Here is a 57,530-nt window from a genome sequence, read left to right on the forward strand (position 1 = left end):
AACCGGTCCAACCGGGGCCACAGGTTCAACAGGAATAACTGGTCCAACGGGAGCCACGGGTTCAACAGGAATAACCGGCCCGACTGGAGCCACGGGTTCAACCGGTGCAACGGGTTCAACCGGAGTAACTGGCCCAACGGGAGCCACGGGTCCAACGGGAGTAACTGGCCCAACGGGAGCCACGGGTTCAACCGGAGTCACGGGTCCAACGGGAGCCACGGGTTCAACAGGAATAACCGGCCCGACTGGAGCCACGGGTTCAACCGGTGCAACGGGCACAACTGGTGCCACAGGTCCAACGGGAGTAACTGGTTCAACCGGAGCCACAGGTGACACAGGTCCAACCGGTACTAGTTTAACAACTAACTCGATGTACGCATCCAATACGTCGGGAAGTACGGTGCTGGTTGTTTTAGGCGGAACGGCAGTGACGCTGCCTAATAACCAAAGTTTAGATGGATTTACTGTAAGTGGTGGGAATACGGTGTTTACTGTACCTGTTTCAGGGAGGTATTTCATCACGTATCAAATAAACACAAACGCTTCACTGCTTGCAGGAGCAAGGGTAATTAACAACGGAACACCCATAGCAGGGTCTATTTTATCACCCGCTTTATCTACATCTACCTACAACGTATCTCTCATTACAACACTTGCAGCAGGGAATCAAATTTCTCTTCAAATATTCGGTTTAGTCGCAACCGTAGTATTACTTGGCGGGGGATCTGTTGGAGCGGCATTAACCATTATCAGATTGGAATAAATCCAAAAAGCCCAATAAGGGCTTTTTTTTCAATTCAACCGTGTCCTTTAATAGAAAAAAGACGGAATTTTTAGTGTATGCATCATTGACTAGGAGAAAGAAACGCAATAACGAAGGAATCGGTTATTGAAGATTCAAGTGATTCATATTAAAATGATGTCAAATGGACTAATTAGCAATTGCTAATAGAAGTTCCATATTTAGTGAAATCATGTGGTGTAGCTGAAGGTGATTGGGGGTGTAGAATGAGCAAAGTTCCTGTGGCGGAATTGGCATCACTATTAAATGACTGGAACATGGAAATCAAAAAAGATCATGCAGATGAGGCAGAACGGCTATTTGCTAAAGCGAAACAGGCAGTAGAGGAAATTGATGATGCTGACATCCTCATGTATTATTCTCTTCTAGAGAAAAGGCATCATATTCTGATGTACAATTTAAGAGGGCAAAAAGGCAATGTTTCAACGAAAAGTATAGAAGGCCATTATGGGAAAAAAGATGATGATTTGTCTAATCGCCTTGCTTATTATTTTGATTTTTATGAGGGTGTGTATGAACAGCATCAGGGGAATTATGAGGTTGCATTACAGATGTATCAAAGTGCGGAAAAGCTCTTAGATAAAATTCCGAGTGAAATTGAACGCGCTGATTTCGATTTTAAGGTCGCGTGGCTTTACTATCGCCTGAGTCATATTATGCTTTCATTAAGTTATATTCGCAGGGCTCTACACGTCTATAAACGTCACAAGCAATATGAAAGAAGAACTGCACTTTCATATTCTCTTATTGCAGCCAACCTTACAGAGATTGGCAGGTACGAAGAAGCGCTTGAGAATTATCGTTTGGCGGAAGAGGTGTTGACGAGCGAACAGGATGATTTTATGCTGGCTCAGCACCATCATAATGTGGCCATTTTATATTCATTTTGGAATAAACCGAAAGAATCCATCAGCCATCTTGAAAAAGCATTGTCTCATCAAGAGTATTATGATTCAGATTTCTTTTTCCATTCTACGTATCTGATCAGCCGGGAACTCTGTGTGATTGGTGAAAAGCAGCGCGCAAGCCAGTATATAGAGGCTGCATATGCACGAATAAAAGATGCTTCTCATGAAGTGTTTCAGCTCAAAATAGGCATCGTACATGATCTTTACTTAACGAATGTGCCACAAAGATTTCAGCAAATTAATGAGAAATTAAGAAAGTTAGAAGAAAAGAATGAATATCATGAAGTGAAAGAGCTTTCTCACTTTGCTGCAAAGTATTGTGAAAAGCAAGCACTTTATGAGCAGTCTGTTTTTTACTTGAATAAAAGTTTAGAAGCGGATTTACATATGAAAAGAATGGGGTTGATATAAGATGAAAACAGGATTAAAAGTATTATTCGTTGTGGGTTTAGCGGTCGCTGCGGCTGTTTTAACTGAAAATGTAGCGGGTTCTTTCGAAGTAGCAGAAAAAATCATTGGTGGTTAATCACCCAATCATATCTCGCCCTTGTTGATGATCATCAGCAAGGGTTTTTTATATGGGTGAAAATAGGCTCTTCTTATTAAACGCTGCAAGAACGTTTAATAAGAAGAATTCGCAACAAAGGGGGTGTGCAAATTTGTTACCTGCTCCATTATTCTAAATAAACATAGGGCAGAGCAACAAGTTAAAAAGGTCACCTTTCTTTGCTTAATTTAATTTTTTGCAGGACTTTTCATTCAAATTTCATCAAATTGGTCTATAGTACATAGAAATTGTTACAAAAGAGGGAACACCGCTCCATTTGTCACGCATATGATGAGATGAAGTGTAAGTTGAAGGCAGGTGATTGTATGGATCCACGGGTGTATGGAGGCTTTCATGGCGGCGGTTTTAGCGGCGGAGCAGTGGGACCTCATATTGGCTTTGGCGGGTATTATGTGAGCCCTGGCGTGTTCTCGGGCTTAGGAGGTTACCCTGGATATGGAGGGTTCGGGACGTTTTCTGGATATTCTCCATATGGCTCCACATTCATTATGGGGCGTCCTCCTGGTTTTTATGTAAGAAGTTATTAATGTTTCATCACAGTGATTGAAATAGCCATCTAAGATTGGCTATTTCAATTGGTGAAAGTGCTTAAATGTAGCTGTGATCACAATAACCCCTAGGATGCAAATAGGCAGCCAAATGATGATAAACGGATCGTAAGCATCTGTATACGCAGCTAAAGCAGCACCTAGGCAGTAAAAGACAATAGAACCGATTCGCAGCAAGCTCACATGCTGAATAGGGGCTTTTCTTTTTTCCCGATTTGATAAGCGTTGCGCCAAATCTTCAAATAAGTTAGCAAGTGTACTCGTTAAAACTGTTGTAGAAATGCCAGCGACATTTAATTTGCGTGCGGCCGCCGTTTGCATGCCCATCGCCATACTTAAAAGGATAATCAGCATAAAATAAGCACCTTGCGTATAAGGAAAAATGGTCATAAGAGCAAATAGAAGCAAGATGATGACTTCTATGATAAAGATGCGTGTAACGGCTTTTGGCCAAAATGTTTTTTCTTGTTTTCCACCTATGACAACAGCTAGTAAAACACCTAGAACAAATCCGCTAAGTGCCGTGATGGAATGAAGAGCGGTTAACTGCAATGAACTGCCTGCTGCAATGCCAAGCAGTACAATATTTCCCGTCATATTTGCTGTAAACACATGCCCCAGGCTTAAATAGCCAATAACATCCACTATTCCTGCGGTAAGACATAAGAACATCAGTGCAATGTTTCGTATTGAGTGTGCGGTCAAAATGGTCATCCCTTTCTTCCTCTCTAATGAATAAGTGTAACGCTTAATGACCGCGTGTGTCCATTTTATGAGCTGGTAATATGTCCTGCAGCTGATATAAAACTTGTCGAAAAGAATCATCATTCACATGGTGCCTCATTTTCCGGAATGGATCGCCTTTTTCCTTTAGACGTTTTATAACAGCCGGCATCGTAAATAAAGAAGGGTGACATTCTTCGCTATTTAATTCTTCCCATTCAATCGGTGTTGCAACAAGTCCGAGCTCGTTTCCTCTCGGGGAATACGGGGCGATGATTGTTTTTCCAGCATCATGTTGAAGGTAGTCTAAATATAAACGGTTGCCGCGGTTTTTCTTTAGACGCTCTAGCGTAAACAGCTCGGGTGCTTGTTCGCATAAAAATTGGCAGATGAACGCAGTGAATTGTCTAGTTTGTTCATATGTGAAGGCATTTTTCTTCAATGGGATATAAACTTGTAGCCCTTTCCCACCACTTGTTTTAATAAATGCGGTGAGAAAGAGTCCATCTAAAATGGCCTTGATTCGTTTGGCTGCTTCTATTGCTAGGTGAAACTCTTTAACAGAAGGCGGATCTAAATCAAATACAATTTCTACAGGCCGATCTGTATCTCTCGTTTCAAAAGGAATATGAAATTCCATCGCCAGCTGGTTACCAAGCCAAAGCAACGTATTAGGATCATTACAGATTGTGTAAGACATATCGTGCGCTTGATCTGTCTCAACAAAATCAGGCGCATAATCGGGCGTTGCCTTTTGATAAAAAGATTCTCCACCAGTGCCATGAGGAAAGCGTATTAACGTAAGACGTCTTTCACGTAAAAAAGGTAATAAACAGGAAGCGGCTTGCCTCAAATAAAGTAAGTAATCTGCCTTTGTGATATGAAGGGCAGGTACAACCGGTTTCTCTGGGTGGGTGATATCAATCATAGCTGGGAGTGGATAAAGTTGTTTGAGCATGTGTTGAAAGGTACACGTTGCTGGATCTGCATCGAATAAAAACGAAGAAAACCGGGGCTCTCGTAAGGCTGATCCATCAAAAGAGATACAGGCAATCTTTGCGACAATGGATGGTGGGATTTCATAATGTGATGCTTCAGTCATTTGACCTTTGGTTAGAAATAAGGTACGCAGGGTTTGTTCTTCTTCTTTAGAAAAACCATGCTTAAATTGGACAACCTCTATGAGATTCGTTTCTTGATAAAGACATCCTTGAAAATAGCCATTGTCTTTATCAAAACGAGTCACGATGACAGATACATACCGCCAATTTTTGATTTTGAGCCATTCTTTCGATCGGGTATGTTCCTGCCATTTACTCATCTTCTTTTTAGCAACTAATCCTTCCGCTAAATATGTCAGCATGATTTTTTTCATGTCATCAGGGCTGCTATCGGTTTGGATGATTTGAAGAAGAGAGGGGTGATTCAGCTGAACGGAGGGAGGAAGATTTGCTGCTTGGAACACCTCATGCAGCTCAGCTTTTCTTTCAATCAGCGGTAAATCAACGAGGGATTTCCCTTTGCATCTCAATAGATCAAATGCAATCAAATGACATGGAAACCGCTTAGCCTGGCGTTGAATGGTTTCTGTGTTTTTCAGGCGGCCTCTTTGCTGAACCTTTGTAAAGTCGCTTTCTTGTTCACTCAGTAAAAAGACCAATTCTCCATCTAGGGTCAGCGGTAAAAAAGGTGCAAGCTGCTTTGTTAGTTGCTGGCACTGATCAATGACTTCAGGAAATTGTTTGTTTAATCGTTTTCCCGCTCTGCTCTCTAAATGGATGGTGTCTATTTCCCAAATAAGAATGGCCCTAAAGCCGTCATATTTTAATTCATACAGCCAGTCTGCTCCAACAGGAATATCATGTGCAGACGTTAAACGCATCGGTTTCATTGTGTTTTTCACTTCCTTACATCATGTGTTCTTATGGTGGGATGAAATTTTCATAAACATACATAACTCTGATGAAAACATTACATAGTAAGGAGAAAAGAACGGAGGCGTTACGATGCATACAGTATGGAAGGGCGGCATTAGCTTCGGACTGGTGAATATTCCAGTCAAGCTGTTTACCGCTACAGAAAACAAAGATATTAAATTAAGACAGCTTCATAAAGAATGCCATACGCCAATTAACTACAAAAAGGTTTGTGCTAACTGCGGCGAGGAGGTAGCGCCAGAGCAAATTGTAAAAGCGTACGAGTATGCCAAAAATAAATTCATTGAATTGGATGAGGAAGAACTCGAAAGGTTGAGAAAAGAAAATGAAGAAAAAGCCGTCGAAATCATTGATTTTGTGAAGATAGAAGAAATCGACCCCATCTATTATGAAAGAAGTTATTTTCTATCTCCAGATACCGGCGGAGCAAAGGCTTATTCATTATTAAGAAAAGCGTTGCAAGAATCAGGGAAAATCGGTGTAGCCAAGATCATGATTCGCTCAAAGGAGCAATTAGCGATTGTTAGGTGCTACGAACATATTTTACTAATGGAAACCATTCATTTCCCTGACGAAATTAGGCAAGTATCAGACGTCCCCAATATCCCGCAAGAGGAAAACATCGTGAAGAAAGAGTTAGATACAGCACTCCTTTTAATTGAGCAGCTGACCACCACATTCGATCCAGCCGCTTATCGCGATGAATACAGAGAGCAGCTGATGAATGTCATTGGAGACAAAATTTCTGGAGAACATACCGTTCAACCAGCAACGACAGGTAAAAAAGAGGCTTCATCCAATGTCACTGATTTGATGGCCGCTTTGCAGGCTTCTATCGATCGATCAAAACCAGAAAAAACGAAAAAAGCAGCACCTAAGAAAAGAAAAGCACCCGCTAAAAAAGAAAAGAATGCATAAAGAAAAGACCGCTCCCCAAAGGGCGGTCTTATTTTGGCTTCACCACATCCTGAATCGTCCCGTCTGTTCGGTGGATGACAACTGCTGTTCCTTTTTTAGATGAAATCTCTTTCGCGCGGTCGATGGCTTCCTGTTTCGTTTCTTTTACCTCACTTGCACGCTTCGCTTTTTCAGTTTGAACCGCCCAGCCTTCATCATGTTTCACGACATGCTGCGCATGATCCATGAGCTCAGGTCGTGCAGAGCTGCTTTTCTTAGAAGGAGTCACAGAACCATGAGAGTGAAAGTCCTCCATTTCTTTTTCCGTCGCATTCTTTTTCCACTCTTTCGCTTGATTGATCGCAATTGGAATCGCTCTACCTTCTTCATAGCCTTCCTGCACCATTTTGTTGGAAATCTCAAGTGCTTTTTTTCGAATGACTTTGTCTAGTGATTGGAATGAAGCTGGATAATCTTCCATTGTCCAAGGCATATTGAACGCTCCTTTCTTTTATTTGAACACCTTCCCCCATATGCAATGGATCAAACATTTAACCATCTCAATCCAATGGCTTGGTTGAAATACATCGTTTTGCTGAGGAAGAATGTTTTCAATTCCTGCACAATAGAAGATAGTAAAGGAGTGATTGAAATGATGATGAAAGGCTTGTATGAAGCACATTTACCTGTGAGTGATTTGAAGGCATCCATTTCTTTTTATGAAAAATTGGAATTAACACTTGCTCATGAAAATGAACGAGTGGCTTTTCTATGGATTGAGAAAGGAAAGAGCTGGCTTGGCTTATGGAAGGCTGATATATCCACTATTCCATATCATCCAGCCACTCGACATGTTGCGTTCCAAATAGAAACATCCAGCATTGAGCAGATCAAAGAATGGCTGATAGAAAAAGGGATCAGCATTCATCCGATGTTTGGTTTTTCGGAAGAGCAGCAGCCTTTAGTTCTTGATAATCCACCACAATTTCATGCTGCCATTTACTTTCTTGACCCAGATGGCAATTTGCTTGAATGCATAGCACCGCTTGAAATTGATGCAGGAGAAAATCATGAGATGATGACATTTGAAGATTGGGAAAGAAAGAAACATCCGTTTATTGATTGACAAAACCGCTCATTGTAACTATATTGATTACAACGGTGGTGAAGGAATGTGAAACAAATTAGCAGCAGGTATACCATTGCTGTTCATATCTTGTCTTTTATTGCGGGTGTTTCAAAAGAGTGCACAGGGGATTTTATTGCAGAAAGTGTCAATTCGAATCCAGTCATTATCAGAAAAATGATGGCTATGCTCAAAAAGGCGGATCTCATTGAGATTCGCCGAGGAGTTGGCGGTGCTTCCTTAAAAAGGCCGGCAGAGGACATTACTCTACTAGATGTGTACCGGGCTGTGGATGTAAGCGCAAATGAAGAGTTATTTAACTTTCATCAACCAGTCATTGCATGTCCAATTGGTCAAGCCATGGATACGAGACTGCGGCAAGAACTTAAAGAAGCACAGTCCGCACTTGAGCATCATCTTAAACAAGTGACAATTAAGCAATTATTAATCGAGGCGGAGTAGAAAAAGCTCATACATAGAGCTTTTTTTACCCCTTTGTTGTAACCATTTTGATTATAACGAATGATCTGATGCAAGAAACCAGCTGCTTCATACATGAAACATCACCGTTGAACGAAAAATGAGGAGGTCAAATCAATGACATTATTAGTGACAGGTGCAACAGGACAACTTGGATCGCTCGTCGTCAAACATTTGCTCGCAAAAGTACCAGCTGAACAATTGGCGGTCAGTGTTCGAGATCCGCAAAAAGCAGTCCATCTAAAGGAAGCTGGGGTGGATGTGCGCAAGGGAGACTTCACACAGCCGGATACACTTCAATCAGCGTTTCAAGGGATTGATCGCCTTTTGATCATTTCGTCTGGGGATGGAGACCGCGTGAAGCAGCATATCAATGCCATCCAAGCAACGAAAGCAGCGAATGTGTCATTTATTGCTTATACAAGTGTTGTCAATGCAAGAGAAAGTCAGCTTAACCTAGCACATGACCATGCAAAAACAGAAGAAGCGATTTTGGCCTCTGGCATACCTCATGTTTTTCTAAGAAACAATTGGTATGTGGAAAATGAAAAAGATACGATTCTGGCATCAGTGAACGGAGCGCCGTTTATCAGCCCAATTGGTGAAGGTAAAGTCGGCTGGGCAACAAGAAATGACTATGCAGAAGCAGCAGCAAATGCGTTAACACTGCCGGCACATGATCAGGAAATCTATGAATTGTCAGGACCGCTTCGCACACACACTGAACTTGCACAAATGGTCAGCAAAGTGAGCGGGAAAGAAATCAAAGTAGAGCACATGGATGTAGATACATTTGGAGAATTTTTAGCGTCAAATGGTGTACCGAAAGAAGCTGTTCCATTTGTCAAAGCGATGCAAAGCGGAATTCGCGATGGGGCATTAGCAGTCGAAAGCCATGATTTCGAAAAACTATTAGGCCGTTCTTTAACACCTATTGAAGATAGAATACGAGAAATGATGTCAAACTAAACAATTAAAAACGCCCTGTAAAAGGGCGTTTTTTCTATCCTTGTTGATCCGTTATTTTGAAAATATAGGTGTAATGTCCATTTTGTCGTACATATTCTTGTATGTAGATGTTAGAATTTTATGAGATGATTCCAACAAATGAATGACGCTTACTTTATTATGAAATACATTATTCAAGATATTCATTTTGTTTTAATCCTATTAAATAGCAGGATGTGATGACATGTTACGCAAAGCCTTTCTCTCTTATTTGACTGCCAGTATGATCACAATCATCGTCATTATGATTGAACTCGGTTTTCGTTCAGCCGTTGTTTCACCATTTGTTTTACTTGATTCGAACAAAGAAAGCAACCCAAAAGTATTCGTCGCTCATTCGCTATATCAGGGTGACGTTTTATTAACCTATCAAGACGGTTCTTTCAATGGCCCTTCAGAAGCATCCCTTCAATTAAGTGGAAAGAACATAAATCTCACACAGATCCCATCTGCGAATGGAATCAGTATGATTGAAACAGACAAAATAATGAATGATAAGGCATTGGTTTTTCTAAGAAAAGGTTTTGTACCTATCCATGATGATACGATCATGATGGAACAGGTAACGCAAAATCCCTTCTTTTCTACATACAATCTAACGAATCTAACAGAAACAACTAAGATCAACACAAACTTTAAGCATAGCATTACATTTGTTACATTCATGACTTTAATGGGAATTCTTTTGCCCGCTTTGTTATTTTTCCTTTTTAACCTTCACGAATCGATGAAAAACCTATTCACATTATTCATTCCCTTTGTTCTAGCCATTTTTCTTCCCTTGGGATTAAATTATTATTTCTTAATGGGATACGTGCTATCTGTTACAGGATCTTATGTGTTGAGTATGATTCTCTCTATACTTGTGCCTAGTTTCCTGTCAGTCTTATTGACAGCTTATTCATTTGAGTATGTGACAAAAGATTCTTCTGATGTAGTAGGAGAAAATGAAGACACTTTAGGGAATTCATTCTTCCTGAACGTTAGGGAGCAAGCCGTTTTATTTGGTGCTATCACATTATCCTTGATATATTTCGGCTCTTATTTAGTCATGCCTTTGGCGTTTCAAGCGAAGGTTATGGATCATCTTTTTCTATTTTGTGCTTGGTATTTCGCCCTAGTCATCTTATTTATTATGGGTTACTCATTCATTCAAAAAATGATAAATAAGTATGAAATCTTACGGACGGACGAATTCATAAATATTTGCAAAGATATTGAGCATAAAACGAACCAAAAGGTAAATATATGGGTGAAAAAAGACTCACAACATGATGTGAATGCCTGGATATATTCATTTCAACTTCCATTTAGAAGAAAAGTCAATCTATATGTGACGGAAGGGTTATTAGATAAGTTTGATAGAGAGGAAATTCGTGCGATCTTATTCCACGAAATGGGACATGTAAAATTAAAACATGCGCATTTCACCATTTACCTCACTGTGATTGTCACCTTACTTATGGGAATCAGTATGTACTATGCCAGACAGGTGATGCTTGCCAATGGTTGGTGGCAATATATTTTGTTGTTCCCAGCAGGGTTATTGATCATGATATTTATGACGGAGTGGTTGCCAAAGAAAATGAGTCGCTTATTTGAGATTCAGGCGGATCGCTTTGCTGTTCACCATCTTGAGAATCAAACTCTATATCTCAATACTTTGATAAAATTAAGTCATTTGATTGAAGAAGATGGAGATGACGGAAGAAAATCTGAATGGCGTGAAAGTCATCCTTCTTTTGAAAAACGAATTCATCACATAAAGAAAATCATGAAGTGAAGGCGGTTTGTGTGAAAGACGACACTTCCTTCGGTAGTATGAAGAAATAAAAACATGAATGTTCTCAAACGCCCTGTAAAAAGGGCGTTTTTTCATGTATCACACAAGCATGATGTCCAAATTTTAGACAAATCCGTTCGTTGAAATTTCAGAAATTTGGGATTAAAATGAAATGAAGGTCCATTATTCAGTCATCAGATGACCGGACATAAATCAAGGTGCAGCAAAAGAAAGGAAGTTCGCCGATGAGAGTCAGTTTATTTGTCACCTGTTTAATTGACACTATGCAGCCACATGTAGGAAAGGCGACTGTTGAGGTGTTAGAGCGGCTTGGTGTTGAAGTGGAATTACCTGAAGCACAAGTGTGCTGCGGGCAGCCCGCCTTTAACAGCGGCTATACAAAAGAAACAATCAAAGCGGCCAAAAATATGATGAAAGCCTTTGAATCAGCTGAATATGTCGTCACACCATCAGGTTCTTGTAAGGCCATGTTTTTAGAATATCCGCACCTTTTTAAAGAAGACCGAGCGTGGTTCGCCCGTGCTCAGGCACTTGCTGAGAAAACATATGAATTAACGGAATTTATTGTTGATATATTACATGTAACAGATGTAGGTGCGAGTTTGAAAGGAAAAGCCACCTATCATACCTCCTGCCATATGACGAGACTGCTTAGAATTAAGGAAGCGCCTCTCACACTGTTGTCAAATGTCAAAGATTTGGTGATGGAACCATTGCCTCGCGCTGAAAATTGCTGCGGATTTGGAGGAGCTTTTTCAATCAAAATGACACCCATTTCTGAGCAGATGGTCGATGAAAAAGTACAAAGCATAGAGGAGACAGGCGCTGAATATATCATTGGTGCTGATTGTGGATGTCTGCTCAATATCGGAGGAAGACTGAATCGTCTTCATAAGCCAGTCAAAGTGATGCATATCGCAGAAGTGTTGAATAGCCGCTGAAGCTAAGAGGGGGAACGGCACATGAGTATGAAAATTGGAGAGAAGGCTTTTAAAGAGCGGATCGGCGAAGGATTAGAAGACGCTGTGATGAGAGGAGCTGTTTCTTCGGCACAGGAGCGTCTGTATAAAAGGCGGATGACTGCAAGTGAAGAGCTTGGAAACTGGGAAAGGTGGCGTGAACTTGGAGAGGACATCAGGCAGCATACACTGGCCCATCTTGATGACTATTTATATCAATTAAGTGAGAGCGTGAGTAGACGTGGAGGTCATGTGTTTTTTGCAAAAACAAAGGAAGAGGCATCAGCGTACATTCAAGATGTAGCACAAAAAAAAGCAGCAAAAAAGATCGTGAAATCAAAATCAATGGTCACAGAAGAAATTGAAATGAATCAAGCGCTAGAAGAGATTGGCTGCGAGGTAGTTGAAAGCGATCTTGGAGAATATATTCTTCAAGTTGATGACCATGAACCACCTTCACATATCGTGGCACCAGCCCTTCATATGACGAAAGAACAAATACGGGAAGTTTTTCACGAAAAGCTTGGATATGATATGTCAGAGACTCCTGAAGAAATGACCAAATTTGTAAGAGCTTTGTTACGAGAAAAATTTCTTGAAGCAGATATTGGTGTGACGGGCTGTAACTTTGCTGTGGCTGACACAGGATCGATTTGTCTTGTGACGAATGAAGGGAATGCGGATCTTGTCACGTCTATTCCAAAGACACATATCGCAGTCATGGGGATGGAGCGGCTTGTACCAACGATGGAGGAGCTCGATGTCCTTGTCGGTCTATTGTGCAGAAGCGCAGTCGGTCAAAAGTTAACAAGCTATATCTCTGTCGTGGGACCAAAAGGAGAAGGAGAGGTCGATGGACCAGAAGAGTTTCATTTGGTCATTGTGGATAACGGACGGTCAAATATATTAGGGACGGAATTTCAGCCAGTTTTGCAATGTATTCGGTGTGCAGCCTGTATCAATGTGTGCCCCGTTTATCGGCATGTTGGCGGTCATTCGTACGGATCAATTTACCCGGGTCCGATTGGTGCTGTTCTTTCGCCGCTACTTGGAGGATATGACGACTACCAAGAGCTTCCTTTCGCCTCAAGTTTGTGCGTAGCCTGTACAGATGCTTGTCCAGTGAAAATTCCACTTCACGAATTATTAATCAAACATCGACAAGTCATCGTTGAAAAAGAGGGGAGAGCGCCTAAAGCGGAAATGATGGCAATGAAAATGTTCGGAATGGGCGCATCCACTCCTAGAATGTATCGATTTGGAACAAAAGCAGCCCCTGTGCTCTTGAAACGTATGGCTTCAAACGGACAGATTTCAAAAGGTGCGGGTCCTTTAAAGAATTGGACAGAAATTCGTGACCTCCCAGCGCCAAGCAAAGAAAGGTTTCGGGATTGGTTTAAAAAGAAACAAAAGGAGGAGCGACAATGAAAGGAACCATTTCTCATCGGGATCCATTTTTAGCACATATCCAGCAACAATTAGGCAAAAGCTCCTCCAAGCCTGCATCTATTCGGCGTCCGGTTTGGAAGCATCGAGTCAATTGGGAAACAAATGAAGGTCTGTCGAAAGAAGAATTGGTAGAGCAATTGAAGGTGCAATGTCAGCAAATTCATACGAAAGTGGTAGAAACAACGCCAAAAGAAGCACCCTCAACGTTACGATTATTGATGAAAGAGTATGGAGAAGGTCCTGTGATGACTTCGAGCGATAGACGTTTTGCACAATATGAATGTCATCCTATGTTTCAAGCCTTGCGGAAAGAAGGAATCTCAGTCACTAGCTGGAATGCAGATACATCAAGAGAAGAAAATATAAGGCGGGCAGAACAAGCGAAATATGCAGTGGTATTCAGCGATTACACACTTGCAGAATCCGGAACCGTTGTTCTTTCCTCCCATCAAGGTCAAGGGAGAGCACTTCATTTTTTACCGATGATGTATATCGTATGTATTGAAAAAAGCACAATTGTCCCGCGGATGATTCATGCTGTTTCAGCTCTTCATCGCCTAGTAGAAGAAGGAGAGCAGACGAAAGGCGCCATTCATTTTATATCAGGTCCAAGTAATTCTGCCGATATTGAAATGAATTTAGTCGTTGGTGTTCATGGGCCGGTGCGGGCTGTGTATGTATTAATAGATGATGAATGAGGGCTTTCGTGAAGAAAGCTTCAGCGTGTAGGCAAACCCTCGCATTCGGTGTCAGTCCTGCGCTTCGGTGCTCACGAATGTTAAATTCGCTCCGCGCCGATGCTCATCCTTCCTAGGACTGCAAAGGTTTTCTATCACGCTGAAAAGAAGACAAAGGGCTAAAATCAAGTTCATTTTAGCCCTTTGTCAACAATCTGGGGCTTTCGTGAAGAAAGCTTTTTTTATGTAAACATTCTTAAAATTCATCTTGCCTCTAGGCGAATGGTCATAGTAAGATGACGTCATACAAGATGAGAAGCTCATCTACTGCTGATGTAAAGGAAGCTGCTAATGGAAATGAAGACAAATGCTCCAAAGAAGTCGATTGCGGTGCCGCTTGTGATCTCCATCATTGCGATTTCGTTTTCGGCCATTATTGTGAAGTGGTCAAGTGCGCCTGCTGCTATTTTAAGTATGTATCGAATGATATTTGCGGCGGTTTTGATGCTTCCCTTTATTCTGCCGCGTCAAAAAGAGCTTGTCTCGTTAAAGCGGAGAGACTGGTTTTTCTTATGTATGTCAGGTTTCTTTTTAGGGCTCCATTTTGTTTTGTGGTTCGGCTCATTGAAGCTCACCACAGTGGCGAGCTCTACAATCATCATTGCACTTCAGCCGATGGTGTCATTATTAGGCGGATTTCTCATTTTTCGTGAACGAACAACGAAGTCAGCCATTTTCACAATGTGTGCGGCGATTGTTGGTGCGCTCATGATTGGATGGGGGGATATCGGACATAACCAAGACGCCATTATAGGAGACATTTTATCCTTTTTCAGTGTAATCGCTGTTGTTTGTTATTTATTAATCGGTCAACAAGCTGTGAGAAAGATATCTCATTGGATTTATAGTTTTTGTGTATTTGGTTTTGCCGGCCTTTTTTTAATTTTATTTAACCTTATACAGCAAACGCCTTTTGTAGGCTATTCGGGTAAAGAATGGGGGATTTTCTTACTGCTCGCCATTATCCCTACCATGTCCCATGTGATTAATAACTGGCTGTTAACCTATGTGAATGCGACAACTATTTCAATGAGTATTCTAGGCGAACCTGTTGGGGCAACGATACTCGCTGTTTTACTGCTTGGAGAGAAAGTCACGCTGCTACAAATGTTCGGTGGTCTTCTTGTTCTTTTAGGTGTCTTTTTCTTTTTGATGCAGCAGCGACAAGGGATCGTGATGAAAACAAAAAAATCCGGTTAACTCCCGGATTTTTTTACTCTTTTAAATGATTTTTTTCAATTACTTTGTTTAATCTAGCCTCGACTTTCTTCAATTCCACTTGTTTTCTTCTTATCATTCGAATCGCGATGACAACGATGGTCACGATCAATGCGATGAATAGAAGAGAAAATACTTGAAATACAATATCCCCAATATTGAATGCAGCCCTCTCTTCATTAGACATATGTAACCCCTCCCTTTCGATATCTATATATTACCATATTCAATAAAAGATTGAGATTTATCCATAATTTATCTATAATAGGTAAAATATCACTCATTAAAGGAGAACCATTATGAGAACTTTAGTCCTTTTACGAGGTCTCCCAGGTGCAGGTAAATCAACTTGGATCAAAGAACAAGGCTTAGAACCATATACATTATCAGCGGATCAGATCCGTCTGTTAACCCAGCCTCCGCAGTTATCAGTCAATGGGAAACCAGAAATTTCAAGCAAACATGATCATAAAGTCTGGTCTTTATTATTTGAACTCCTCACAGCCCGAATGGAACGAGGAGACTTTACTGTCATTGATGCAACACATGTCACAAGTAAGTCCATTTCGCAGTATAAATCATTAGCTACTTCATACCGCTATAGAGTGTATGTCGTCGATTTTACGCAAGTGCCTCTTGAAACAGCCTTGCTGCAAAATCGCTGTCGAGAGCCGCACAAAGTAGTGAAGGAATCTGTTTTATATCAAATGAATGAACGGTTAAAGACAGAGAAGGTGCCTTCATGGGTAACCGTTTTGACGCCTGAGGAATATCCAGCCATTATGACGTATCAGCCCAGGTCTTTTGATCAGTATGAGGCCATTCACGTCTTCGGTGATATTCACGGCTGTTACACAGCTCTAAATACTTATTTGCAAGGAGACTTGAAAGAAAACGAGCTTTATATCTTTGCAGGTGATTTGCTTGATAGAGGAATAGAAAACAAGGAAGTTTTAGAATGGATGCTGGCACATAGAGAATGCCGCAATGTGATCGTCATTGAAGGAAATCATGATCAGCATCTTTACAAATATGCACATGAAGAAAAAGTGAGAAGTAATATGTTTAACCGTCATACTGCGCCTGAAATTGCGGAAGCAGGTTTTGACCTAAAAGAATTAAGGAAGTTTGTCAGAACATTTCATCAGCTCACCTATTTTACGTATCATGGTCAGACATTTCTTGTCACCCATGGTGGGCTTGCCCATTTGCCAGAAGAGCTTCTGCATGTCTCAACGCAGCAGCTTATTCACGGAGTAGGTGAATATTCAGATGACATTGACCACTTATTTGTGCAAAATACTGCTGGATTAGATATCATTCAAATTCACGGTCATCGCAATTTATATAGACTGCCTATCCAAGCGGCGGAAAGATCTTATAATCTCGAAGGTCAGGTTGAATTTGGCGGACAGCTGCGTGTGTTAAAAATCACAGCAGGCGGGATTGAGACACATGAAATTGACAATCCTGTCTACAGAGCTTCTGAAAACAAGCAACCGGTCTTTGTTCAGCCCAATTTGACGCTGGATGATTTTTTAGCCCATTTAGATCAGCATGAATATGTACAGGAATTAAAGCTGCCACACGATATTTCATCTTTTAATTTCACCAAAAAAGCATTTAGTGAAAGACAATGGGATGAAATAAATGTCAAAGCAAGAGGGTTGTTTATCAATATGACTTCAAAGCAGATTGTGTCTAGAAGTTATAATAAGTTCTTTAATATTGATGAACGTCCTGAAACAAGAATGCAGCATTTAGTGAATCATCTTCAATTTCCTGTGACGGTCTATGATAAAGCAAATGGATACTTAGGCACGGTTGGGTTTAACGAAATAAAAGATGAGCTGGTGTTTACGTCCAAATCGTATACGTCACATGTGAAGCAAAATCAGCATGCTGCTTGGGTCGAAGAGCTATTTTATGCGACCTTTGACGATGTGCAGGTCGATTACATCAAATCATACGTACGTGACAACCATGTATCCCTTGTATTTGAAGTCATTTTGCCAGAGAAAGACCCGCATATTATCACATATGATCATGATCAACTCATTTTACTTGATATCGTGAAGCGTCAGCTGAGCTATGAAAAAGAACCATTTGCTGAAGTGAAAAGGCTCAGTGAACAGCTTGGCATGCGGTGCAAACAGCAAGTGGCAGTGTTTCATGATTGGACCTCTTTCTATAAATGGTATCAATCTGTATCACATGATGACACAATCAAAGAAGAAGGTTATGTCATTGAGGATAATAGTGGCTTTATGACCAAGTTAAAGCTTTCTTATTATCAATTTTGGAAGCAAATGCGATCCATTAAACAGCGTGTTGCAGATAAGCGCTCCACCCAAAAATATATGCAGGCTTTGCAAACAGCAGAGCAAGCAAGATTTTATACATGGCTACTCCAGCAAGATCCAGTAAACGTGAGAAACAGCTCAATCATTGAGCTGCGTTCACAATTTGAGCAAACAGAAGCGGCCCATTTGAATAATGACGGAATAAATGCATAGTCTAACAAAGAGTCTTTTCTAAAGAAAAGGCTTTTTTTCATGAAATCGAAAGGTGGAAGCTGAAATGCCAGATCATATTGAAGTCATTCTTCGAACCATATTCGCTTTTGCTATTTTATTCGGCGGTGCCCGTCTTCTTGGAAAGCAAACCATTGCACAAATGAATATTTTTGATTTCATTGCGGCGATCAGTCTAGGTTCAATTGCGGCGAACTTGGCGTTTAATACTACGCTTCCGCTTCATCACACAACCATTTCTTTTGTGACACTTGTGATCATTATTTATGTGATTTCTTTACTTGCTTTAAGAAGCCGGAAGGTGAGAGGTTTTATGGCCGGTAAACCAACGCTTGTGATTCAAAATGGCAAAATCCTTGAAGAGAATATGAAAGGAATGAGGTATACACTTGATTATTTAAATCAACAGCTCAGAGAAAAGAATGTGTTTGACATTAGTGAAGTTGAATTTGCAATGATTGAAACAGATGGGCATATGTCGGTGAAAAAATACCCTTCATTTGATTATGTCACGCGAAAAGATCTTAACCTATGGATGCAGGCAGAGCGTTACATGCCCATTGAAGTCATTATGGACGGAAAGCTCATTTTGAAAAACCTTCATGAAAACCAATTAACGGAGCAGTGGATATATGAAGAAATTCAAAAAAGGCAGCTGTCTTTAAAAGACATTGTTTATGCGGTTCGTTCAAGTAATGGCAGTTTATATATTGATACATATGACGATCACATCCATTCTCCAATTGACCAAGAATGAACATATAGTTCAGTCGACACCCGCGCGTCACAGAACTGCCAATATTTATAAGTCGTTTGGATGTCATCTATCTAGGTATCATTTCTCAATTATTATTATTTTCAAAAAATGTAGTGACGGAGAAAAATAAGTATGTTTAAGTATAAATAGAAGAATTTAAAATATTAATATAATATACATCAAGCGGAATGAACATTCATTCCTGATAAAACGAAAGGAGAGGATGAAATGCCCGCAGCAACTACTGATAAACAGGAGCAGATTATGAAGGCTTCTCTGGACTTATTTATTGAACGGGGTTTTGACGGTACAACGATGCCGATGATTTCGAAAAGAGCCAATGTTGGAGCAGGAACCATTTATCGTTATTTTGATAGTAAAGAAGCTCTTGTGAACATTTTATACCAGCGAAGTCTGACTGCATTTATCGACAAGGTGAATACAAACAGTCCAGACCCTAAAGCAAGCATTAGGGCTTATTTCAAACATGTCTTTTATTGCTTAGTGCTCTTTACAAAAGAGAATCCAAGTGGTCTGTACTTCTTAGAAATTGACAAACGCTCACACTATTTAGATGAGAAAAGTAAAGAGAAGATGCAGCAGCTATTAAATGAGCTATTTCATATTTTTGAAGAAGGCAAAAAGGATGGAATTCATCCAAATCTTTCAGGGAGAACAATTTTATCCATTGTATTTGGAGCGTTCGTTCAGCTTCATAAACAGATTCTAGCAGAGGAAATTGAACCAACGATTGAATTTTTAGAAGATATTGAGCAATGCTTATGGCGTGCCATTAGCGTTGCATCATAAAGAAATAAAGGGAGTGGGCACATGCAACAAACATCAATCATTCCAAAACCAAAAACATACGGACCTTTAAAAAATATTCCTCATATCAAAAAAGGAGAGCTTTCTCAAACCTTTTGGCGGCTGGCAGATGAATTAGGGCCGATCTTTCAGTTTGAATTTTCAAAAGCAACAAGTATTTTTGTTTCCAGCCATGAACTTGCCAAAGAAGTATTTGATGAGAGGCGTTTTGATAAATTCATTGGAAGCAGTCTCAATAAAGTGAGAACATTTTCAGGGGATGGGTTATTTACAAGTTGGACAGAAGAGCCGAATTGGAGAAAGGCTCATCACATCTTGATGCCGGCGTTTAGCCAGCAGGCCATGAAAGGCTACCATGAGATGATGCTCGATATTGCCACACAGCTTGTACAAAAATGGCAAAGAACGGGCCGTGATGAAGAAATTGAAGTAGCAGAGGATATGACAAAGCTCACTTTAGATACGATCGGGCTATGCGGTTTTGATTTTCGATTTAACAGCTTTTACAAAGAAAATCAGCATCCATTTATTGAAAGCATGCTGAATGGCTTAAATGAAGCGATGGATCAAGCAAGTAGATTGCCGGTCGCAGATAAATTAATGATCAAAAGAAGAAAAGAATTTGAACAAGATGTTGAATTTATGAAGCAATTAGTAGATGACATTATTCAAGAACGGAAAAAACAAGATAAAACGGGCAATGATTTACTTTCTCTCATGCTACATGCAAAGGATCCTGAAACAGGTGAACGCCTGTCAGATGAAAATATCCGTTATCAAATCATTACCTTCTTAATAGCAGGTCATGAAACAACAAGTGGATTGTTGTCATTTGCGATTTATTTTTTACTAAAGAATCCAGACAAATTAAAAAAAGCCGTACAAGAAGCAGACGACGTGCTACAAGGCGGACTGCCGACATTTAAGCAGGTTCAAAAACTAAGTTATACGCGTATGGTCTTAAATGAAGCACTTCGCCTCTGGCCGACGGCGCCTACGTTCTCTCTTTATGCGAAAGAGGATACAGTCATTGGAGGGAAATATCCGATCAAAAAAAACCAAAGTGTCAGTGTGCTACTTCCTAAAATACATCGGGATCAAGCGGTTTGGGGGGAGGATGCAGAAGAATTCAAGCCTGAACGTTTTATGCATCCTGAAAAGATTCCACAGCATGCCTATAAACCATTCGGAAATGGCCAGCGTGCATGTATTGGGATGCAATTTGCCCTTCATGAAGCCACGATGGTTCTGGCGATGGTTCTGCACAACCTTGAACTGATTGACCATACGTCGTATGAACTGGATTTAAAAGAATCCCTGACGATTAAGCCGAATGATTTTAAAATCAAAGTACGGCCAAGAAAGCAGCAATTCTTTATGGCGCCTCCGAAAGAAGAACCAACAAAAAGCACGGCATCTGCTGAAGCAAAAATAGCGAGTCATGGAACACCGCTATTGGTCTTGTACGGATCAAATCTGGGCACAGCAAAGCAGATGGCAAACGAATTTGCTGAAGACGGAAAAGCAAAAGGGTTTGACGTGACAACGGCACCGCTTGATGATTATACTCGAAAGTTACCAGAGTCAGGCGCAGTTTTAATTGTAACGGCTTCATACAATGGTCATCCGCCTGACCATGCGAAACAGTTTGTGGATTGGGTGACGCAGGATGAGGAGCAGGATCTATCAAACGTGACATTTGCAGTCTTTGGGTGCGGGGATCGAAATTGGGCGAGCACGTATCAGCGTATTCCTCGTCTGATTGATGAAGCACTTGAAAGAAAAGGGGCGAAGCGTGTAACGGATATTGGTGAAGGCGATGCGGGCGGTGATATGGATGAAGATAAAGAAACATTCCAGAAGACAGTCTTCGATGAGCTTGCAAAAGAATTCAATTTAACCTTGCAGGAGAAACGCCAAGAAAAGCCAAACCTATCCATTGTATATACGAATGAGCTAGTGGAACGTCCTGTAGCTAAAACATACGGTGCCTTTTCAGCTGTTGTATTGAAAAATCAAGAATTACAATCTGAAAAAAGTACCCGCCAAACAAGGCATATCGAACTTCAATTACCTGAAGGCAAGCATTATAAAGAAGGAGATCATATCGGAATCGTGCCAAAAAATAGTGCAACACTCGTTCAGCGAGTGACCGATCGTTTTAAGCTGGATCCCAAGCAGCACATGATACTCTCTTCGGAAAAAGAAGCAAGTCATTTACCATTAAATCAGCCAATTCAAGTCGAAGAATTGTTGGGGTCACATGTAGAGTTGCAAGAGCCTGTGACACGTACTCAGCTAAGAGATCTTGCAAAATATACGGTATGCCCACCTCATCGTATTGAACTTGAACAAATGGCGGGAGACATTTATCAAGAAGCTGTATTAAAGAAGCGTGTGACCATGCTGGATTTACTAGAACAATACGAAGCATGTGAACTGCCATTTGATCATTTCTTAGCCCTTTTACCAGGATTGAAGCCTCGTTATTACTCGATCTCCAGTTCGCCAAAGGTGGATGAAAAGAGGCTTAGTATCACAGTAGCTGTTGTGAAAGGAAAATCATGGAGCGGACGCGGTGAATACGCAGGCGTCGCATCAAACTATTTATGCGGACTGCAAGAAGGAGATGAAGTGGCCTGCTTCCTCCATGAAGCTCAAGCAGGGTTCGAATTGCCGCCTTCTCCTGAAATACCAATGATCATGATTGGACCAGGAACAGGTATCGCCCCGTTTAGAGGGTTCATTCAGGCAAGGGAAGCATGGCAAAATGAAGGGAAGTCGTTAGGTGAAGCCCATCTTTATTTTGGCTGCCGCCACCCGCATGAAGATGATCTGTATTATGACGAAATGCAGCTTGCACAAGAAAAAGGAGTCGTCACCATCCACCGTGCTTACTCTCGCTACGAGGAGCAAAAAGTGTATGTCCAGCACTTCATTAAAAATGATGGAGCCAAGCTCATTGAATTGCTCGACAAAGGCGCCTACCTGTATATTTGCGGGGATGGAAAGGTCATGGCACCAGATGTCGAGGCAACACTTATTGAACTGTATCAGACTGAGAAACAGTGTGCGAAAGAAACAGCTGAACAATGGCTGACATCTCTAGCCAATGACAACAGATATGTAAAAGATGTATGGAGCTGATCACGCTGAAAAGAAGACAAAGGGCTAAAATAAAGTTCATTTTAGCCCTTTGTCAACAATCTGAAACCGCCAAAATGGCGGTTTTTTCTTTTTTCATAGAGAGATCGCTAGAATAAATATTTGGAAGATACGAAACACCTAATTTACAAATGAAATATTTTGTAAAAAATAAGAATATTCTCTCATTTACTCCAATATGAAACAATCGTATCATTTTTGATATAGGACATAAAGGAGGAATATGATGAAAAAGGTGAAAAAATTAATCCCTTCTCTACTCGTTTTTGGTGCTTTAAGTGTGCCTAGTTTTGCCCATGCAGCATCTGATTCAGTACTTACGTCTGATTATGACATGGTGACTTCTGACGGAAAGGTGATTTCTTCAGCTGACTTCCACAACGATATGAAAACCCCCTCATCCTTTGACAAAGTGGATGATCTCTCTTCTACTATTGGCGAAAAAGTAAAACCACTCACAAAATATCTAAAAGACTTTCAAACAAAAGTAGTCATTGGAGACGATGGTAGAACAAAAGTGACGAATACAAGAGTAGCCCCCTATAATTCTATTGCTTATATTACATTTGGTGGATCTAGCTGCACCGGAACACTCATTGCTCCAAACAAAATATTGACAAACGGACACTGCGTCTACAATACAGCCACAAGAAGCTATAGTGCAAAAGGGTCTGTCTACCCAGGCATGAATGACAGCACGGCCGTGAACGGCTCAGCAAACATGACCGAATTCTATGTACCAAGTGGATATATCAACACGGGGGCGAGTCAATATGATTTTGCCGTCATTAAAACAGATACGAACATTGGAAATACGGTCGGCTATCGCTCTATTCGTCAAGTGACAAATCTAACAGGTACAACGATTAAAATTTCTGGATATCCAGGTGATAAAATGAGATCGACTGGCAAAGTGTCACAATGGGAAATGTCAGGTCCAGTCACGAGAGAAGATACGAATCTCGCATACTATACGATCGATACATTTAGCGGAAACTCTGGCTCTGCGATGCTAGATCAGAACCAACAAATCGTCGGGGTCCATAATGCGGGTTATTCAAACGGAACGATCAACGGCGGACCAAAAGCGACTGCTGCCTTTGTTGAATTTATCAACTATGCGAAGGCGCAATAAAAATAGAACAATCAGCTTGTATCCTTTACAGGGGACAGGCTTTTTTTATCGTCAAATGCAGAAAAGTTTCTTTTTTTGTTCATCACTATTTCATATTTAAAAGCTATGCTGAATGAAATAAATGATAAAGAAAGAAGAGATATGAGTGAAAAATAAAAAAATAGATATGATATTGTTGTTGATTTTATTGATTGCAGCTTTTCTCTACACTTATCAAATTTGGCAGAATGACAGTGCCAATCAATATTATTTAGCTGCAGTCAAAAGTATGTCCAAAAGCTTCCATCACTTTTTTTATGCCTCATTTGATGCAGCTGGATTCGTATCAATTGATAAACCACCCGTCGTTTTATGGATTCAAACCATCAGTGCACTTATTTTTGGTTTTCATACATGGAGTGTGATATTGCCGCAGGCACTTGCTGGAGTGGGATCTGTTCTTCTTCTTTATCTCATGATAAAACCGGCTTTCGGTCAAGGTGCTGCAAGGGTGTCAGCGGCCGTTATGGCTCTCACACCAATTGCCGCAGCTGTGAGTAGAACGAACAATATAGACAGTATGCTCGTCTTCACATTACTTGCGGGTACGTATTTCTTAATGCGTGCTGTAAAAAGCGGAAAGATGCGCTGGCTTCTTATGGCCTTCGCTTTGGTAGCGGTAGGATTTAATATGAAGATGCTGCAAGCGTTTATGGTCGTTCTAGCATTTATTTTCTACTATTTCATTTCTGCTCGCGTACCGTTAAAAAAGAAAATTTTCTCTCTCTTATGCTCGATCGTCGTATTAGCCTGCTTATCTCTATCGTGGGCAGTTACTGTAGATATGACAGCTGAAAGTGAGCGCCCTTATGTGGGAAGCAGTCAAACAAATTCAGTGTTAGAACTTGCCTTTGGGTATAACGGCACGGAACGGCTGCTTGGTCAGACGACAGGGAAATCCTTTGGTGACATGAACCAGCAAGCAGGTATGGTGATGCCAGACAATTCTGGATTAGGCGATTCGTCAGAGGATCAGTCAAACAGAAATCAGCCGCCGCCATCCCAAAATCAAATGACGCCACCTCAACATGGTCCAGATGGTGGTTCTCCGCCTGGAAGTGCTGTAGGTCAACAAAGCATGAATATGTATGGCACTGGGAATCCCGGTATATTTCGTTTATTTCAATCTGCATTGTCAGGTCAAATCAGCTGGATGCTGCCGTTTGCTTTGTTTGGACTTTTAGGGATGATCATCAGTTGGTTGAAGGAGAGAAAAGCTCAATTAAATGAATGGAAACAAACGATGTTTTGGACAGCATGGCTGATTCCTGCTGCCGGATTCTTTAGTATTGCGGGTTTCTTTCACCATTACTATCTCATTATGCTTGCCCCGCCTATTGCAGCACTATGCGGCATAGGAGCTAAGAAGATGGGAGAGTTATTTAAGGCAAACAAAGGAGTATCTGCGTATTTGCTTCCAGCAGCAATCGCTGTTACAGCCATCTTCCAAGGGTATATTTTGAGTAACTATACGACTCAAATCAGTAGTATTTGGATGTATGCCATTGCGATTGCGGGAACAAGTATCGCTATCCTATTGCTGATGTACAGAGAAAAACAATTGATCATGAAACGACTGCTCATCACTGCTTTGACAACGCTGTTACTGTTTCCGGGTTTTTGGTCCGCCACCCCAATCATATATGGTGGAAATGCTGTTCTTCCAGAAGCAGGTGTACAGCTGGCTAGTTCACGAGGAGGGAACATGTTTACATCTAGTGTCGATCAAGGCTTACTCACTTATTTAAAGGCTCATCAAACAGGTGAAACGTATTTATTTGCAACGCTTACGACTGTTACCGCAGCGCCATATATCATTGATGAAGATGAGAATGTCATGGCTTTAGGCGGTTTTAATGGGACAGATCCTATTTTGACTGTCAACAAATTAAAAGCACTTATTCAACAAGGAAAGGTGAAATACTTTTTATTACCAGACAATCAGTCATCAGCTAACAGCAAATTGGTGAGTTGGATTAAATCACATGGTACAGTCATCTCATCTGAAGAATATAAACGATCCTCATCAGCTGAAGAGGGGATGCCGTCCGAGATGTCTTCACAAAACGAAACATTATATAGAGTAGATGAAATATCTTAAGTAGAACAAGGCGAATGATGAAGAGATCATTCGTTTTTTCTTATGGATCAGTATCTAGGAAGATTCAGCTCATGTTTTTCACATGTCATCACTCAGCCACTCATACATTAAAAATGACTCATTCCCTTCAAGTCAACATCATTTCATCAAAAGTATGAGGAGGTCACGAGCTTTTGAAGATGAGAAAAGGCTGGATCGCTGCTGTCGTTCTTTGTTTTGTCATTTGGATGGGTGCGTTATTAGGTGGTTTTGGAGAGGATCGTTCCGCAAAAGGGGCAGATCGTTATGATCATGTGATTCAATTTCCTAAGGAACGGTATCCTGAAACAGGCAGTCATATTCAAGAAGCTATTCGAAAAGGACACTCAGACGTGTGTACCATTGACCGAAATGGGGCAGATGCCCGCAGGCAAGAATCATTAAAAGGAATTCCCACAAAACCTGGTTTTGACCGGGATGAATGGCCGATGGCGGTTTGTCTTGAAGGAGGAAAGGGGGCGAGCGTTCAATATGTCAGTCCATCAGATAATAGAGGCGCTGGTTCATGGGTCGGGCATCAAATCAGCGGGTATCCTGACGGGAAACGAATTTTATTTATTGTCAAATAAACATAGACAAGAGGCTCCTTGAGAGGGGCTCTTTTTGTTCAACAGGAGCGTATTCGAGCTAGCAGGTACAAAAGATTCAGTGGTACAATCAATCCATCAGGTACAAAGACTGACAAGTAGAAAATGTGAAGGGACATATGCTTATGGAAAAGAACCGTGCATTATACGATTTTTTCATGCAACATGCAGAGAAACTGACTGAAACATGGTATGAATCAATTGAGGATGATGATCCAGAATCCATTTATCGTTCAACAGATTCCAGCATCATAGCAGAGCTAAAACGGCAAAATCAAGATTATTATCAGCATTTTATACGCGCACTTATTGAAGACAAGACGTATTTACATACGAAATTTAAAAAATGGTCTGAAGACTTAGCAAGTGATCCGAAGCACTTGAACACGCCATTAGATTACGTCGTGAGAGAATATATGTCCAATCAAAGAGTAGTTCTTCATTACTTAAAAGAGTTTATAAAACAGCATCAAGGTGATATTGACATTGATCGAATATTTTATTGGTATGATTTGATATCTGAGGCATTTAACATTTCAATTCATGTCTTTATTCAGCAATATGTGAAAAATACCACCAAAAAACTCGTTGCACAAAGAGACATGATTTATGAGTTGAGTTCCCCAGTCATTGTGTTAAAAAGTCATGTTGCCTTATTGCCTTTAGTTGGAGATATTGACACTGCGCGAGCAAAGATTATCTTAGAAAATACATTAAAACAGTGTGCGCAAAAAGGTGTTCAACATTTATGTATTGATTTATCGGGTGTCGTCATCATTGATACGATGGTAGCACATCAAATCTTTGATCTTGTCACGTCACTTCGGTTAATCGGGGTTAATACGACCATTTCAGGTATTAGACCAGAAATTGCTCAAACGGCTGTACAGCTTGGACTTCCTTTTAATGAATTTCAAACGGCTTCATCACTTGCTCACGCTTTAGATCGTATGACTGAATTTTCACCAATATAAAAAACCAGGCCTAGTAAACGGCCTGGTTTTTTATTTAGATCACAGCGTCAATTTTTGTTACTTTCCAATCCTTTTGTACTTTCTCGAAAGTGACAGTACGTTTTACTTTGCGTCCATCAAGTGTTGGGACTGTGAATTCGTATGTGCGGATTGTATTTTTCTTAGAGACGAGTTTAGGTGTTGCCTTATCCCAATTAAGCATATTGTCTCCGTCACCAACTGGCACAGCCATTTTTCCTTTATGAACGATGAACTGATAGTCTTTTAAACCGTGAGTAATGGCATCTTTTGTGAACACTTGAGATAGATAGCTGTTTAGTTTTTTCTTTGTATCAAATGTGTTAGACAGGTAGTTGTAAGTCATGTCTTTATAAGTAAATGATTTTAATTTGTAATCTGAATGCTCTTTAATGTTGTAGCCTGACATAGCACTCCAAAAGTGTTCTCTTGCATCAAGGGCAATATGTAACGCTTCTTTATTTGTCAAAGCGGCTGATTTTTTGGAAGCGGCCAGTGTTGTTGTTTGTAATGAGATCATAAGCATAATAGCGGTTAATAAAACAAATAATTTTTTCAAGGCGATTGCCTCCTTTTCTCAATGAAAACTTCTTATGTTACAAATGTTACAATAGTTACAGATATATTACAAGTATTAAATCTAAATGTTTTTTATTTCTTTTCTTTCTATCTATATAACGTTTGAGGGAGACAAAAAGTTTTCATTTTTTTATTTTTTTCTTCCTCATTAGTATTTAACCGTTCTAAAGAAGAATAAAACGTCTTTTGGAAAGATTTCTATTTGTCTCCTCAACACTCTTTTTTTATGTATGACATATACTGTCGTGATGAATGTCTAAGAAAGTGGTGTTTAGTATGTATAATCCATATGAAGGTACGTGGAATGGGTACTTGTACGATCGGCAGGTCCAAAGCATGCCGGCGTTTCCTATTTCTCAAGTTGGAGGATTTCCCGGCTTGCCATTCGGAGGGACTGGGCAAGGGCAAGGTGCAGGAGGACAATCGGTCCCGCCAGCCCCGCCGCAGCATATCATCTCGCAATATCAACAAGCAGTCTCTCAGCCTCAAAGCATGCAGCCGCTCATTGCAGGGCAGAGTGTAGGCGGAAGCCAGCAAACGGTTCAATTTGCAGCTGGATGTAATAGAAGGTGGACCATTGTGTTCCTTAGAAACGGTCAAGTATTTCTCATGTATGTTCTTTCGTCGCAGCCTTTTGGCCGTACAACAGGTTTCATATGGCCGAACTTTACATTCGGCTCGTTCCCAAGCTCCAGTATTCTTGCATATTCTTGTTCATAAAAGAAAAAGCCGGCTCTCATCAGCAGTTGATGAAATACCGGCTTTTTTTAATGAATATTTCTAAATACGCCAATCACTTTACCTAGTATACTCACATTCTGTAAAATAATCGGTTCCATTGATGGATTCTCGGGCTGTAATCTAAAGTGTGTATCTTCCTTATAAAAACGTTTCACTGTTGCTTCATCTTCTTCTGTCATAGCCACCACGATATCTCCATTGTTGGCAGTGCTTTGCTGACGCACAATAACGTAGTCTTTGTCCAAAATACCTGCATCGATCATACTTTCTCCCATAATTTCAAGCATAAATACTTGTTCATCTGGCGCTGCAAAAGTTTCTGGAAGTGGGAAATATTCTTCTACATTCTCAACAGCCGTGATAGGCAAGCCTGCTGTGACTTTTCCGATGACTGGAACATTCATTACAGTGCTCTTTGGAATATTCATTTCCTCTTCATCTAGTACTTCGATCGCTCTAGGTTTTGTTGGGTCTCTTCTAATTAAACCTTTCGTTTCTAGTCTAGCTAAATGTCCATGGACAGTTGAACTTGATGCTAGACCGACAGCTTCGCCAATTTCACGAACGGATGGGGGATAACCCTTGCTTTTTACTTCTTCTTTTATGAATTTCAGGATATCGAGTTGTCTTTTTGATAGCTTCGTCATCTTTTGCACCTCAAAACGTCAATTTTAAAGAAATTATAGCATGTTTTTCCTAACAGTACAAACATAGGTTCGAAAAAAACGTTTGACAGAAACGTTTGTTCGTATTTATAATGAGTGACAGAAAGAACGAACACACATTCTATTAGGAGAGATGACATTATGAGGTTAAAGGAATCTATTATTTTTATTGGGCTATTCTCATTCATCGTTGGCATATTTCTCTCACTTATTGCAGTCACTAGCCATAATGATCCAAATCAATATGTTAAAATAGAGGTTCAATCAGGTGATACTCTTTGGGGATTAGCTGACCAAGTAAACGACAGTAAATCAATCGATAAAAATGCTTTTATTGACTGGGTAACTGAACACAATGATCTCGCTTCAACTGACATCCAGCCTGGAGATATCCTTGTCATTCCAGTTAAAAAAGAGCATCCAGTCGTATATCAACTTGCAACAGTACAGTAGAAAGGTCGATTGAAGACATGAATGCAATCATTTATGCGAGAGTAAGTACTGCCAAAGAAGAGCAAGAAACCTCGCTTACAAGACAAGAAGAAGAACTGCTTGCTTTAGCCGCAGCGCACAAGATGAATGTAGTCAAAGTGATTAAAGAAAAAGCGAGTGGATACGATCTTGATCGTGACGGTGTTTTTGACATGCTGGCTGCGCTGAAAGAGGAAGAAATCGATGCTGTTCTCATTCAAGATGAGACACGCCTTGGAAGAGGGCAGGCGAAAATCGCTCTTCTTCATTGTCTGTTTAAAGAAAAAGTCAAGGTGTACAGCGTATTTCATAGAGGAGAGCTTGAGCTTTCAGAAGCAGACGAGATGGTCATTGAAATTGTAGGCGTTGTAGAAGAGTATCAGCGGAAAATTCATAATTTGAAAATTAAGCGTGGGATGAAAAAAGCTGTTGAGCGAGGGTATCAACCCGAACTGAATTTAAAACACCAAGAACAGGCGCCTGGCCGCGAACGTATTGAAGTACCGATTTCTGAAATTGTTCGATTAAGAAAAAACAACATGACATTCGCTGAAATTGCGGTGACATTGCAGGCACTTGGTTTTGATATTTCAAAAGCAACCGTCCATAGAAGGTACCAAGAATATGAAAAAGGGCTTGCGACTTAAAGCGTGATTTGTTGTAAAAATGACTGATATTTAGTAGTATGTAGAGAAAATGTTTTAAAGGAGTTTGTCATGATTTCTAAAGAACAGCTTGCAAGAATCAATGAGCTTTCAAAAAAGTCGAAAGAGGCCGGTTTGTCGGACGCTGAGAAAACAGAACAGAAGCAATTAAGAGAGGAATATTTAAAGGCTTTTCGTTCTTCTATGAAAAATACACTCAAAACCGTGAAAATCGTCGATCCAGAAGGAAACGATGTCACACCAGAAAAATTAAAAAGAGAAAGAGACCAGAATCTTCATTAAAGGTCGTCATTTCTTTATTTTTGAAAAGATGGGAGGAATATTCTCATCTTTTTTCATATTTGCATAAGTTTTTAGGTGATCGATAAACTAAATGTGACAAAATCCTTCTTTTTCGGCGTGAAATAGTTGTGAAAAAAGGACAGTAGATTTATGATAATGGTGTACACAAGATACGGAAGGGGATTTATATGGAAACGATTGAATTGAAATCTATTGCAACAATACGTACTCTCTCCATAGACGCAATTGAAAAAGCGAATTCCGGTCACCCTGGAATGCCGATGGGCGCTGCACCAATGGCATACGCTTTATGGACGAATCACTTAAACGTAAGTCCGCAAAATCCAAATTGGTTTAACAGAGACCGTTTTGTGTTATCTGCGGGACATGGCTCTATGCTTTTATATAGCATGCTTCATTTAAGCGGATACAATCTGAGCATCGAAGATTTAAAACAATTCCGCCAATGGGGAAGCAAAACACCTGGACATCCTGAGTTTGGACATACAGAGGGCGTAGATGCGACAACAGGTCCTTTAGGACAAGGGATTGCGATGGCTGTTGGAATGGCACTTGCAGAAAGACATCTTGCAGAAACGTATAACAAAGACAATTTTAATGTTGTGGATCACTATACATACAGCATTTGCGGAGATGGAGACTTAATGGAGGGCATTTCCTCTGAAGCTGCTTCACTGGCTGGTCATTTAGGCTTAGGCCGTTTAATTGTTCTTTATGATTCAAACGACATTTCTTTAGATGGCGACCTCGATCGTTCTTTCTCTGAAAATGTGAAGAATCGTTTTGAAGCGATGAATTGGGAAGTTCTTTATGTAAAAGACGGCAATAACATTGACGAAGTGACAGCTGCCATTGAAAAAGCCAAACAAAGTACAGACAAACCTACACTTATTGAAGTGAAAACGACAATCGGTTTCGGATCTCCAAACCGTGCGGGAACGTCTGGGGTGCACGGTGCACCGCTTGGAAGTGAGGAAGCGAAGCTAACGAAGGAAGCTTATTCTTGGACGTTTGAAGAAGATTTCCATGTACCTTCTGAAGTGTACGATCATTTCAAAACAGCTGTTAAAGACGCTGGACAGAAAAAAGAAGCAGCGTGGAATGAACTGTTTGAGCAATATGAAAAAGAATATCCAGAACTAGCAGCTCAGCTGAAGCTTGCGATTGAAGGGAAACTTCCTGAGAATTGGGATCAAGAGGTTCCTGTATATGAAGCAGGTTCAAGCCTTGCCTCTCGTGCCTCTTCTGGAGAAGTATTAAATGGCATTGCAAAGCAAGTACCATTCTTTATTGGCGGGTCTGCTGACCTTGCTGGATCAAATAAAACAACCATTAAAGATACAAATGACTTTGGCAGAGAGAATTACGCTGGCAGAAACATTTGGTTTGGTGTGAGAGAATTCGCAATGGGTGCAGCATTAAACGGTATGGCACTTCACGGCGGACTTCGTGTATTCGGTGGAACATTCTTTGTTTTCTCAGACTACTTAAGACCTGCCATTCGTCTTGCTGCATTAATGGGACTTCCTGTCACTTATGTATTTACGCATGACAGTATTGCGGTTGGGGAAGATGGACCAACGCATGAGCCAGTTGAACAGCTCGCTTCATTACGTGCGATGCCTAACCTTTCTGTTATTCGTCCAGCTGATGGAAACGAAACAGCTGCAGCATGGAAAATTGCTGTATCTTCAACGAATAAACCGACAGCGCTTGTTCTTACTCGTCAAAACCTTCCAACGATTGATCAATCACCAGAGAAGGCGTATGAAGGCGTAGAAAAAGGTGGATATGTCGTCGTTGAAGCAGCTGATGCACAGCCAGAAGCTCTTCTACTTGCTTCAGGATCTGAAGTAGGTTTAGCCATTGAAGCGCAAAAAGCACTTGAAAAAGAAGGCATTCGCGTTTCTGTCGTGAGCTTACCTGCATGGGATCGCTTTGATGAGCAGTCAGACGAATACAAAGAGTCCGTTCTTCCTAAAGCAGTGAGAGCACGTGTTGCAATCGAAATGGGTGCTTCACTTGGCTGGGAACGTTACACTGGCCTTGATGGCGATGTGATTGCGATTGATAAATTTGGCGCTTCTGCACCAGGCGAAACCATTATTGAAAAATACGGTTTCACTGTCAGCAACGTGGTGAGCCGCGTAAAAGCAAAGCTGAATAAATAATCAGTCTCCAAGCATCATGCTTTTTTGCAGTTGGTTTGCAGAGCTTTTCACTATGCTCTGCAAACTTTTTTCTTTTTTCTTGTTTTTTTGACAAAACTAGTTTCTTCTTGCTTCATATATAGACAATTCTTTCTTTCACATTTTTGTATAATACAAGCAATAAGCGAGATTGACGAAATGTGAAAGGAAGGGATAGACATGGAACGCCATTATTATATTTATTGGATTGAGGATGAGTTTGCTCATCATTATTTTGGTAGAGAATCTATTTTGTTTCATTTGTTTGAATCGTTACACTGGACGAACCGCAGTGATGACGAATTAGTCATGCTTGTTAAGCAAGTGGATTATGTAACGAAACGTATCCCTGCTTTTCATATGCACCAGCGTTTAATGAACAATTTAACCAACATTCACTATACACAAATAGGCTCAATATACAGTGCATCGCTGCCAGATGGAAAAGGCACAGCCGCATTCATTATAAAAGACCGTTACATTCAAATGTCTGCCACAGGCAGTTATGAGGCAGAAGCGGTGTTTTTTGAAGTACTCAGAAAAATTAGTCCTTGTTTCCTAGCTATGGACTTTGGATCAAAGAAGCATGGTTGGCTCAATCCGGTAAAAGTGAGGAATTTTGTTTAAAAAAATAAAATTGAACGTGAAATGTTGTATAATAGCCTTTTGTTTAGTACACTTTATACGAGACAACATGAAGGAGGAAGAATTATGGATTTATGGGTTGTCATCCTTGTAGGCGTTGTTGCACTGCTTGCAGGAGTTGCACTCGGATTCTTTATTGCTCGTAAGTATATGATGAGCTACTTGAAAAAGAATCCACCAATTAATGAACAAATGCTTCGAATGATGATGATGCAAATGGGCATGAAACCGTCCCAAAAGAAAATCAATCAAATGATGAAAGCCATGAACAACCAAGCGAAATAATACGTACGTTATTATGATCATAGATGGAACATGGTCCCTAAAGATTGGACAAGCGTTGTCCTTTCTTTATTGAAGTCACCTTCATCAGACGCATAAAACCACTGTACTTGCATGAATAAAGCAGGGAAAGTGGTTTTTATTTTGCCGTGAACCGTCCGTTAAAGACAAAACAAAAAACCCCTGTGAGCAGAGGTTTTCGTTTCTTTTATTGTCACACATATCAACTTTTCTAAAATCGTGCGGCATTTGTTTCTATCTTGAGATATCATTAGTTGGCTGAGTTTGAGTGTAAGTGTCGTTGATATTGTAAGAGGAGATGATCTAGCTGCTGGCTATGTTCGATGGTCACTGTTGATGTCATCCCATTATGCAAGACAACTTTCATCAGCTCTTCTCTTTTTTCTTCAATTTGAGTTAATAATGATGTTTTTACCAAAGTCATGTTCCTTTCATGCAAATCTTGATAAAAAGAATCGATTCTATTATATCCATTTTAAGGTTTATTTTCAAATTTAAAGGGTTTGGTATCTTGATGTCAAATTAAATTATATAAGGTTTTAAGAGATTAGACCATCTTTATTGAGATGATGTAAAAAAAATGAAATGAATTTGTCATCTCTTATTGTATATTGTAAGAAGGGGGTGTTCTTTTGTCAGATTTGAATTACTTTTTAGCTTTTGGAGCAGGGTTTCTATCTTTTATCTCACCGTGCTGTCTGCCACTTTATCCAGCCTTTTTATCCTATATTACGGGCGTTAGTATAGATGAAGTGAAATCTGAGAAGGTGATGCTGAGAAGAAGAAGTCTTCTTCATACATTATTCTTTTTAATTGGGTTCTCTCTCATTTTTATTGCCATTGGATTTGGGACATCGTTTGTTGGGAAGTTTTTCATTGAATATCAAGATGCGATTCGTCAAATTGGTGCTATTCTCATTATTTTCTTTGGCTTTATGATTCTTGGTGTATTTCAGCCTTCTTTTTTAATGGGAGAAAAGAGGTTGCAGTTTAAAAATCGTCCAGCCGGTTTTTTTGGATCGATTCTCATCGGAATGGGTTTTGCTGCTGGTTGGACACCATGTACCGGCCCGATTTTATCAGCTGTCATCACACTTGCCAGCAACAAGCCAGAGTCCGCTGTGACCTACATGATTGCGTATGTATTAGGTTTTGCTATCCCGTTTTTTGTTCTTTCCTTTTTCATCACAAAAATGGCTTGGATCAGAAAGCGTCAGCAGCTCATCATGAAAACTGGCGGGATTATTATGATCGTAGTAGGGATCTTGCTGTTCTTTGATCTTCTGACATGGATCATTATTATGTTCTCATCATTATTTGGAGGATTTACGGGTTTTTGAAATCGTTTTCTACAGTCGCGGCGAATGGTTTTTTTTCGTCAATTGGAGTATATTATACATAGACTGACCTTAAAGAATAAAGGAATGATTTGATATGATGATCATAATTTCTTCTATAGTGGCGGTATGTATGGCGGTAGCCGTCATGTTTATTCGCATTAAATCATCTGCAAAACCTGCAACCGCGAAAAAAATTATATTACCTCCTATCTTTATGAGCACTGGTGCACTGATGTTTTTTGTGCCAATGTTTCAAGTAACTGGAGCTGAATTTTTAGAGGCGATTACTGTAGGGATGTTTTTCTCTATCTTTTTAATTAAAACATCGAAATTTGAAATTAGAGGCAATGAAATCTATTTGAAACGTTCAAAAGCATTTGTGTTTATTCTCATTGGCCTTCTTGTCCTTCGTATCGGAATGAAGACGATTTTAAGCTCTTCCATTGATTATGGTGCGCTCAGCGGGATGTTTTGGATTCTAGCCTTTGGCATGATTGTCCCATGGCGGGTTGCGATGTATTTGTCGTTTAGAAAGATGTCTAAACAATTAGATCTGCAGCAGGCCCAAATAAATTAAACCTCCTTTTTAAAAAGGAGGTTATTTTAATAAAGATTCATATGGTGAATGGTCGATCTTTTTTTCTTGAAGGCGCTTTAGTAGAAATTTATGATCCCGCTTCGGTGTAGCGATAATATAGCCGCGAATGATTAAGTCTAAATTAATGCTGGCCGCTTGTTCTTTTAGTGCCAGTTCGCCAATTTTACCGGCGATTTTTTCTTTGGCGACATCTCTAAACAACTCTGGAACCGGTAATACTAGCTCATTTAATAGCTGTTTGTCTTCATCGCGCCATAGGTGCAGGCTCTTTTGAATATATTCATCCTGCCAATCAAGCTCTGATTTCCCGTCTTCTTTCGGCAATCGTTTTAAAAACTTGCGAAACATAAAAAAGCCACCGATTGCTAGTAATCCAATCATCACTGTACCCCAAAATAAAATGAACCACAAAAACCAGCCGCTTAACATGTTCTCACTCCCTATATCCCTTCTCTCTATTCTATTTTACATGAAGAGAAGGTAGAAGAAAATAACAAAAATGTATGTGTTTTTTTCTCTATAAATGCCTTTTTTGATAAAGAGACGCCCATTTACTAGAATGACCCAAACCATTTAGTAGAAAAGGAATACATTATTGTATAGCGACTCTACTATTTGGCCATGGTGGTTCGCACAAGGTATTGACTTGAAACGAACGGAAGAGAGCCCACCTGTATACAGGTGGGCTCTTAATGTTTGAAGTGCGGCATTTGAAAGGAAAATGCTCCGTCTTGACGATGGGCTTCCTTTTTGATTTTTATTGATATGATTCTGTTTTCGTAATCTGTATCAATGTCTTTGTCATTCAAATAAAAAGGGAGCATGACACTTTTTTCAATCGGCTGTTCTCTTTCATCAATCAAATAAGCGAGGATGAGCTCACATCCGGAAAAGGTCAGTTTTAAATCAGTGATCGATAGGGTGGAGAGGTCGATCTCAATAATATAATCACGGCTTGTTTCGTAAAGATCTATTGGGAGTTGTTCGTCATACCATGCAAAAGGATCATCCATTAATACACTCAGCCAATCATCTATTTCAAGAAAATCAGAGGAATTCACTTGCTTTTCATTCTCCATAAACACTCCTCCATCACATCTCATAATAAATCATATGATGAAAGCTGAAATGTGTGAAAGACCTAAAACATCCCGTTTGGTCACGGGCTTAAGAGAAAATGTTTACATATCATGATGTGAATTGTGCTTTTGTCTTGTATGGTTGCGGTTTTTCACTTTTTTACTGCCTGATAGTGGCTCAGGCTGCCCGCCTTGATGCTCTTTAGGAGAGTTTTGACGTATGTCTTTCCCAGTGTTCTTGTTCGTCATCATTTCTCACTCCTTTCTTATTGGTTTTTTTTACGCTTTTTATTGTTTTGCTTTTGTTCTTCTGTTAAAACGAGCTGATCATTTTCTATATAGCCTGCACCATTTCCTTGGCTTTTGGCTGCGTTCATGCCGTCAATGACATGATTTGCTTTTCTTTTTGTCATGTTCTATCACCTCAGCATTAGTATGAACCCGTGCTGCTCAGTTTATGAGGAGTAATCATTTCCTTGTGATAAGCTAAACTTATTGAATTTAATAAAAGCATTGTTATTTACTTATGTATGAATTTGTTTTAAGATGAAATTGTGAGAAAATTGTGGTGAAATACGACGATTTTTCTGAGAATTGAAATTGATCTTGATCATCAAAAGGGGGATTTTGGACATGTCGAAACAGCAGCAAGTCGCTAAACAAGACGCTTTTCAATCTAGAAAAACGTTTTCGACAAATGGGAAAACGTATCACTATTATTCGTTAGAAGCACTCGAGAAACAAGGAATCGGAAATGTTTCTAAATTGCCTTATTCCATTAAGGTACTGTTAGAATCAGTGCTTCGCCAAGTAGACGGTAGAGTGATCAAGAAGGAACACGTTGAAAACTTGGCAAAATGGGGAACTGCCGAGGTAAAAGAAATTGATGTTCCATTTAAACCTTCTCGTGTTATTTTACAAGACTTCACGGGTGTGCCAGCTGTCGTTGACCTTGCTTCTTTAAGAAAAGCAATGGCAGATGTGGGCGGAGACCCAGATAAAATCAACCCTGAAATTCCAGTTGACTTGGTCATTGACCACTCTGTACAAGTCGATAAAGCTGGAACTGAAGATGCATTAAACATTAACATGGATTTAGAATTCGAACGTAACGCAGAGCGTTATAACTTCCTTAGCTGGGCAAAGAAAGCGTTTAACAATTATCAAGCTGTTCCGCCTGCAACAGGGATCGTTCACCAAGTGAACTTAGAGTATCTTGCAAGTGTTGTTCATGCAATCGAAGAAGATGGCGAGATCATCACTTACCCAGATACATTAGTTGGTACTGACTCACATACAACAATGATTAACGGTATCGGTGTACTTGGATGGGGCGTTGGCGGTATCGAAGCAGAAGCTGGTATGCTTGGTCAGCCTTCATACTTCCCAGTACCAGAAGTTATTGGTGCTAAATTAGTTGGAGAGCTTCCAAACGGAACAACTGCAACTGACCTTGCCTTAAAAGTGACACAAGTTCTTCGTGAAAAAGGCGTAGTGAACAAGTTCGTCGAGTTCTTCGGACCTGGTGTTGCACAATTGCCGTTAGCAGATCGTGCAACAATTGCGAACATGGCGCCAGAATACGGTGCTACTTGCGGATTCTTCCCAGTAGATGAAGAAGCGCTAGCTTACCTTCGCCTTACTGGACGTGATGAAGAGCAAATTAATATCGTTGAAGAATATTCTCGCGCAAATGGCTTATTCTATACGCCAGATGCAGAAGAGCCAATTTTTACAGATGTTGTGGAAATTGATCTTTCTCAAATTGAATCAAACTTATCTGGTCCTAAACGTCCACAAGATTTGATTCCACTTTCTCAAATGAAAGAGACGTTCCATAAACACATCGAAAGCCCAGCTGGTAACCAAGGTTTTGGCTTAGAAAAATCAGAGCTAGACAAACAAATCGAATTTGATCTAGCAAATGGTGAAAAGGCTGTGATGAAGACAGGTGCGATTGCGATTGCAGCGATTACGAGCTGTACGAATACATCGAACCCATACGTCTTAATCGGAGCAGGTCTTGTTGCGAAAAAAGCAAGTGAGCTCGGTATGAAGGTGCCAAATTACGTGAAAACGTCACTAGCACCGGGTTCTAAAGTTGTAACAGGGTACCTCGTGAACTCAGGACTTCTTCCATACTTAAGAGACCTTGGATTTAACATCGTTGGGTATGGCTGTACAACATGTATCGGAAACTCAGGACCGCTTGAAAAAGAAATTGAAGATGCTGTCTCTGAAAATGATCTGCTGATCACTTCTGTTTTATCAGGTAACCGTAACTTTGAAGGGCGTATCCACCCGCTTGTAAAAGGAAACTACCTTGCATCTCCACCATTAGTAGTGGCCTATGCACTTGCTGGTACGGTGAATATTGATTTAACAAAAGATCCGATCGGTGTCGATAAAAATGGCGAGAACGTTTATTTCAATGACATTTGGCCATCAATGGATGAAATCAACAGCGTCGTGAAAAGCACTGTCACACCTGAGCTATTCCGCTCAGAGTATGAAACTGTTTTTGACAACAATGACCGCTGGAATGAAATTAAAACGACGGATGATGCATTGTATAAATGGGATGAAAATTCCACATACATTGATAACCCGCCATTTTTTGAAAACTTATCAGTTGAACCTGGTAAAGTTGAACCACTTAAAGGATTGCGCGTAGTGGCTAAGTTCGGTGACTCTGTCACAACAGACCATATTTCTCCTGCTGGAGCAATTGGTAAAGACACGCCTGCAGGTAAATACTTGCAAGAAAGAGGCGTTTCGCCAAGAGACTTTAACTCATATGGATCACGTCGTGGTAACCACCATGTAATGATGAGAGGTACTTTTGCAAATATCCGCATTAAGAACCAAATCGCACCAGGAACAGAAGGCGGGTATACAACGTACTGGCCAACTGGTGAAGTGACATCCATTTATGATGCATGCATGCGTTATAAAGAAGATGGAACTGGTCTTGCGATCTTAGCAGGCAAAGACTACGGAATGGGTTCTTCACGTGACTGGGCTGCAAAAGGAACAAATCTTCTTGGAATTAAATTCGTTCTTGCGGAAAGCTTTGAGCGTATCCACAGAAGTAACCTTGTCTTCATGGGTGTGCTTCCTTTACAGTTTAAAGATGGAGAAAGTGCAGAAACTTATGGACTAACAGGAACAGAAACATTCGAAGTAGATGTTGATGAAACAGTTCGTCCGCGTGACCTTGTCACTGTAAAAGCAATTGATACAGATGGCAACGAGAAAACATTTGAAGTAATTGTTCGCTTTGACAGTGAAGTCGAAATTGACTACTACCGTCATGGTGGTATCCTTCAAATGGTATTGCGTGAAAAATTGGCAAGCAACTAATAAAGCAAAGAAGAGAAGGCGCTTAGATAGCTTTCTCTTCTTTTTTAACATAGTGGAGGATCAATCATGTGGAAAAAAGGAATGGCAAGCGCTGTTTTACTTGTGTTGATTGGTTTACTTGCATGGAATGTATTCGGACCAAAAGAACCCGCCATCGGTCTTGAAACAGGGGACAAAGCCCCTGATTTTGAGCTCAAAACCCTTGATGGCAAAACGGCATCTTTATCTGATTATCGAGGTAAAAAAGTACTTCTCAATTTTTGGGCGACATGGTGTAAGCCTTGCCGAACAGAAATGCCAGATCTAGATGCAATTAGAAGTGAAAATGACCAAGTTGAGGTACTAGCGGTGAATTTGACGAACACTGAAAAGAGTGTGGATCACGTCGCATCTTTTATTGATGAACTTAAGGTCAGTTTTCCTGTTTTATTAGATCAAAAAGGTATTCAAGCGAGATATCAGGTACTTTCATATCCGACGACATACATACTAGATGAAAAAGGGCGTATCCTGTCTGTAAAGCATCAAATGCTCACAAAAAAAGAAATTGAAAAAGAGCTGGATCTATAATGATTCAGCTCTTTTTTGCTTATTTTCTAAATGTTTTGGCGAAAATGGTATGAACAGAGTGGAGGTGGTGATAGACATGAGAAGAAGAAAGCGCCGTACATTTGAAGAACTTGTGCTTGAAAATAAAAAAGAATTATTAAGCAATGAGGAATTTTTAAACCAGCTTGAAGAAAAGTTGGAAGAGCGATTTAGACAGAAATAAGTTATGATTTGTCCTTTTTCGTTCATCCTAAAGAAGAGGGAGGGGTGAATGATGGGTAGAGAGCATGATAAACAAGCGCAGTTTACACCAGACCATTTAGGGACAAAACCTGTAGCATACAAACGAAATAAAGGCAAAAAGATGCATAATAAATCGAATGAACAGCCTGATGTGATACAGACGAAGGGCGAATAATAGGAGGGAAGCATGATGAATGACAAGTCATATCAATCCAATCCAGATGATCGTTCTGATAATGTTGAGAAGCTGCAGGATATGATCGAAAACACACTTGAAAATATTGATGAATCTGAAGCAGCAATGGGTCTTTCAACAGAGGAAGAAAAGCAGATGATCAAGCAAAAAAATGAAAACCGTAGAACAAGTATTGACGCAATGCGTTCTGAAATAAAGGACGAGGAAGCAGCAAGAAAGAGCGGTTACACTGAATAAACCAGGGATTCCTGGTTTATTTTATTGCCTCTTTTTAGAAGAACCATTTGGAATGTGGTAAAATGTCAGAGACGTTAGGTTTTGATAGGAGAGCGATGAAAACGTGTATGTATCTAAAAAAGAAATAGAAGTCCGTTATGCAGAAACAGATCAAATGGGCATTGTGTATCATGCCAACTATTTAATCTGGATGGAAGTCGGCAGAACAGCATTAATTAAAGAATTAGGCTTTTCCTATGCCCAGTTAGAGGCAGACGGTGTCCTTGCACCTGTTGTCGATCTTCAGGTTCAATATAAGAAACCACTACTGTACGGTGAAACGGCTACAGTTCACACATGGATAGAAGAATATAACGGCGTGAAAACAGTGTATGGCTATGAAATACAAAAACCTGATGGACAAACGGCTATTACAGGGACCACCTCACATATTTGTGTGGACAAAGAAACCTTTAGACCGATTCAATTTAGAAAAGCTTTCCCTGCATGGCACAGCGTATACGAAGAGTCCAAGAAGCAGGTTTGATTCATGGCCTTTGGAATTAAAAGAAGAGATTTGAATGCTTGGAAATCAGCTGTTCGGCAAGGGAATGTGGCCTTTTTGACACACTATTGGCTTGATGACCGTTTTCCGCATGCGAATACTGTCACAAAGGCAGCCTGTCAGGATATGGAGCAATTAATCGCTTGGGGACAAAAGCATGGATTAAAGAAAGAATGGATCCATGTTCGCGAAGGTTTTCCTCATTTTGATCTCATCGGTGATTCGCAAAAACGGATTTTGCAAAAAGAGCGGTCGTTAGGAAACATTCAGGAGTATGGACTTTATATTGAGTGATAAACAAAAAAGATACCCGAGGGATGAGGTATCTTTTTTGTTTATTCATAATGAAATTCTGGTTCTTTCACGGACTCGTTATAATCAATATGCAGATCATGGTTGTCAAAATACCAAATATCACTTTCTTCCACAAAGAAAGTAATGCCTTCTACTTCAGCGGTTGCGCCGGCATTTTGAGGTTCATCTTTTGCGACGCCGAGAGAAAAGCCTTTTTGTACATTACTGCACCCGCCATATCTGACAAAAAAGCGAACATGATCACCTTTTTCTAAATCCAGTTCATTCTTGTACCAATTGAGTGCATCATCTTTTATCGTTAATTTCAATGTGATCGCCCCTTTTTGAAGTCATGCTGTTTTTAAATGCAGGATGCAAAAACAGCTTTTCTTTACTTTTACCACATATTTAAATTGATGAAACGGCTAAAGCCATTTGATTTTCGGTTCAGTTTTGTTGAGAATTCGTTTGAGGTTGGCGATGTGTCTGAAGATCACAAAACCAGCAAGAACAGCAACAACAATAATTAAAAATACGTCTTGGGTGAATATGCTGTAAATGAATGTGTAGATCCCAGTCAGCATAGATGATAATGAAACATATTTACTAATGTATAAAAATAAGAAAAAAGCAGCGATCATCGTGATAAATAAGAACGGGGCATAAAATAACAGCACGCCGCCTGATGTAGCGACCGCTTTTCCCCCTTTAAATTTTGCAAAGACAGGAAAGCTGTGACCGATAACAGCAGCAACTCCTGCTAATAAGGGATGAATGTCCAGTTGCATGAAAAACGGTAAAGCCGAAGCAAGAGTCCCTTTTAAAATATCAGCAGTGATAACGATGGACCCTGCTTTCACACCTAACGTACGGAATGCATTCGTCGCACCTAGGTTCCCGCTGCCATGTTCACGGATATCGATTCCCTTTGCAGCTTTCCCGACAATGAGACCTGATGGAATACTGCCGAGAAGATAAGCCAAAATAAACATCAAAGCAATTAACATCTGCATAACTCCTTTATATTCTCCCTCTTGTCTTACATTTTAACATGATCTTATGAAAAACATGGCGATCTTTTTTTGAAAAAAACGATGGCCGATGAATTCAGCTTTGTTTTTAACAAGAAATTCGCTAAAATAGAAGAAAAGGAGTGTCTGGATGAATCATCCTTCAAAACAAGAAATTGGGCGTATATTAAAAAGCAGTAAGCGAATTGCGGTTGTTGGTTTGTCAGATCAGCCGCACCGAACGTCCTATATGGTTTCAAAAGCCATGCAAGATGCCGGTTATGACATCATTCCTGTCAATCCAACGATTGATGAAGCACTTGGGGTAAAAGCGGTCGACTCTTTAAAAGACATAGAAGGGCCTGTTGATATCGTCAATGTCTTTAGACGTTCTGAGTTTTTGCCTGAGGTGGCGAAAGAATTTCTTGAAATAGACGCACCTGTTTTTTGGGCGCAGCAAGGCGTATATCATGAAGAGGCAAAAAGGCTGATTGAGGAAAATGGCAAGGTCGCCATCATGGATTTATGTATCAAAGTGGCTCATGCGATGACAAAAACTCATTAAATCGTCAAAAATCCTTGGTTTTTCAAGGATTTTTGCTTTTTTGTTGCAGAAATATATTTGCGATTCTAGAAGAAAGCGATAAAATAAGGCGACAGGGACCTATCGGTGACCTTGCATATCGAGAAAAAGAGCGATAAGATAAATATAGAACATTTGTTCTGTTTTGCTAAAACCATCATATGATTGCATTTGGCTTATGAAACAGTCTTGTTTATAATGGACTTCTAGTTCTGATTGCAGAATGTAGAACATTCTCATAACCGTGCAAAAGAGCATGTATCGCTGAATCACACATGCATGGTGATGATGCAGCTTATTAAAGTGGACAGTAATGAGCAGCATGATCATCATTAAAATCTAGAGAGATCATTGATGATTAGCCGGTTATGTTTGTTAGTGAAAGGGGATTAAGCATTTGGTTAAAAAGCAGCAAGTAGATTATAACGATGATTCTATTCAGGTGCTAGAGGGGCTTGAAGCGGTCCGTAAACGCCCAGGGATGTATATTGGATCGACGGATTCACGCGGTCTTCATCACCTTGTCTATGAGATTGTAGACAACTCTGTCGATGAAGTGCTCGCTGGCCATGGAGATCATATCATTGTCAAAATACATAAAGATAACAGCATTTCCGTCCAAGATAAAGGGCGCGGAATGCCTACTGGTATGCATAAGCTTGGAAAACCGACACCAGAAATCATTTTAACGGTCCTGCACGCAGGCGGAAAATTTGGTCAAGGTGGTTATAAAACAAGTGGTGGACTTCACGGGGTTGGGGCGTCCGTTGTGAACGCACTTTCAGAGTGGCTCACCGTGACGATAGAACGCGATGGATTTATTTATCACCAGCGCTTTGAACATGGCGGAAAGCCAGTCACATCACTTGAAAAAATCGGGAAAACGAAAAAGACCGGTACACTGATTCATTTTAAGCCAGATCCAACGATGTTCAGTGTCACCACCTATAATTTTGATACATTATCAGAGCGTTTAAGAGAATCAGCCTTTTTATTAAAAGGGCTAAAAATAGAGCTGATTGATGAGCGCCATGATGTGCAGGAAACCTTTTATTATGAGACAGGTATTGAAGCGTTCGTTGCTTATTTAAACGAGGAAAAGGATGTACTTAGTGAAGTCGTTTCGTTTGAAGGCGAACATCAGTCCATTGAAGTCGATTTTGCCTTTCAATTTAACGACGGATATTCAGAAAATATTTTGTCGTTCGTCAATAACGTAAGAACCAAAGATGGCGGTACGCATGAGTCTGGTGCAAAAACGGCCATGACGAGAGCCTTTAATGAATATGCACGCAAAGTGACCCTTTTAAAAGAAAAAGATAAAAATTTAGAAGGTACGGATATTCGTGAAGGCCTGTCAGCTGTTATTTCTGTCAGAATTCCTGAAGAACTTCTTCAATTTGAAGGACAAACAAAAGGAAAGCTTGGAACGAGTGAGGCAAGGTCAGCTGTTGATGCCGTAATTTCTGAAAAATTGGCTTATTTCCTTGAAGAAAACCGCGAAACGGCAACACTGCTTGTCAAAAAAGCGATTAAAGCGCAGCAGGCAAGAGAAGCGGCTAGAAAAGCAAGAGAAGAAGCAAGGAGCGGCAAGAAACGGAAAAAGTCTGAAGCGACACTAAGCGGAAAATTAACACCTGCTCAATCTAGAAACCCGGCAAGAAATGAACTGTATCTAGTAGAGGGCGACTCAGCGGGTGGATCAGCCAAGCAAGGACGTGATCGAAAATTCCAAGCGGTGCTGCCGCTTCGAGGGAAGGTCATTAATACAGAGAAAGCAAAGCTTGCGGATATTTTCAAAAACGAAGAAATCAACACCATTATCCATGCTATTGGCGGCGGGGTTGGTGTCGATTTTAATGTAGAAGACATCAATTATGACAAAATTGTCATCATGACAGATGCTGATACAGATGGCGCGCATATTCAGGTTCTATTGCTTACATTCTTCTACCGCTATATGAAGCCGCTGATTGAGCATGGCAAAGTATTCATTGCCCTTCCGCCTTTATATAAAGTTAGCAAAGGTTCAGGGAAGAAAGAAGTCATTGAATATGCTTGGTCTGATGAAGAAATGGATGACGTACTAAAGAAAGTTGGAAAAGGATATACGATTCAGCGCTATAAAGGTTTAGGTGAAATGAATGCCGACCAGCTATGGGAAACGACAATGAATCCAGAGTCGAGAACGCTTGTCAGGGTGAAGATCGATGATGCTGCACGGGTGGAACGCCGCGTCACGACACTGATGGGTGACAAAGTAGAACCACGCCGTAAATGGATTGAAAAGAATGTCGCCTTTGGACTTGATGAGGAAAGCAACATTCTTGAAAATGAAAACTTGTCGCTAGCTGAGGAGGTTTAAACATGGCACAACAAGAACGATTTCATGATTTACCGTTAGAAGAAGTGATTGGGGACCGTTTTGGTCGCTATAGTAAATATATTATCCAAGATCGTGCACTTCCAGATGCACGTGATGGATTAAAGCCTGTACAACGAAGAATTTTATATGCAATGTATGCGGAAGGAAATACACAAGATAAAAACTTCCGTAAAGCTGCCAAAACAGTCGGTAACGTCATTGGTAACTATCATCCGCATGGTGATTCTTCTGTTTATGAAGCAATGGTGAGAATGAGCCAGGATTGGAAAGTGCGAAATGTGCTGATTGAGATGCATGGAAATAACGGGAGTATCGACGGAGATCCTCCTGCTGCCATGCGTTATACGGAAGCAAGGCTTTCTGCCATTGCATCAGAGCTTTTAAAGGACCTCGACAAGGAGACAGTCGAATTTGTCGCGAACTTTGATGATACAAGCAAAGAGCCTGTTGTCTTACCAGCGATGTTTCCCAACCTTCTTGTGAACGGGTCAACAGGGATTTCAGCCGGTTATGCGACTGATATTCCGCCGCACCATCTAGGAGAAGTGATTGATGGCGTGATTAAGCGAATTGAACAGCCGCATTGTACGGTTGAAGATTTAATGACAGTCATCAAAGGGCCTGATTTCCCAACAGGCGGGATCATTCAAGGTGTGGATGGTATTAAGAAGGCATATGAAACAGGAAAAGGAAAGATTATGATTCGCGGAAAAGCGGAGATTGAAACCATCCGCGGTGGACGCCAGCAAATCGTGATCACAGAAATTCCTTATGAAGTGAATAAAGCCAATCTTGTCAAAAAGATGGACGAGTTCCGCATTGAAAGAAAAGTAGAAGGAATTTCTGAGGTTCGGGATGAGACGGATCGTACCGGCCTTCGGATTGTTGTAGAGCTGAAAAAAGAAGCGGATGCGAATGGTGTCTTGAATTTCTTATATAAAAATTCTGATCTGCAAATCCCATATAACTTTAATATGGTCGCGATACATAACAGAAGACCGACTTTAATGACGCTTACAACTGTACTAGACGCTTACATTGCTCATCAAAAAGAAGTGGTGACGAACCGCTCAGCATACGAGCTTCGAAAAGCAAAAGAACGTCATCATATTGTAGATGGATTAATTAAAGCTCTTTCCATTTTAGATGAAGTCATTGCGACGATTCGTTCGTCTAATGATAAGCGTGATGCGAAAAACAATTTGATGGAGAAATATGATTTTACAGAAGCTCAATCAGAAGCGATTGTTTCTCTCCAGTTATATCGTTTAACAAATACAGATATCACTCAACTAAGAGACGAAGCAAGAGAGCTTGACGTGCGAATTGCAGAGCTGGAAGACATTTTAGCGAATGAGAAAAAGCTGTTTAAAGTCATTACGAACAACTTGAAGAAGTTGAAAAAGACGTATGCTGATGAAAGACGATCCGTCATTGAGGAAAAAATTGAAGAAATTAAGATTAACCTTGAAGTGATGATCGCATCAGAGGACGTGTACGTCACAGTCACAAAAGATGGATACATCAAACGGACAAGCCAGCGTTCATATGCTGCATCAAACGGTAAGGACTTCGGCATGAAGGATACAGACCGACTGATTCACCAGTTTGAAATGAATACAACAGATGTTCTTCTGCTCTTTACGAATAAAGGGAGCTACATTTACTGTCCAGTTCATCAGTTGCCAGATATACGCTGGAAAGACATGGGGCAGCATATTACGAATATTATTACGATTGATCGGGATGAATCCATTCAAAAAGCGATCCCAATTAAAGAATTCGATGAATCATCGTATCTCTTGTTCTTTACAAAAGGCGGTATGGTGAAGAAAACAGAGCTTCTCCAATATAAAGCGCAGCGCTATTCAAAACCGCTTGTCGCCTTGAATTTAAAAGGTGATGATGAACTTGTAGATGTTCATGTTACAACAGGTCAGCAAGAATTGTTTATTGCAACGAAAAATGGCTATGGATTATGGTTTGATGAAGAAGAAGTGAGTGTGGTCGGTCCGAGAGCGGCTGGTGTGAAAGGCATCAATTTGAAGGACGGAGACGAGGTGGTCTCTGGACAAATCATTGATCCGAAGAACAATGTGCTTGTTCTCACGACACAAAGAGGTGCTGTGAAGCGGATGAACCTCTCTGAATTTGATAAGACATCAAGAGCAAAACGTGGAGTGATCATGCTAAGAGAATTAAAGAAAAACCCTCACAGAATTGTTGCTGTGATTGCTGCTTCACTGCACGATACACTTGAGATTGATACGGAAAAGGGTGCCACGATCCCGCTCGATATTTCCACACTAAGGGCAAATGATCGTTATAGCAATGGATCGTTTATTTTAGATGAGGAAGAGCAGGGAGAAGTAACTCAAGTTCTTTTATCACCTGCTGCATCTGACCAAGATGACAATAAATAAGCAAAACGAAAACCCCCTGCGTAAGGCAGGGGGTTTTTATGATGAGGTCAATTTAACTCTCGTGATTGCCAAACATGCTTGTGATGGCATGCACTACTTCAATTCCTTGGTAAACGAAAAGAGAAAGTGAAGTGACAGAGAATAGACCTAGAATGAATACTCTTAAGAAAAATAACATCGTGTAAAACCTCCCAATTTTTGTTTGATTTAAATGGTTGGGTTAACACGAGCTACTCGGAAATTCGAAGACTGGTAGAACACTGCAAGTAAATGCTTCTTTTTCCGGTCAAATCGATCAGTATAAGTGATGCGTGCAAATCCAGCTGCCATACTGCCAATGACTAGCAGTGCTGTAAATGCCGCAAATACTGCGTTCACATGTTTTTGTTTCTTTTCATCGCCTGCTGTCTGAACGATTTTCATTTCATGTGATTCTTGATCAGCAACCACCTTTGCATGATGGTATACCTGAACGGAATGAGGCATTGAGAACAAATGAAAACTTGCAAGTGCTATGAATAAGACTGCTAATTTTAACAGCATATTTTTTTTCATTTTTCTCACCCCTTCCTGTTTATTTTCATGATCTTACCACGTTTTCAGTTATTTGAAAAGTCTTATTTTTTTACTTTCCCTCTTTAAAAAAGCGCTAAACATCAAGACATCTATAGGACTGTTTCACTTCATGAAAGGTTTCAATTTTATTTTTAAAATTTAAAAAAAGTACCGAGATCAAAGATCTGGCACTTGTCAAAAAGAATGTATTGATGTCGGTTTTGCAACAGCTTTTGTGAAGATTCCCGCAATACAAATGGCAAACAGAACAAAAATAAACGCATGAAGCAGTCCGACTTGATTGGCGAGCAGTCCTAAAACAGGGGGCCCTGATAGAGAGGCTGTATACCCAGATAAAGTGACGATACTGACACGCTTGACAGCATAGCGGCTATCATCACCAGCTGCTGAAATGGTCAGCGGGAAGCCTAAGGACGCGCCAAGTCCCCATAAAAAGATAGATATCATACACACGACGAGTGAAATCTTTAAAATCACCAAGAATAGTCCGGCGGCAGCAGATAAAATCGCGATTCTTAGCAATAGCACCCTGCCAAAGCGATCAATGAAACGTCCGCTCAGTAGTCTGCCACTAATCATCCCGCACAAAAATAATGCATAGATGATCGTACTCATTGAATGAGAAACCTGATAGCCATCAACCATTGCTAGTGGAATCCAATCATTTGCAGAACCTTCTACAAATGCGAGACATAAGGCAATCATCGCTAATGAGATCGTCCGTTTGTTCAGCCATGATGTTTGAGAAGCCTCAACTGATTCTGTCTGCGTCTCATCCGAATCTTTTCCTGTCCCGTGCGGAATAAACCGTGTACAAATCAGGATGCTGAGAAAGAAAAGGAGTGCAATGGTGAGAAGGTGAATGAGGACAGACACACCTAAATAAATAAAGAGAATTCCGGCACCTGCACCAATTAATGTTCCAATACTGAAAGAAGCATGTAAAATCGGCAGGATCGTTCTCTTGATCTGATACTCAATCTCCGTTCCTTCTAAGTTCATGGCTACATTGCACATGCCTGAGCCTGAACCAAAAAGAAAAAGACCAGCAGTGACAATTAGCGTAGAAGAGAGGGCGGCGCCGATTGCAAGGGTTGAGAATCCAATAAACATCAAAAAAGCGCTGACCACAATCGCCACTCGGCCGCCTTTTTTGCGAACGAATACATTGGAAAGAATCAGCCCGACAATGGAACCTACTGATAAGCCGAGTAAAATGAGTCCCATTGTGCCTGTATCTGCTTGCAATAAATCTCTCACTTCTGGTGTTCTTGAAAACCAAGTGGAGATGGAGATTCCAGACATCGTAAAAATAACAATAATCGCTTTATACCACTTTAATTTCATCTAATCCCTCATATCTATGTAGTCATACAGAACAAATCTACTCGATTATAAAGGAGACTTCTTGATTCGTAAATAACATGAGGGAGGATCATCATGAAGAAAATATTCCAACTTCATCATTCTTTGATAGAATAAAGACAAAAGGGGCGATACATATGTCATATCGAATAGGTGTTTTAAAGGGAGACGGGATTGGACCGGAAATTGTTAATTCTAGTATGCGTATTTTAAAGACAGCGCTGTCACAGTTCAATGAACCATTTGTGGAATTTGTAGAGTGTCCTATCGGTGCTGAAGCCATTCATTCTCATCAAGATCCAGTGCCAGCATCTACGATAGCCGCCTTGAAAAAATGCCATGGCTGGATATTAGGACCTCATGATTCAGCTTCATATCCTGATCAATTGAAAGAAAGAAGAAATCCAAGTGGAGAACTGCGTCATACATTTGATTTATTTGCAAATATTCGTCCATCGCAATCGCTGCCAGGTGTGAAAAGCGTTGCCAGTGGCGTCGACCTTGTCATTTTTCGAGAAAATACAGAAGGCTTTTATCCAGACCGGAATATGTATCAGGGAACAGGAGAGTGGATGATTACACCAGATGTCGCCATATCTACAGGTGTGTTTACAAAAAAAGCAATTACCCGTATTGCCCACGCGGCCTTTCAACGTGCAGTGGAGAGGAGGGGGAAAGTCACCATTGTTCATAAAGCGAACGTGATCAAATTAGGATCTGGCTTGTTTTTACGAACATGTCAAGAGGTAGCGAAAGCATATCCACAAGTGGAGGTTGAGGATATTCATATTGATGCGATGGCTGCTCATTTAGTGAGACGTGCAGGTGATTTTGATGTGATTGTGACAGAAAATATGTTTGGCGACATATTATCTGATCTTGCAGGGGAACTAGTCGGCAGTTTAGGAATGGCACCCTCATTAAATTGCAACGAAAATCAAGCGATGGCACAGGCGGCACATGGTTCAGCACCGGATATTGCTGGTCAAAATATCGCCAATCCAATGGGCATGATTCTTTCTACAGTGATGCTTTGTAACTGGCTACATGTGAAATATCAAGATGAAAGATTAAAACAGACAGCCAGTCTGATCGAACATACTCTTGGTGAGACCTTAAAAAAGAACTTGAAAACGAAGGATTTAGGAGGAAATGAGACGACGACACAATTCACCGAGGCATTCATTCAAACGATGAATGAAGTTTCAATAAAAGGGAGATGAACATGAAAACAGAAAAAGAAAAGATGATCAAGGGAGAATACTATCACCCAAATGACCACACATTGATGGCAGATCGAGCAAAAGCGCGACAATTGACATTTGCCTATCAGCAAACAAATGAGGCATCACAGAGAAAGGCCATTTTAAAGGAGCTTTTAGGCGCTTGCGGAGAAGATGTGGTGTTTGAAGGCAGAATACAATGTGATTATGGATACAATATCGAGGTTGGTGAGCATTTTTTTGCGAATTTTGATGCTGTGTTATTAGATGTTTGCAAGATTACAATTGGAGATCATTGTTTGTTAGGTCCGAATGTACATATATATACAGCTGGACATCCGTTAAATCCAGAAGAACGTCAAAGGTGTGACAATCGGAGATCATGCTGTCATTGCATCAGGATCCGTTGTGACAAAAGATGTTCCGTCAAATGTGATTGTTGGCGGGAATCCTGCAAAAATCTTAAAACATTTAAAGGAATGAAAATCTGACGAATCAACCTTTGGATTTTCATTTTTTATTTTATCTCAATAAGATAAGTATACTTAATAATGAGACAAAGAAAATTCAATTGTTGTTTAACTTCCTAGAATATATATTATGTAAACTAGATATTAATTAATGCAAAAAAAGAGAACCTTTGACTTGATCCTCTTTATTATTAGACTTTATATTCAATTGACTCAAACGGCAGCACTATTTTCCAGTCTCAGCAAACTGTTTCAATCGATCTCCAATTTCATCTCGTACCTTTTGGAAAAATGCCCACTTCTCTTCTTCTGTTCCTTCTGCTTTTGCTGGATCATCAAAGCCCCAATGGACACGCTTGACATGTGGAGGAGTCATCGGGCATTTATCAGCTGCGTCACCGCATAGTGTGACGACTAAGTCAGCGTGATGCAATATCTTCTGATCAATCAGGTCAGACGTTTGATGAGAAATATCAATCCCTATTTCTTTCATTGCTTTTACAGCATTCGGATTTAATCCATGAGCTTCAATACCAGCGCTATAGATCTTCCACTCATCTCCAAGATATTTTTTAGCCCAACCTTCAGCCATTTGACTGCGGCAAGAATTACCGGTACATAAAAAGTATATTGTTTTCTTTGACATGTTGATCGTCTCCTTTAATGTATAATCATTAGCCAGAAATACAACGCTAAAAGTGTGATGAATAGTGTTGGTACAGTTAAAATGACCCCTATTTTGAAATATGTCCCCCAGGAAATCTTCACACCTTTTTGAGAAAGGACGTGGAGCCATAGTAGTGTTGCTAAGGAGCCAATCGGCGTAATTTTTGGTCCTAAATCAGAACCAATGACATTTGCGTATATTAACGCTTCTCTCATTATTCCTTGTGTATCGGTGCCGGAAATGGCTAATGCATCGATCATGACCGTCGGCATATTATTCATGACAGATGAAAGAATCGCTGCGATAAATCCCATACCAAGAGTCCCTGCCAATAAACCTTGATCTGCTACAGCTTGAATCACGCTAGAAAGAGCATCAGTAAGCCCTGCATTTCGCATGCCATAGACAACAACGTACATACCTATGGAAAAGAATACGATCGCCCAGGGAGCTTCTTTTAGAACGCTTTTTGTTTGAACAGCAGGGCTTTTTTGTGCAATGACCAAGAATAAAATGGCAATCACTCCAGCTATGACCGATACAGGTATAGATAAAAATTCGCTAGCAAAATAACCAATCAACAAAAAAGCTAATATATACCAAGATAATCTAAACATCTTTGGATCTTTTATTGCTTCCCTAGGTTGCTTTAACTCAGTCATATCATAGCGTTTTGGTATACTCTTTCTAAAGAAAAGGTACAGCACAGTGATACTCGCTAGCAATGAAAAAAGGTTTGGAACAACCATTCTGGATGCATATTCAATAAACGTAATGTTGAAATAGTCGGCTGTTACAATGTTCACCAAATTACTTACGACAAGTGGAAGCGACGTTGTATCTGCAATAAACCCACTCGCGATAATAAAAGGGAATACAATTTTTTCATTGAAGTGTAATGCTCTGACCATGGCTAAAACAATGGGTGTCAAAATAAGTGCTGCACCATCGTTTGCAAATAAAGCAGCGACGATTGCCCCAAGGATGGTCACATACACAAACATACGTAGCCCACTGCCTTTTGCAGCCTTTGCCATATGCAATGCTGCCCATTCAAAAAAGCCGATTCGATCAAGTATAAGTGAAATGACGATAATGGCGACAAAAGCTAAAGTCGCATTCCAAACGATGCCTGTCACGGTGATCACATCGTCAACATTCACAACACCTACGATTAAAGCTAAAATAGCTCCTCCACAAGCGGACCACCCTATGGATAAATTTTTTGGCTGCCAAATAACCAGTACCAAAGTGAACAAAAATATGATTAATGATAAAACGGCAAAACTCAAACCCATCCCTCCTTACGAACAAGAAATGTTTGTTGCTTTATGTTGTATACTTTTTAAAAGGTCATCTTCTTTATCAATTTGATTTAAGATGATCCGAATCGTCTCAAATTCTGGAGACAGTGTATTGATTGAATAATAACGCCACTGCCCTTTTCTGTTCTCATGAACAAATCCAGCTTTTTTTAATTTTCGTAGATGCTGACTAATCGCTGGTTGACTCATTTCGAACATATCTACCAGTTCACAAACACAATATTCTTTCTCCAAAAACAATTTCATCATGATCAGTCTTGTTTGATCACTGAGTGTTTTTAAACAATTCGACATATGTGTCACACCAATTGAAACATCTGTAGTCACAATGATTCCCCCTCTTTTCAACTCCTTCAATAGTATATAACTGAAAACTTATATAATCAATTGATTATATGAATTCAAACAAAAATTGATTCGTGTGAAAATGATTGATTTAAATACCGACTTCTCTTCTTCAAATGAAACCACATAGTTATTTAAATAGCCCAGTTCTCTATATTGGCAAAAAAGGTGTTGATAAAAACAAAAGACAGAGGTCTTGTGCCTTTTATCATTCGAGTGAAATTAAATAATCAAGAAGAAAAAACTTACGAGGCAAAGACGGTTATACATGCCACTGGTACGTGGAAAAACCCTAACCCAATAAATGCTGAAGGGATTATGACAGAAAATGAAAAAAGAGTTGCTAATCGAATGGCATTCCTGATATTTTAAATCGCGATCTGACTCGGTATCAGAATTGCATTGGGTAGCATTGGGCATTCTGCTGTTAACACTTTGCTAGAGCTGCCAAAACTAAAAGAGACATCAAAAAGCACAGAAATGATATGGATTTTAAGAAAGCAGGATATTAGTGAGGTATTAAGAGGAGAAAACAATGATCAATTGCCTGCAAGAGGTCAATTAGATGGAAAGGACCCTTCTTGGTGTCCTATGATCAGAAGGTGAAAGAGGGTCCACAAATTAAGATACAGTTATTGTTTCAACTAATTAAAGGACCCTTGTTCTTGTCTTGGTACAAATTAGATAGGTCATAAAGGTTTTTGGGGTAATTCCATTATTTGAATCTCCATCCCCCATGAAGTTGTGATATAGAAAAATCCAAGAGAGCTCAGCTCTCTGACTTTAACATCAGACTGTTCTGCAAAATATTTTAAAGCCTCTTCTATATCGGTAACTGTAATAGCTAGATGGGCTACACCGATATCACTGGGTTTTAGGTGAACATTCTGTTGATCTGGCGTCGACCATTGAACCAGTTCGATCTTTCTACCGCCATATTGCAAAAATGCCGCCCCTTCTACAACTGAATGTTCGTGAACCCCAAAGTACCTTTTTAAACTATCGTCCTCAAACTGCATCCGTTTTGGCCGGAACAAGACTTCAAAACCCAAAATATGAGTGAAGAATTCAACTGCTACTTCGATATCGGGTACTACAAATCCTGAATGCTCGATTGTACCTTGAAAAATTGTATTTTTCATATCGCTAAACCCCTTTGATTTTTGGAAGTAAATGTTTCATTATAAAGTGGTATTTAAAGTAGCTATATCAATCTTTTGTGATTTCTATATCTTTTTTGAATATCCATTAAAATTTACATGTTCCATCTGAACAATATTCATCGAGCGACGACTCTAATTTATGCTCTTCAACCTTACGATTCCCGTACTCTTCTTTCCATACCTGTTGTAATGTTTCTAAAAACACTTCGCTAGGTTGTGCTCCTGAGATGACATACTTATCATTCACAACGTAAAAGGGCACGCCCTGAATCCCAATTTTAGATCCCTCGGCTCTATCAGCTGCGATATTCTCGCTATATTGATCATTTGATAAAACATCCAAAGCTTCGTTGCCATCAAGACCTATTTCACTTGTAAGTTGAGCAAGTGTTGCGTGATCACCGATATCTAGTGAATCTGTGAAATGAGCTTTCAAAATACGTTCCATAAACTCCCGAATCTTCCCTTTCTCTTTTGCATAATAAGAAAGACGAAGTGCATCATATGAATTCGTAGGAATCATTGTATCAAATTGATAATCTAACCCAACCTCTTTTGCTTTCTGTTTCAATTGATTGTTCAGTACTTTTGCTTTTTCATTTGGGACACCATGCTTAGAGGATAATACTTGATGGATATCCATTCCTGTATTTTTTTTCGCATATGGATCTAATTGAAAATGTCGAAATAAGACTTCGACCTCTTCTTTATGTTCAAACTGTTCTAACCCTATTTCAAATTGACGTTTGCCAATATAACAAAACGGGCAAACAAAATCAGACCAAATTTCTACTTTCATCCTATGTTCCCCCTTTATGATTTTAATGAATGTATTTTGTCTATTCTTCTTTATTACGCTTTTGAACGTGCGAGGTGGGATGATGTTAATTAAAATCTTTTTAACTAATCCCACCAATGCTCTTTTTTAAAACGTTCGTGCTACCGTTTTTGCTTTTTCAATTGTTGAAGTAACAATTTCTTCTTCTTTAGTTGGATCATAGTCAATACCTTCAACAAAAATCGTTGGTTCCACTTCAATTCCAACAAACTTCAGCGCACCTCTTACGTAAGAATCGGAATGTTCCATTCCAATTGCCTGCGAATAAAATCCTCCCATACCATGAATATGGATTGCTTTTTTCCCTTTCATCAATCCTTCTGGACCTTCTGATGTATATTTAAACGTTTTTCCAGCACTCATGATTGTATCAAAATAGGCTTTTAATAAAGGTTGGATTCCTAAATTCCACATTGAAGACTGAATGATATATTTATCTGCTTCCATAAATTGCTTTGTGAATGCATTCACTGCTTCTATTTTTTGTGATTCAACATCTGTTAGCACTTCCCCACTTCTTAACTTCTTTTGTCCAGTTAAAAAATCAGCATCGATTAATGGCACATTTGCATAATAGACATCTACTTCTATTATTTCATCCGTTGGATTTACTTTCTTATATTCAGTGATAAATGCTCTAGCAACTTGCGTACTTCTTGATTGTTCCTCACTTTGAGGTGTTCCTTTAACAAATAATACTTTTGACATGATCATGTCCCCTTTATGATTTTGATTTTGAATACTTATAAAAAGAATGCACACGCAATATTTTGGTATGACCCTAAATGATTCCTATAATTTCTGCTGAATC

The 57,530-nt window shown here is 40.0% G+C and carries 63 protein-coding genes and 1 pseudogene; 42 read left to right on the forward strand and 22 right to left on the reverse strand.

Annotated features, from left to right (window positions below):
- The 3 genes from KVT11_RS04630 to KVT11_RS04640 form a co-directional block, all read left to right on the forward strand.
- Window positions 1-763 (forward strand): BclA C-terminal domain-containing protein (locus KVT11_RS04630; protein ID WP_217608983.1); only part of this gene is annotated, 763 nt, incomplete at its 5' end.
- Between the two features lie 245 nt (window positions 764-1,008).
- Complete coding sequence (locus tag KVT11_RS04635; protein ID WP_008343950.1) at window positions 1,009-2,121, forward strand: response regulator aspartate phosphatase; 1,113 nt, start codon at window positions 1,009-1,011, stop codon at window positions 2,119-2,121.
- Between the two features lie 462 nt (window positions 2,122-2,583).
- Window positions 2,584-2,805 carry a hypothetical protein gene (locus KVT11_RS04640; protein WP_008343948.1) on the forward strand — a complete coding sequence of 74 codons (222 nt, stop codon included), beginning with the start codon at window positions 2,584-2,586 and terminating at the stop codon, window positions 2,803-2,805.
- 39 nt (window positions 2,806-2,844) lie between these two features.
- Here the strand turns inward: KVT11_RS04640 and KVT11_RS04645 are convergent, their stop codons facing one another.
- Window positions 2,845-3,540: a YoaK family protein gene (locus KVT11_RS04645; RefSeq protein WP_008343947.1), complete on the reverse strand. Its 696-nt coding sequence runs from the start codon at window positions 3,538-3,540 to the stop codon at window positions 2,845-2,847.
- Window positions 3,541-3,574: 34 nt separating this feature from the next.
- A complete protein-coding gene (locus tag KVT11_RS04650; protein WP_008343946.1) occupies window positions 3,575-5,440 on the reverse strand; it encodes a DNA ligase D in 1,866 nt (621 codons plus the stop codon).
- A gap of 115 nt (window positions 5,441-5,555) precedes the next feature.
- Here KVT11_RS04650 and ku point away from each other — a divergent pair, with 115 nt between their 5' ends.
- Window positions 5,556-6,404, forward strand: coding sequence for a non-homologous end joining protein Ku (ku, locus tag KVT11_RS04655; protein WP_007499384.1), 849 nt, complete (start codon window positions 5,556-5,558; stop codon window positions 6,402-6,404).
- 28 nt (window positions 6,405-6,432) lie between these two features.
- Here ku and KVT11_RS04660 read toward each other — a convergent pair whose 3' ends face one another.
- The gene (locus tag KVT11_RS04660) at window positions 6,433-6,876 is read right to left on the reverse strand and encodes a DUF2188 domain-containing protein (RefSeq protein ID WP_060832353.1); all 444 of its coding nucleotides are present in this window, start codon (window positions 6,874-6,876) and stop codon (window positions 6,433-6,435) included.
- A 159-nt stretch (window positions 6,877-7,035) separates the two neighbouring features.
- Here KVT11_RS04660 and KVT11_RS04665 point away from each other — a divergent pair, with 159 nt between their 5' ends.
- The 8 genes from KVT11_RS04665 (at window position 7,036) to KVT11_RS04700 (ending at window position 15,146) form a co-directional block, all read left to right on the forward strand.
- Complete coding sequence (locus KVT11_RS04665; RefSeq protein WP_076821676.1) at window positions 7,036-7,509, forward strand: VOC family protein; 474 nt, start codon at window positions 7,036-7,038, stop codon at window positions 7,507-7,509.
- Window positions 7,510-7,557: 48 nt separating this feature from the next.
- Entirely contained in the window at window positions 7,558-7,971 is a 414-nt protein-coding gene (locus KVT11_RS04670) for an Rrf2 family transcriptional regulator (protein WP_076821674.1), read from the forward strand.
- Between the two features lie 135 nt (window positions 7,972-8,106).
- Window positions 8,107-8,958: an SDR family oxidoreductase gene (locus KVT11_RS04675; RefSeq protein ID WP_144610101.1), complete on the forward strand. Its 852-nt coding sequence runs from the start codon at window positions 8,107-8,109 to the stop codon at window positions 8,956-8,958.
- A 283-nt stretch (window positions 8,959-9,241) separates the two neighbouring features.
- Window positions 9,242-10,780 (forward strand): M48 family metallopeptidase, encoded by a 1,539-nt coding sequence (locus KVT11_RS04680; RefSeq protein ID WP_223255620.1) that lies wholly within the window; start codon window positions 9,242-9,244, stop codon window positions 10,778-10,780.
- 245 nt (window positions 10,781-11,025) lie between these two features.
- A complete protein-coding gene (locus KVT11_RS04685) occupies window positions 11,026-11,742 on the forward strand; it encodes a (Fe-S)-binding protein (protein WP_008343939.1) in 717 nt (238 codons plus the stop codon).
- A 21-nt stretch (window positions 11,743-11,763) separates the two neighbouring features.
- Window positions 11,764-13,188 (forward strand): LutB/LldF family L-lactate oxidation iron-sulfur protein, encoded by a 1,425-nt coding sequence (locus KVT11_RS04690; RefSeq protein WP_217608984.1) that lies wholly within the window; start codon window positions 11,764-11,766, stop codon window positions 13,186-13,188.
- Window positions 13,185-13,907: a LutC/YkgG family protein gene (locus KVT11_RS04695; protein ID WP_008343937.1), complete on the forward strand. Its 723-nt coding sequence runs from the start codon at window positions 13,185-13,187 to the stop codon at window positions 13,905-13,907. Before KVT11_RS04690 ends, KVT11_RS04695 begins: the two co-directional genes overlap by 4 nt.
- A 330-nt stretch (window positions 13,908-14,237) precedes the next feature.
- Window positions 14,238-15,146, forward strand: coding sequence for a DMT family transporter (locus KVT11_RS04700; RefSeq protein ID WP_081114949.1), 909 nt, complete (start codon window positions 14,238-14,240; stop codon window positions 15,144-15,146).
- Between the two features lie 13 nt (window positions 15,147-15,159).
- Here KVT11_RS04700 and KVT11_RS04705 read toward each other — a convergent pair whose 3' ends face one another.
- On the reverse strand, window positions 15,160-15,351 hold the full coding sequence (locus tag KVT11_RS04705; protein ID WP_081114950.1) for a hypothetical protein: 192 nt from the start codon (window positions 15,349-15,351) through the stop codon (window positions 15,160-15,162).
- A 112-nt stretch (window positions 15,352-15,463) separates the two neighbouring features.
- Between KVT11_RS04705 and KVT11_RS04710 the strand changes: the two genes are divergently transcribed.
- The 8 genes from KVT11_RS04710 to KVT11_RS04745 all read left to right on the forward strand — a co-directional run bounded on the left by KVT11_RS04710 (window position 15,464) and on the right by KVT11_RS04745 (window position 27,323).
- Window positions 15,464-17,680, forward strand: a complete 2,217-nt coding sequence (locus tag KVT11_RS04710; RefSeq protein WP_210552447.1) for an RNA ligase — start codon at window positions 15,464-15,466, stop codon at window positions 17,678-17,680.
- Window positions 17,681-17,744: 64 nt separating this feature from the next.
- A complete protein-coding gene (locus KVT11_RS04715; protein ID WP_017359590.1) occupies window positions 17,745-18,455 on the forward strand; it encodes a DUF421 domain-containing protein in 711 nt (236 codons plus the stop codon).
- A gap of 228 nt (window positions 18,456-18,683) precedes the next feature.
- On the forward strand, window positions 18,684-19,265 hold the full coding sequence (locus KVT11_RS04720) for a TetR/AcrR family transcriptional regulator (RefSeq protein ID WP_017359589.1): 582 nt from the start codon (window positions 18,684-18,686) through the stop codon (window positions 19,263-19,265).
- Between the two features lie 21 nt (window positions 19,266-19,286).
- The gene (locus tag KVT11_RS04725) at window positions 19,287-22,430 is read left to right on the forward strand and encodes a bifunctional cytochrome P450/NADPH--P450 reductase (protein ID WP_217608985.1); all 3,144 of its coding nucleotides are present in this window, start codon (window positions 19,287-19,289) and stop codon (window positions 22,428-22,430) included.
- Between the two features lie 244 nt (window positions 22,431-22,674).
- Window positions 22,675-23,583: a trypsin-like serine peptidase gene (locus KVT11_RS04730; RefSeq protein WP_008343827.1), complete on the forward strand. Its 909-nt coding sequence runs from the start codon at window positions 22,675-22,677 to the stop codon at window positions 23,581-23,583.
- 145 nt (window positions 23,584-23,728) lie between these two features.
- Window positions 23,729-25,723, forward strand: coding sequence for a glycosyltransferase family 39 protein (locus KVT11_RS04735; protein WP_035391939.1), 1,995 nt, complete (start codon window positions 23,729-23,731; stop codon window positions 25,721-25,723).
- Window positions 25,724-25,950: 227 nt separating this feature from the next.
- Complete coding sequence (locus tag KVT11_RS04740) at window positions 25,951-26,331, forward strand: NucA/NucB deoxyribonuclease domain-containing protein (RefSeq protein WP_224559893.1); 381 nt, start codon at window positions 25,951-25,953, stop codon at window positions 26,329-26,331.
- Window positions 26,332-26,474: 143 nt separating this feature from the next.
- On the forward strand, window positions 26,475-27,323 hold the full coding sequence (locus KVT11_RS04745) for an STAS domain-containing protein (protein WP_202734425.1): 849 nt from the start codon (window positions 26,475-26,477) through the stop codon (window positions 27,321-27,323).
- A gap of 34 nt (window positions 27,324-27,357) precedes the next feature.
- On the opposite strand, the gene KVT11_RS04750 is transcribed toward KVT11_RS04745, so the two are convergent.
- Window positions 27,358-27,900: an IseA DL-endopeptidase inhibitor family protein gene (locus KVT11_RS04750; protein ID WP_008343822.1), complete on the reverse strand. Its 543-nt coding sequence runs from the start codon at window positions 27,898-27,900 to the stop codon at window positions 27,358-27,360.
- Between the two features lie 296 nt (window positions 27,901-28,196).
- Here KVT11_RS04750 and KVT11_RS04755 point away from each other — a divergent pair, with 296 nt between their 5' ends.
- Window positions 28,197-28,640, forward strand: coding sequence for a hypothetical protein (locus tag KVT11_RS04755; protein WP_008343821.1), 444 nt, complete (start codon window positions 28,197-28,199; stop codon window positions 28,638-28,640).
- Window positions 28,641-28,687: 47 nt separating this feature from the next.
- On the opposite strand, the gene lexA is transcribed toward KVT11_RS04755, so the two are convergent.
- On the reverse strand, window positions 28,688-29,308 hold the full coding sequence (lexA, locus tag KVT11_RS04760; RefSeq protein WP_035700932.1) for a transcriptional repressor LexA: 621 nt from the start codon (window positions 29,306-29,308) through the stop codon (window positions 28,688-28,690).
- Between the two features lie 159 nt (window positions 29,309-29,467).
- On the opposite strand from lexA, the gene yneA reads away from it, so the two are divergent.
- The 6 genes from yneA to KVT11_RS04790 all read left to right on the forward strand — a co-directional run bounded on the left by yneA (window position 29,468) and on the right by KVT11_RS04790 (window position 33,884).
- Window positions 29,468-29,779: a cell division suppressor protein YneA gene (gene yneA, locus KVT11_RS04765; protein ID WP_007499348.1), complete on the forward strand. Its 312-nt coding sequence runs from the start codon at window positions 29,468-29,470 to the stop codon at window positions 29,777-29,779.
- Window positions 29,780-29,796: 17 nt separating this feature from the next.
- On the forward strand, window positions 29,797-30,444 hold the full coding sequence (locus KVT11_RS04770; RefSeq protein ID WP_019744126.1) for a YneB family resolvase-like protein: 648 nt from the start codon (window positions 29,797-29,799) through the stop codon (window positions 30,442-30,444).
- Between the two features lie 69 nt (window positions 30,445-30,513).
- Complete coding sequence (locus KVT11_RS04775; protein WP_008343816.1) at window positions 30,514-30,744, forward strand: DUF896 domain-containing protein; 231 nt, start codon at window positions 30,514-30,516, stop codon at window positions 30,742-30,744.
- Between the two features lie 188 nt (window positions 30,745-30,932).
- On the forward strand, window positions 30,933-32,936 hold the full coding sequence (tkt, locus tag KVT11_RS04780; RefSeq protein ID WP_046343625.1) for a transketolase: 2,004 nt from the start codon (window positions 30,933-30,935) through the stop codon (window positions 32,934-32,936).
- A gap of 198 nt (window positions 32,937-33,134) precedes the next feature.
- A complete protein-coding gene (sirA, locus tag KVT11_RS04785) occupies window positions 33,135-33,581 on the forward strand; it encodes a sporulation inhibitor of replication protein SirA (protein WP_007499339.1) in 447 nt (148 codons plus the stop codon).
- An 84-nt stretch (window positions 33,582-33,665) separates the two neighbouring features.
- The gene (locus KVT11_RS04790; RefSeq protein WP_003212379.1) at window positions 33,666-33,884 is read left to right on the forward strand and encodes a YneF family protein; all 219 of its coding nucleotides are present in this window, start codon (window positions 33,666-33,668) and stop codon (window positions 33,882-33,884) included.
- Between the two features lie 268 nt (window positions 33,885-34,152).
- Here the strand turns inward: KVT11_RS04790 and KVT11_RS04795 are convergent, their stop codons facing one another.
- Complete coding sequence (locus KVT11_RS04795) at window positions 34,153-34,326, reverse strand: aspartyl-phosphate phosphatase Spo0E family protein (protein ID WP_369810454.1); 174 nt, start codon at window positions 34,324-34,326, stop codon at window positions 34,153-34,155.
- Window positions 34,327-34,534: 208 nt separating this feature from the next.
- On the opposite strand from KVT11_RS04795, the gene KVT11_RS04800 reads away from it, so the two are divergent.
- Window positions 34,535-35,242: a cytochrome c biogenesis CcdA family protein gene (locus KVT11_RS04800; protein WP_008343813.1), complete on the forward strand. Its 708-nt coding sequence runs from the start codon at window positions 34,535-34,537 to the stop codon at window positions 35,240-35,242.
- Between the two features lie 94 nt (window positions 35,243-35,336).
- A complete protein-coding gene (locus KVT11_RS04805) occupies window positions 35,337-35,819 on the forward strand; it encodes a CcdC family protein (RefSeq protein ID WP_007499337.1) in 483 nt (160 codons plus the stop codon).
- A gap of 21 nt (window positions 35,820-35,840) precedes the next feature.
- Here KVT11_RS04805 and KVT11_RS04810 read toward each other — a convergent pair whose 3' ends face one another.
- The 4 genes from KVT11_RS04810 to sspO form a co-directional block, all read right to left on the reverse strand.
- Window positions 35,841-36,269: a DUF2621 domain-containing protein gene (locus KVT11_RS04810; protein WP_007499335.1), complete on the reverse strand. Its 429-nt coding sequence runs from the start codon at window positions 36,267-36,269 to the stop codon at window positions 35,841-35,843.
- Between the two features lie 260 nt (window positions 36,270-36,529).
- Window positions 36,530-36,919 (reverse strand): Hsp20/alpha crystallin family protein, encoded by a 390-nt coding sequence (locus tag KVT11_RS04815; RefSeq protein ID WP_017359582.1) that lies wholly within the window; start codon window positions 36,917-36,919, stop codon window positions 36,530-36,532.
- 102 nt (window positions 36,920-37,021) lie between these two features.
- Window positions 37,022-37,168, reverse strand: a complete 147-nt coding sequence (locus KVT11_RS04820; protein WP_003211331.1) for a small acid-soluble spore protein P — start codon at window positions 37,166-37,168, stop codon at window positions 37,022-37,024.
- Window positions 37,169-37,185: 17 nt separating this feature from the next.
- Complete coding sequence (gene sspO, locus KVT11_RS04825) at window positions 37,186-37,332, reverse strand: small acid-soluble spore protein O (protein ID WP_017359581.1); 147 nt, start codon at window positions 37,330-37,332, stop codon at window positions 37,186-37,188.
- A 220-nt stretch (window positions 37,333-37,552) separates the two neighbouring features.
- Between sspO and acnA the strand changes: the two genes are divergently transcribed.
- From acnA to KVT11_RS04860, 7 genes are all read left to right on the forward strand, one after another.
- Window positions 37,553-40,282: an aconitate hydratase AcnA gene (gene acnA / locus KVT11_RS04830; protein WP_008343808.1), complete on the forward strand. Its 2,730-nt coding sequence runs from the start codon at window positions 37,553-37,555 to the stop codon at window positions 40,280-40,282.
- A gap of 66 nt (window positions 40,283-40,348) precedes the next feature.
- Window positions 40,349-40,852: a TlpA family protein disulfide reductase gene (locus KVT11_RS04835; RefSeq protein WP_008343807.1), complete on the forward strand. Its 504-nt coding sequence runs from the start codon at window positions 40,349-40,351 to the stop codon at window positions 40,850-40,852.
- 76 nt (window positions 40,853-40,928) lie between these two features.
- Window positions 40,929-41,054 carry an FbpB family small basic protein gene (locus KVT11_RS04840; RefSeq protein ID WP_003211002.1) on the forward strand — a complete coding sequence of 42 codons (126 nt, stop codon included), beginning with the start codon at window positions 40,929-40,931 and terminating at the stop codon, window positions 41,052-41,054.
- Window positions 41,055-41,105: 51 nt separating this feature from the next.
- On the forward strand, window positions 41,106-41,249 hold the full coding sequence (locus tag KVT11_RS04845) for an acid-soluble spore protein N (protein ID WP_008357830.1): 144 nt from the start codon (window positions 41,106-41,108) through the stop codon (window positions 41,247-41,249).
- Between the two features lie 15 nt (window positions 41,250-41,264).
- Window positions 41,265-41,507, forward strand: a complete 243-nt coding sequence (tlp, locus tag KVT11_RS04850; protein WP_017359579.1) for a small acid-soluble spore protein Tlp — start codon at window positions 41,265-41,267, stop codon at window positions 41,505-41,507.
- Between the two features lie 103 nt (window positions 41,508-41,610).
- Window positions 41,611-42,033, forward strand: coding sequence for an acyl-CoA thioesterase (locus KVT11_RS04855; RefSeq protein WP_076821642.1), 423 nt, complete (start codon window positions 41,611-41,613; stop codon window positions 42,031-42,033).
- A 3-nt stretch (window positions 42,034-42,036) separates the two neighbouring features.
- Window positions 42,037-42,345, forward strand: a complete 309-nt coding sequence (locus KVT11_RS04860; RefSeq protein WP_019744130.1) for a hypothetical protein — start codon at window positions 42,037-42,039, stop codon at window positions 42,343-42,345.
- A 41-nt stretch (window positions 42,346-42,386) separates the two neighbouring features.
- Here KVT11_RS04860 and KVT11_RS04865 read toward each other — a convergent pair whose 3' ends face one another.
- Window positions 42,387-42,674, reverse strand: a complete 288-nt coding sequence (locus KVT11_RS04865) for a HesB/YadR/YfhF family protein (protein ID WP_008343795.1) — start codon at window positions 42,672-42,674, stop codon at window positions 42,387-42,389.
- 96 nt (window positions 42,675-42,770) lie between these two features.
- Window positions 42,771-43,352: a glycerol-3-phosphate 1-O-acyltransferase PlsY gene (gene plsY, locus KVT11_RS04870; protein WP_019744131.1), complete on the reverse strand. Its 582-nt coding sequence runs from the start codon at window positions 43,350-43,352 to the stop codon at window positions 42,771-42,773.
- Window positions 43,353-43,506: 154 nt separating this feature from the next.
- Between plsY and KVT11_RS04875 the strand changes: the two genes are divergently transcribed.
- The 3 genes from KVT11_RS04875 to parC all read left to right on the forward strand — a co-directional run bounded on the left by KVT11_RS04875 (window position 43,507) and on the right by parC (window position 48,747).
- The gene (locus KVT11_RS04875; protein WP_017359577.1) at window positions 43,507-43,920 is read left to right on the forward strand and encodes a CoA-binding protein; all 414 of its coding nucleotides are present in this window, start codon (window positions 43,507-43,509) and stop codon (window positions 43,918-43,920) included.
- Between the two features lie 415 nt (window positions 43,921-44,335).
- Window positions 44,336-46,303 (forward strand): DNA topoisomerase IV subunit B, encoded by a 1,968-nt coding sequence (parE, locus tag KVT11_RS04880; protein WP_007499323.1) that lies wholly within the window; start codon window positions 44,336-44,338, stop codon window positions 46,301-46,303.
- Between the two features lie 2 nt (window positions 46,304-46,305).
- Complete coding sequence (parC, locus tag KVT11_RS04885) at window positions 46,306-48,747, forward strand: DNA topoisomerase IV subunit A (protein WP_210552448.1); 2,442 nt, start codon at window positions 46,306-46,308, stop codon at window positions 48,745-48,747.
- 52 nt (window positions 48,748-48,799) lie between these two features.
- Here parC and KVT11_RS21255 read toward each other — a convergent pair whose 3' ends face one another.
- From KVT11_RS21255 to KVT11_RS04895, 3 genes are all read right to left on the reverse strand, one after another.
- Window positions 48,800-48,925 (reverse strand): hypothetical protein, encoded by a 126-nt coding sequence (locus KVT11_RS21255; protein WP_008343787.1) that lies wholly within the window; start codon window positions 48,923-48,925, stop codon window positions 48,800-48,802.
- A 29-nt stretch (window positions 48,926-48,954) separates the two neighbouring features.
- Window positions 48,955-49,302, reverse strand: a complete 348-nt coding sequence (locus tag KVT11_RS04890) for a hypothetical protein (protein ID WP_008343786.1) — start codon at window positions 49,300-49,302, stop codon at window positions 48,955-48,957.
- A 195-nt stretch (window positions 49,303-49,497) separates the two neighbouring features.
- Window positions 49,498-50,670, reverse strand: a complete 1,173-nt coding sequence (locus KVT11_RS04895; RefSeq protein WP_210552449.1) for an MFS transporter — start codon at window positions 50,668-50,670, stop codon at window positions 49,498-49,500.
- Between the two features lie 77 nt (window positions 50,671-50,747).
- On the opposite strand from KVT11_RS04895, the gene KVT11_RS04900 reads away from it, so the two are divergent.
- A complete protein-coding gene (locus tag KVT11_RS04900) occupies window positions 50,748-51,911 on the forward strand; it encodes an isocitrate/isopropylmalate dehydrogenase family protein (protein ID WP_046527313.1) in 1,164 nt (387 codons plus the stop codon).
- A gap of 2 nt (window positions 51,912-51,913) precedes the next feature.
- Window positions 51,914-52,394 (forward strand): annotated as a pseudogene (locus KVT11_RS04905) (sugar O-acetyltransferase).
- A 213-nt stretch (window positions 52,395-52,607) separates the two neighbouring features.
- On the opposite strand, the gene arsC reads toward KVT11_RS04905, so the two are convergent.
- The 3 genes from arsC to KVT11_RS04920 are packed head-to-tail and all read right to left on the reverse strand — an operon-like array spanning window position 52,608 to window position 54,700.
- The gene (gene arsC, locus KVT11_RS04910) at window positions 52,608-53,027 is read right to left on the reverse strand and encodes an arsenate reductase (thioredoxin) (RefSeq protein ID WP_100325054.1); all 420 of its coding nucleotides are present in this window, start codon (window positions 53,025-53,027) and stop codon (window positions 52,608-52,610) included.
- A gap of 14 nt (window positions 53,028-53,041) precedes the next feature.
- Window positions 53,042-54,340: an arsenic transporter gene (locus tag KVT11_RS04915; RefSeq protein WP_210552450.1), complete on the reverse strand. Its 1,299-nt coding sequence runs from the start codon at window positions 54,338-54,340 to the stop codon at window positions 53,042-53,044.
- Between the two features lie 12 nt (window positions 54,341-54,352).
- Window positions 54,353-54,700 carry a metal-responsive transcriptional regulator AseR gene (locus tag KVT11_RS04920; protein WP_025207408.1) on the reverse strand — a complete coding sequence of 116 codons (348 nt, stop codon included), beginning with the start codon at window positions 54,698-54,700 and terminating at the stop codon, window positions 54,353-54,355.
- A 189-nt stretch (window positions 54,701-54,889) separates the two neighbouring features.
- Between KVT11_RS04920 and KVT11_RS04925 the strand changes: the two genes are divergently transcribed.
- A complete protein-coding gene (locus KVT11_RS04925; RefSeq protein WP_025207409.1) occupies window positions 54,890-55,090 on the forward strand; it encodes a hypothetical protein in 201 nt (66 codons plus the stop codon).
- A 317-nt stretch (window positions 55,091-55,407) separates the two neighbouring features.
- Here KVT11_RS04925 and KVT11_RS04930 read toward each other — a convergent pair whose 3' ends face one another.
- The 3 genes from KVT11_RS04930 to KVT11_RS04940 form a co-directional block, all read right to left on the reverse strand.
- Window positions 55,408-55,860 carry a VOC family protein gene (locus KVT11_RS04930; protein ID WP_025207410.1) on the reverse strand — a complete coding sequence of 151 codons (453 nt, stop codon included), beginning with the start codon at window positions 55,858-55,860 and terminating at the stop codon, window positions 55,408-55,410.
- A gap of 106 nt (window positions 55,861-55,966) precedes the next feature.
- On the reverse strand, window positions 55,967-56,680 hold the full coding sequence (locus KVT11_RS04935) for a DsbA family oxidoreductase (protein ID WP_025207411.1): 714 nt from the start codon (window positions 56,678-56,680) through the stop codon (window positions 55,967-55,969).
- A 126-nt stretch (window positions 56,681-56,806) separates the two neighbouring features.
- Entirely contained in the window at window positions 56,807-57,427 is a 621-nt protein-coding gene (locus KVT11_RS04940; RefSeq protein WP_025207412.1) for an FMN-dependent NADH-azoreductase, read from the reverse strand.
- Between the last annotated feature and the right edge of the window lie 103 nt (window positions 57,428-57,530).

Origin of the sequence: Bacillus sp. GbtcB10 (assembly GCF_019091365.1) — a bacterium.
Lineage (GTDB): Bacteria > Bacillota > Bacilli > Bacillales > Bacillaceae > Bacillus > Bacillus altitudinis.

Coding starts and splice junctions, on each gene's coding strand:
- KVT11_RS04740 (WP_224559893.1), top strand. CDS start 25,951: ATGGGTGCGTTATTAGGTGGTTTTGGAGAGGATCGTTCCGCAAAAGGG.
- KVT11_RS04900 (WP_046527313.1), top strand. CDS start 50,748: ATGAGGGAGGATCATCATGAAGAAAATATTCCAACTTCATCATTCTTT.
- KVT11_RS04705 (WP_081114950.1), bottom strand. CDS start 15,351: ATGTCTAATGAAGAGAGGGCTGCATTCAATATTGGGGATATTGTATTT.
- sirA (WP_007499339.1), top strand. CDS start 33,135: ATGGAACGCCATTATTATATTTATTGGATTGAGGATGAGTTTGCTCAT.
- KVT11_RS04875 (WP_017359577.1), top strand. CDS start 43,507: ATGAATCATCCTTCAAAACAAGAAATTGGGCGTATATTAAAAAGCAGT.
- KVT11_RS04770 (WP_019744126.1), top strand. CDS start 29,797: ATGAATGCAATCATTTATGCGAGAGTAAGTACTGCCAAAGAAGAGCAA.
- ku (WP_007499384.1), top strand. CDS start 5,556: ATGCATACAGTATGGAAGGGCGGCATTAGCTTCGGACTGGTGAATATT.
- KVT11_RS04845 (WP_008357830.1), top strand. CDS start 41,106: ATGGGTAGAGAGCATGATAAACAAGCGCAGTTTACACCAGACCATTTA.
- acnA (WP_008343808.1), top strand. CDS start 37,553: ATGTCGAAACAGCAGCAAGTCGCTAAACAAGACGCTTTTCAATCTAGA.
- KVT11_RS04805 (WP_007499337.1), top strand. CDS start 35,337: ATGATGATCATAATTTCTTCTATAGTGGCGGTATGTATGGCGGTAGCC.
- sspO (WP_017359581.1), bottom strand. CDS start 37,332: ATGACAAAAAGAAAAGCAAATCATGTCATTGACGGCATGAACGCAGCC.
- KVT11_RS04715 (WP_017359590.1), top strand. CDS start 17,745: ATGCCAGATCATATTGAAGTCATTCTTCGAACCATATTCGCTTTTGCT.
- KVT11_RS04860 (WP_019744130.1), top strand. CDS start 42,037: ATGGCCTTTGGAATTAAAAGAAGAGATTTGAATGCTTGGAAATCAGCT.
- lexA (WP_035700932.1), bottom strand. CDS start 29,308: ATGACGAAGCTATCAAAAAGACAACTCGATATCCTGAAATTCATAAAA.
- KVT11_RS04720 (WP_017359589.1), top strand. CDS start 18,684: ATGCCCGCAGCAACTACTGATAAACAGGAGCAGATTATGAAGGCTTCT.
- KVT11_RS04745 (WP_202734425.1), top strand. CDS start 26,475: ATGGAAAAGAACCGTGCATTATACGATTTTTTCATGCAACATGCAGAG.
- KVT11_RS04940 (WP_025207412.1), bottom strand. CDS start 57,427: ATGTCAAAAGTATTATTTGTTAAAGGAACACCTCAAAGTGAGGAACAA.
- KVT11_RS04650 (WP_008343946.1), bottom strand. CDS start 5,440: ATGAAACCGATGCGTTTAACGTCTGCACATGATATTCCTGTTGGAGCA.
- KVT11_RS04820 (WP_003211331.1), bottom strand. CDS start 37,168: ATGACGAACAAGAACACTGGGAAAGACATACGTCAAAACTCTCCTAAA.
- KVT11_RS04790 (WP_003212379.1), top strand. CDS start 33,666: ATGGATTTATGGGTTGTCATCCTTGTAGGCGTTGTTGCACTGCTTGCA.
- KVT11_RS04890 (WP_008343786.1), bottom strand. CDS start 49,302: ATGAAAAAAAATATGCTGTTAAAATTAGCAGTCTTATTCATAGCACTT.
- KVT11_RS04635 (WP_008343950.1), top strand. CDS start 1,009: ATGAGCAAAGTTCCTGTGGCGGAATTGGCATCACTATTAAATGACTGG.
- KVT11_RS04685 (WP_008343939.1), top strand. CDS start 11,026: ATGAGAGTCAGTTTATTTGTCACCTGTTTAATTGACACTATGCAGCCA.
- parC (WP_210552448.1), top strand. CDS start 46,306: ATGGCACAACAAGAACGATTTCATGATTTACCGTTAGAAGAAGTGATT.
- tlp (WP_017359579.1), top strand. CDS start 41,265: ATGAATGACAAGTCATATCAATCCAATCCAGATGATCGTTCTGATAAT.
- KVT11_RS04660 (WP_060832353.1), bottom strand. CDS start 6,876: ATGCCTTGGACAATGGAAGATTATCCAGCTTCATTCCAATCACTAGAC.
- yneA (WP_007499348.1), top strand. CDS start 29,468: ATGAGGTTAAAGGAATCTATTATTTTTATTGGGCTATTCTCATTCATC.
- KVT11_RS04725 (WP_217608985.1), top strand. CDS start 19,287: ATGCAACAAACATCAATCATTCCAAAACCAAAAACATACGGACCTTTA.
- KVT11_RS04755 (WP_008343821.1), top strand. CDS start 28,197: ATGTATAATCCATATGAAGGTACGTGGAATGGGTACTTGTACGATCGG.
- KVT11_RS04935 (WP_025207411.1), bottom strand. CDS start 56,680: ATGAAAGTAGAAATTTGGTCTGATTTTGTTTGCCCGTTTTGTTATATT.
- KVT11_RS04690 (WP_217608984.1), top strand. CDS start 11,764: ATGAGTATGAAAATTGGAGAGAAGGCTTTTAAAGAGCGGATCGGCGAA.
- KVT11_RS04645 (WP_008343947.1), bottom strand. CDS start 3,540: ATGACCATTTTGACCGCACACTCAATACGAAACATTGCACTGATGTTC.
- KVT11_RS04895 (WP_210552449.1), bottom strand. CDS start 50,670: ATGAAATTAAAGTGGTATAAAGCGATTATTGTTATTTTTACGATGTCT.
- KVT11_RS04810 (WP_007499335.1), bottom strand. CDS start 36,269: ATGTTAAGCGGCTGGTTTTTGTGGTTCATTTTATTTTGGGGTACAGTG.
- KVT11_RS04710 (WP_210552447.1), top strand. CDS start 15,464: ATGAGAACTTTAGTCCTTTTACGAGGTCTCCCAGGTGCAGGTAAATCA.
- KVT11_RS04815 (WP_017359582.1), bottom strand. CDS start 36,919: ATGGAGAATGAAAAGCAAGTGAATTCCTCTGATTTTCTTGAAATAGAT.
- tkt (WP_046343625.1), top strand. CDS start 30,933: ATGGAAACGATTGAATTGAAATCTATTGCAACAATACGTACTCTCTCC.
- KVT11_RS04665 (WP_076821676.1), top strand. CDS start 7,036: ATGATGATGAAAGGCTTGTATGAAGCACATTTACCTGTGAGTGATTTG.
- KVT11_RS04930 (WP_025207410.1), bottom strand. CDS start 55,860: ATGAAAAATACAATTTTTCAAGGTACAATCGAGCATTCAGGATTTGTA.
- KVT11_RS04835 (WP_008343807.1), top strand. CDS start 40,349: ATGTGGAAAAAAGGAATGGCAAGCGCTGTTTTACTTGTGTTGATTGGT.
- KVT11_RS04775 (WP_008343816.1), top strand. CDS start 30,514: ATGATTTCTAAAGAACAGCTTGCAAGAATCAATGAGCTTTCAAAAAAG.
- KVT11_RS04730 (WP_008343827.1), top strand. CDS start 22,675: ATGAAAAAGGTGAAAAAATTAATCCCTTCTCTACTCGTTTTTGGTGCT.
- KVT11_RS21255 (WP_008343787.1), bottom strand. CDS start 48,925: ATGTTATTTTTCTTAAGAGTATTCATTCTAGGTCTATTCTCTGTCACT.
- KVT11_RS04700 (WP_081114949.1), top strand. CDS start 14,238: ATGGAAATGAAGACAAATGCTCCAAAGAAGTCGATTGCGGTGCCGCTT.
- KVT11_RS04640 (WP_008343948.1), top strand. CDS start 2,584: ATGGATCCACGGGTGTATGGAGGCTTTCATGGCGGCGGTTTTAGCGGC.
- arsC (WP_100325054.1), bottom strand. CDS start 53,027: ATGTCAAAGAAAACAATATACTTTTTATGTACCGGTAATTCTTGCCGC.
- KVT11_RS04695 (WP_008343937.1), top strand. CDS start 13,185: ATGAAAGGAACCATTTCTCATCGGGATCCATTTTTAGCACATATCCAG.
- KVT11_RS04795 (WP_369810454.1), bottom strand. CDS start 34,326: ATGACTTTGGTAAAAACATCATTATTAACTCAAATTGAAGAAAAAAGA.
- plsY (WP_019744131.1), bottom strand. CDS start 43,352: ATGTTAATTGCTTTGATGTTTATTTTGGCTTATCTTCTCGGCAGTATT.
- KVT11_RS04680 (WP_223255620.1), top strand. CDS start 9,242: ATGATTGAACTCGGTTTTCGTTCAGCCGTTGTTTCACCATTTGTTTTA.
- KVT11_RS04840 (WP_003211002.1), top strand. CDS start 40,929: ATGAGAAGAAGAAAGCGCCGTACATTTGAAGAACTTGTGCTTGAAAAT.
- KVT11_RS04675 (WP_144610101.1), top strand. CDS start 8,107: ATGACATTATTAGTGACAGGTGCAACAGGACAACTTGGATCGCTCGTC.